Annotated in this window: 80 protein-coding genes (1 of these 80 cut by a window edge); 65 read left to right on the forward strand and 15 right to left on the reverse strand. The window is 51.5% G+C overall.

Going from position 1 to position 52770, the window contains the following annotated elements:
* Nucleotides 1–19 precede the first annotated feature (19 nt).
* Genes DWZ47_RS15340 through DWZ47_RS15350 form a run of 3 tightly spaced genes read left to right on the forward strand, consistent with a single transcriptional unit; the run spans nucleotide 20 to nucleotide 2534 of the window.
* Entirely contained in the window at nucleotides 20–997 is a 978-nt protein-coding gene (locus tag DWZ47_RS15340) for a hypothetical protein (RefSeq protein WP_004303975.1), read from the forward strand.
* Nucleotides 991–1773 (forward strand): hypothetical protein, encoded by a 783-nt coding sequence (locus DWZ47_RS15345; protein ID WP_117513717.1) that lies wholly within the window; start codon nucleotides 991–993, stop codon nucleotides 1771–1773. Before DWZ47_RS15340 ends, DWZ47_RS15345 begins: the two co-directional genes overlap by 7 nt.
* On the forward strand, nucleotides 1770–2534 hold the full coding sequence (locus tag DWZ47_RS15350) for a metallophosphoesterase (RefSeq protein WP_004293601.1): 765 nt from the start codon (nucleotides 1770–1772) through the stop codon (nucleotides 2532–2534). The genes DWZ47_RS15345 and DWZ47_RS15350 overlap by 4 nt, the downstream gene beginning before the upstream one ends.
* 84 nt (nucleotides 2535–2618) lie before the next feature.
* Here the strand turns inward: DWZ47_RS15350 and DWZ47_RS15355 are convergent, their stop codons facing one another.
* The 10 genes from DWZ47_RS15355 to DWZ47_RS15400 form a co-directional block, all read right to left on the reverse strand.
* The gene (locus DWZ47_RS15355; RefSeq protein WP_004293602.1) at nucleotides 2619–3110 is read right to left on the reverse strand and encodes a DNA N-6-adenine-methyltransferase; all 492 of its coding nucleotides are present in this window, start codon (nucleotides 3108–3110) and stop codon (nucleotides 2619–2621) included.
* Nucleotides 3111–3116: 6 nt separating this feature from the next.
* Nucleotides 3117–3572 carry a hypothetical protein gene (locus DWZ47_RS15360; RefSeq protein WP_004293603.1) on the reverse strand — a complete coding sequence of 152 codons (456 nt, stop codon included), beginning with the start codon at nucleotides 3570–3572 and terminating at the stop codon, nucleotides 3117–3119.
* A gap of 3 nt (nucleotides 3573–3575) precedes the next feature.
* Nucleotides 3576–4928 carry a DUF2586 family protein gene (locus DWZ47_RS15365; protein WP_117513718.1) on the reverse strand — a complete coding sequence of 451 codons (1353 nt, stop codon included), beginning with the start codon at nucleotides 4926–4928 and terminating at the stop codon, nucleotides 3576–3578.
* The gene (locus DWZ47_RS15370) at nucleotides 4928–5275 is read right to left on the reverse strand and encodes a hypothetical protein (RefSeq protein ID WP_004293605.1); all 348 of its coding nucleotides are present in this window, start codon (nucleotides 5273–5275) and stop codon (nucleotides 4928–4930) included. Before DWZ47_RS15370 ends, DWZ47_RS15365 begins: the two co-directional genes overlap by 1 nt.
* A 75-nt stretch (nucleotides 5276–5350) precedes the next feature.
* Entirely contained in the window at nucleotides 5351–6400 is a 1050-nt protein-coding gene (locus DWZ47_RS15375; RefSeq protein WP_004293606.1) for a hypothetical protein, read from the reverse strand.
* 126 nt (nucleotides 6401–6526) lie between these two features.
* Complete coding sequence (locus DWZ47_RS15380; protein WP_004293607.1) at nucleotides 6527–7765, reverse strand: Clp protease ClpP; 1239 nt, start codon at nucleotides 7763–7765, stop codon at nucleotides 6527–6529.
* A gap of 283 nt (nucleotides 7766–8048) precedes the next feature.
* A complete protein-coding gene (locus DWZ47_RS15385) occupies nucleotides 8049–8753 on the reverse strand; it encodes a hypothetical protein (RefSeq protein WP_004293608.1) in 705 nt (234 codons plus the stop codon).
* A complete protein-coding gene (locus DWZ47_RS15390) occupies nucleotides 8750–9328 on the reverse strand; it encodes a hypothetical protein (RefSeq protein ID WP_008860784.1) in 579 nt (192 codons plus the stop codon). The genes DWZ47_RS15385 and DWZ47_RS15390 overlap by 4 nt, the downstream gene beginning before the upstream one ends.
* Nucleotides 9309–9944, reverse strand: coding sequence for a phage minor head protein (locus DWZ47_RS15395; protein ID WP_008142943.1), 636 nt, complete (start codon nucleotides 9942–9944; stop codon nucleotides 9309–9311). The genes DWZ47_RS15390 and DWZ47_RS15395 overlap by 20 nt, the downstream gene beginning before the upstream one ends.
* Nucleotides 9945–10168: 224 nt before the next feature.
* Entirely contained in the window at nucleotides 10169–11491 is a 1323-nt protein-coding gene (locus DWZ47_RS15400; protein WP_117513720.1) for a DUF935 family protein, read from the reverse strand.
* 243 nt (nucleotides 11492–11734) lie between these two features.
* Here DWZ47_RS15400 and DWZ47_RS15405 point away from each other — a divergent pair, with 243 nt between their 5' ends.
* The 6 genes from DWZ47_RS15405 to DWZ47_RS15430 all read left to right on the forward strand — a co-directional run bounded on the left by DWZ47_RS15405 (nucleotide 11735) and on the right by DWZ47_RS15430 (nucleotide 14967).
* Nucleotides 11735–12232: a hypothetical protein gene (locus DWZ47_RS15405; protein ID WP_004303968.1), complete on the forward strand. Its 498-nt coding sequence runs from the start codon at nucleotides 11735–11737 to the stop codon at nucleotides 12230–12232.
* A 10-nt stretch (nucleotides 12233–12242) separates the two neighbouring features.
* Nucleotides 12243–12581 (forward strand): hypothetical protein, encoded by a 339-nt coding sequence (locus DWZ47_RS15410; protein ID WP_117513722.1) that lies wholly within the window; start codon nucleotides 12243–12245, stop codon nucleotides 12579–12581.
* Nucleotides 12568–13701 carry a phage antirepressor KilAC domain-containing protein gene (locus DWZ47_RS15415; protein WP_004303966.1) on the forward strand — a complete coding sequence of 378 codons (1134 nt, stop codon included), beginning with the start codon at nucleotides 12568–12570 and terminating at the stop codon, nucleotides 13699–13701. Before DWZ47_RS15410 ends, DWZ47_RS15415 begins: the two co-directional genes overlap by 14 nt.
* 2 nt (nucleotides 13702–13703) lie before the next feature.
* Nucleotides 13704–14141: a hypothetical protein gene (locus DWZ47_RS31390; RefSeq protein ID WP_004293615.1), complete on the forward strand. Its 438-nt coding sequence runs from the start codon at nucleotides 13704–13706 to the stop codon at nucleotides 14139–14141.
* Between the two features lie 156 nt (nucleotides 14142–14297).
* The gene (locus DWZ47_RS15425; RefSeq protein WP_004293616.1) at nucleotides 14298–14537 is read left to right on the forward strand and encodes a hypothetical protein; all 240 of its coding nucleotides are present in this window, start codon (nucleotides 14298–14300) and stop codon (nucleotides 14535–14537) included.
* Nucleotides 14524–14967, forward strand: coding sequence for a hypothetical protein (locus DWZ47_RS15430; protein ID WP_004293617.1), 444 nt, complete (start codon nucleotides 14524–14526; stop codon nucleotides 14965–14967). Before DWZ47_RS15425 ends, DWZ47_RS15430 begins: the two co-directional genes overlap by 14 nt.
* Before the next feature lie 151 nt (nucleotides 14968–15118).
* Here the strand turns inward: DWZ47_RS15430 and DWZ47_RS15435 are convergent, their stop codons facing one another.
* The 3 genes from DWZ47_RS15435 to DWZ47_RS15445 form a co-directional block, all read right to left on the reverse strand.
* Nucleotides 15119–15751: an RloB family protein gene (locus DWZ47_RS15435; protein WP_004293618.1), complete on the reverse strand. Its 633-nt coding sequence runs from the start codon at nucleotides 15749–15751 to the stop codon at nucleotides 15119–15121.
* The gene (locus DWZ47_RS15440; protein ID WP_004293619.1) at nucleotides 15726–16973 is read right to left on the reverse strand and encodes an AAA family ATPase; all 1248 of its coding nucleotides are present in this window, start codon (nucleotides 16971–16973) and stop codon (nucleotides 15726–15728) included. The genes DWZ47_RS15435 and DWZ47_RS15440 overlap by 26 nt, the downstream gene beginning before the upstream one ends.
* Nucleotides 16974–17499: 526 nt before the next feature.
* Nucleotides 17500–18291, reverse strand: coding sequence for a hypothetical protein (locus DWZ47_RS15445; protein ID WP_117513723.1), 792 nt, complete (start codon nucleotides 18289–18291; stop codon nucleotides 17500–17502).
* A 1479-nt stretch (nucleotides 18292–19770) separates the two neighbouring features.
* Here DWZ47_RS15445 and DWZ47_RS30345 point away from each other — a divergent pair.
* From DWZ47_RS30345 to DWZ47_RS15545, 19 genes are all read left to right on the forward strand, one after another.
* Nucleotides 19771–19971 (forward strand): hypothetical protein, encoded by a 201-nt coding sequence (locus DWZ47_RS30345; RefSeq protein WP_127075377.1) that lies wholly within the window; start codon nucleotides 19771–19773, stop codon nucleotides 19969–19971.
* Nucleotides 19972–20214: 243 nt separating this feature from the next.
* Nucleotides 20215–20787 carry a hypothetical protein gene (locus DWZ47_RS15460; protein ID WP_004293623.1) on the forward strand — a complete coding sequence of 191 codons (573 nt, stop codon included), beginning with the start codon at nucleotides 20215–20217 and terminating at the stop codon, nucleotides 20785–20787.
* A gap of 167 nt (nucleotides 20788–20954) precedes the next feature.
* On the forward strand, nucleotides 20955–21224 hold the full coding sequence (locus tag DWZ47_RS15465; protein WP_008143004.1) for a hypothetical protein: 270 nt from the start codon (nucleotides 20955–20957) through the stop codon (nucleotides 21222–21224).
* 270 nt (nucleotides 21225–21494) lie between these two features.
* On the forward strand, nucleotides 21495–21887 hold the full coding sequence (locus DWZ47_RS15470; RefSeq protein WP_004303960.1) for a hypothetical protein: 393 nt from the start codon (nucleotides 21495–21497) through the stop codon (nucleotides 21885–21887).
* 16 nt (nucleotides 21888–21903) lie between these two features.
* Nucleotides 21904–22161 (forward strand): hypothetical protein, encoded by a 258-nt coding sequence (locus DWZ47_RS15475; RefSeq protein ID WP_004303959.1) that lies wholly within the window; start codon nucleotides 21904–21906, stop codon nucleotides 22159–22161.
* Nucleotides 22162–22310: 149 nt separating this feature from the next.
* A complete protein-coding gene (locus tag DWZ47_RS15480) occupies nucleotides 22311–22523 on the forward strand; it encodes a hypothetical protein (RefSeq protein ID WP_004293628.1) in 213 nt (70 codons plus the stop codon).
* Nucleotides 22524–22527: 4 nt separating this feature from the next.
* Nucleotides 22528–22767, forward strand: a complete 240-nt coding sequence (locus tag DWZ47_RS15485; RefSeq protein ID WP_004293629.1) for a hypothetical protein — start codon at nucleotides 22528–22530, stop codon at nucleotides 22765–22767.
* 5 nt (nucleotides 22768–22772) lie between these two features.
* Nucleotides 22773–23300, forward strand: a complete 528-nt coding sequence (locus DWZ47_RS15490) for a hypothetical protein (protein WP_004293630.1) — start codon at nucleotides 22773–22775, stop codon at nucleotides 23298–23300.
* 40 nt (nucleotides 23301–23340) lie between these two features.
* Nucleotides 23341–24438: a hypothetical protein gene (locus DWZ47_RS15495; protein WP_004293631.1), complete on the forward strand. Its 1098-nt coding sequence runs from the start codon at nucleotides 23341–23343 to the stop codon at nucleotides 24436–24438.
* Between the two features lie 10 nt (nucleotides 24439–24448).
* On the forward strand, nucleotides 24449–25339 hold the full coding sequence (locus DWZ47_RS15500) for a hypothetical protein (protein ID WP_008860787.1): 891 nt from the start codon (nucleotides 24449–24451) through the stop codon (nucleotides 25337–25339).
* Nucleotides 25336–25794: a hypothetical protein gene (locus DWZ47_RS15505; RefSeq protein ID WP_008143016.1), complete on the forward strand. Its 459-nt coding sequence runs from the start codon at nucleotides 25336–25338 to the stop codon at nucleotides 25792–25794. The genes DWZ47_RS15500 and DWZ47_RS15505 overlap by 4 nt, the downstream gene beginning before the upstream one ends.
* A 15-nt stretch (nucleotides 25795–25809) precedes the next feature.
* A complete protein-coding gene (locus DWZ47_RS15510) occupies nucleotides 25810–26085 on the forward strand; it encodes a DUF3846 domain-containing protein (RefSeq protein WP_008143017.1) in 276 nt (91 codons plus the stop codon).
* 4 nt (nucleotides 26086–26089) lie between these two features.
* The gene (locus tag DWZ47_RS15515; protein WP_004293635.1) at nucleotides 26090–26569 is read left to right on the forward strand and encodes a hypothetical protein; all 480 of its coding nucleotides are present in this window, start codon (nucleotides 26090–26092) and stop codon (nucleotides 26567–26569) included.
* Nucleotides 26570–26574: 5 nt separating this feature from the next.
* Nucleotides 26575–26895, forward strand: coding sequence for a hypothetical protein (locus DWZ47_RS15520; RefSeq protein ID WP_004303957.1), 321 nt, complete (start codon nucleotides 26575–26577; stop codon nucleotides 26893–26895).
* A gap of 10 nt (nucleotides 26896–26905) precedes the next feature.
* Nucleotides 26906–27085 carry a hypothetical protein gene (locus DWZ47_RS15525; RefSeq protein ID WP_008143020.1) on the forward strand — a complete coding sequence of 60 codons (180 nt, stop codon included), beginning with the start codon at nucleotides 26906–26908 and terminating at the stop codon, nucleotides 27083–27085.
* A gap of 12 nt (nucleotides 27086–27097) precedes the next feature.
* Complete coding sequence (locus DWZ47_RS15530; RefSeq protein WP_117513725.1) at nucleotides 27098–27343, forward strand: hypothetical protein; 246 nt, start codon at nucleotides 27098–27100, stop codon at nucleotides 27341–27343.
* A 28-nt stretch (nucleotides 27344–27371) separates the two neighbouring features.
* A complete protein-coding gene (locus tag DWZ47_RS15535; protein ID WP_004293639.1) occupies nucleotides 27372–28019 on the forward strand; it encodes a hypothetical protein in 648 nt (215 codons plus the stop codon).
* 43 nt (nucleotides 28020–28062) lie between these two features.
* Nucleotides 28063–28701: a hypothetical protein gene (locus DWZ47_RS15540; protein WP_009316558.1), complete on the forward strand. Its 639-nt coding sequence runs from the start codon at nucleotides 28063–28065 to the stop codon at nucleotides 28699–28701.
* On the forward strand, nucleotides 28694–29956 hold the full coding sequence (locus DWZ47_RS15545) for an RNA-directed DNA polymerase (protein ID WP_008143026.1): 1263 nt from the start codon (nucleotides 28694–28696) through the stop codon (nucleotides 29954–29956). Before DWZ47_RS15540 ends, DWZ47_RS15545 begins: the two co-directional genes overlap by 8 nt.
* Before the next feature lie 345 nt (nucleotides 29957–30301).
* Here DWZ47_RS15545 and DWZ47_RS30670 read toward each other — a convergent pair whose 3' ends face one another.
* Nucleotides 30302–30580 carry a hypothetical protein gene (locus DWZ47_RS30670; RefSeq protein WP_171059016.1) on the reverse strand — a complete coding sequence of 93 codons (279 nt, stop codon included), beginning with the start codon at nucleotides 30578–30580 and terminating at the stop codon, nucleotides 30302–30304.
* Nucleotides 30581–30825: 245 nt separating this feature from the next.
* Between DWZ47_RS30670 and DWZ47_RS15555 the strand changes: the two genes are divergently transcribed.
* From DWZ47_RS15555 to DWZ47_RS15665, 23 genes are all read left to right on the forward strand, one after another.
* Nucleotides 30826–31305, forward strand: coding sequence for a hypothetical protein (locus DWZ47_RS15555; RefSeq protein ID WP_004293642.1), 480 nt, complete (start codon nucleotides 30826–30828; stop codon nucleotides 31303–31305).
* Nucleotides 31302–32390, forward strand: a complete 1089-nt coding sequence (locus tag DWZ47_RS15560) for a hypothetical protein (protein ID WP_008143029.1) — start codon at nucleotides 31302–31304, stop codon at nucleotides 32388–32390. The genes DWZ47_RS15555 and DWZ47_RS15560 overlap by 4 nt, the downstream gene beginning before the upstream one ends.
* Before the next feature lie 362 nt (nucleotides 32391–32752).
* Nucleotides 32753–32932 (forward strand): hypothetical protein, encoded by a 180-nt coding sequence (locus DWZ47_RS15570; RefSeq protein ID WP_004322731.1) that lies wholly within the window; start codon nucleotides 32753–32755, stop codon nucleotides 32930–32932.
* Between the two features lie 12 nt (nucleotides 32933–32944).
* Nucleotides 32945–33232: a hypothetical protein gene (locus tag DWZ47_RS15575; protein WP_004322729.1), complete on the forward strand. Its 288-nt coding sequence runs from the start codon at nucleotides 32945–32947 to the stop codon at nucleotides 33230–33232.
* Between the two features lie 41 nt (nucleotides 33233–33273).
* The gene (locus tag DWZ47_RS31010; RefSeq protein WP_224241439.1) at nucleotides 33274–33504 is read left to right on the forward strand and encodes a hypothetical protein; all 231 of its coding nucleotides are present in this window, start codon (nucleotides 33274–33276) and stop codon (nucleotides 33502–33504) included.
* A gap of 41 nt (nucleotides 33505–33545) precedes the next feature.
* Complete coding sequence (locus tag DWZ47_RS31015) at nucleotides 33546–33971, forward strand: hypothetical protein (protein WP_224241441.1); 426 nt, start codon at nucleotides 33546–33548, stop codon at nucleotides 33969–33971.
* An 11-nt stretch (nucleotides 33972–33982) separates the two neighbouring features.
* Nucleotides 33983–34567 carry a hypothetical protein gene (locus DWZ47_RS15585; protein ID WP_008143037.1) on the forward strand — a complete coding sequence of 195 codons (585 nt, stop codon included), beginning with the start codon at nucleotides 33983–33985 and terminating at the stop codon, nucleotides 34565–34567.
* A gap of 33 nt (nucleotides 34568–34600) precedes the next feature.
* Nucleotides 34601–34837 carry a hypothetical protein gene (locus DWZ47_RS15590; RefSeq protein WP_004322721.1) on the forward strand — a complete coding sequence of 79 codons (237 nt, stop codon included), beginning with the start codon at nucleotides 34601–34603 and terminating at the stop codon, nucleotides 34835–34837.
* Nucleotides 34818–35750 (forward strand): hypothetical protein, encoded by a 933-nt coding sequence (locus DWZ47_RS15595; RefSeq protein WP_008143040.1) that lies wholly within the window; start codon nucleotides 34818–34820, stop codon nucleotides 35748–35750. The genes DWZ47_RS15590 and DWZ47_RS15595 overlap by 20 nt, the downstream gene beginning before the upstream one ends.
* Nucleotides 35750–36097, forward strand: coding sequence for a hypothetical protein (locus tag DWZ47_RS15600; RefSeq protein WP_008143041.1), 348 nt, complete (start codon nucleotides 35750–35752; stop codon nucleotides 36095–36097). Before DWZ47_RS15595 ends, DWZ47_RS15600 begins: the two co-directional genes overlap by 1 nt.
* 51 nt (nucleotides 36098–36148) lie before the next feature.
* Complete coding sequence (locus tag DWZ47_RS15605; protein WP_004293651.1) at nucleotides 36149–36367, forward strand: hypothetical protein; 219 nt, start codon at nucleotides 36149–36151, stop codon at nucleotides 36365–36367.
* A gap of 1 nt (nucleotide 36368) precedes the next feature.
* Nucleotides 36369–36578: a hypothetical protein gene (locus tag DWZ47_RS15610; protein ID WP_004293652.1), complete on the forward strand. Its 210-nt coding sequence runs from the start codon at nucleotides 36369–36371 to the stop codon at nucleotides 36576–36578.
* Nucleotides 36579–36637: 59 nt separating this feature from the next.
* Nucleotides 36638–37660 (forward strand): hypothetical protein, encoded by a 1023-nt coding sequence (locus tag DWZ47_RS15615; RefSeq protein WP_117513727.1) that lies wholly within the window; start codon nucleotides 36638–36640, stop codon nucleotides 37658–37660.
* A 2-nt stretch (nucleotides 37661–37662) separates the two neighbouring features.
* Nucleotides 37663–38199, forward strand: a complete 537-nt coding sequence (locus DWZ47_RS15620; protein ID WP_004293654.1) for a hypothetical protein — start codon at nucleotides 37663–37665, stop codon at nucleotides 38197–38199.
* A gap of 15 nt (nucleotides 38200–38214) precedes the next feature.
* Nucleotides 38215–38430 (forward strand): hypothetical protein, encoded by a 216-nt coding sequence (locus DWZ47_RS15625; protein WP_004303944.1) that lies wholly within the window; start codon nucleotides 38215–38217, stop codon nucleotides 38428–38430.
* 21 nt (nucleotides 38431–38451) lie between these two features.
* Nucleotides 38452–39264 (forward strand): hypothetical protein, encoded by an 813-nt coding sequence (locus tag DWZ47_RS15630; protein ID WP_008860793.1) that lies wholly within the window; start codon nucleotides 38452–38454, stop codon nucleotides 39262–39264.
* Nucleotides 39243–40028 carry a hypothetical protein gene (locus DWZ47_RS15635; RefSeq protein WP_004293657.1) on the forward strand — a complete coding sequence of 262 codons (786 nt, stop codon included), beginning with the start codon at nucleotides 39243–39245 and terminating at the stop codon, nucleotides 40026–40028. Before DWZ47_RS15630 ends, DWZ47_RS15635 begins: the two co-directional genes overlap by 22 nt.
* 69 nt (nucleotides 40029–40097) lie before the next feature.
* On the forward strand, nucleotides 40098–40997 hold the full coding sequence (locus tag DWZ47_RS15640; protein ID WP_004293658.1) for a DUF932 domain-containing protein: 900 nt from the start codon (nucleotides 40098–40100) through the stop codon (nucleotides 40995–40997).
* Between the two features lie 11 nt (nucleotides 40998–41008).
* The gene (locus DWZ47_RS15645) at nucleotides 41009–41599 is read left to right on the forward strand and encodes a tyrosine-type recombinase/integrase (RefSeq protein ID WP_004293659.1); all 591 of its coding nucleotides are present in this window, start codon (nucleotides 41009–41011) and stop codon (nucleotides 41597–41599) included.
* An 81-nt stretch (nucleotides 41600–41680) separates the two neighbouring features.
* Entirely contained in the window at nucleotides 41681–42349 is a 669-nt protein-coding gene (locus DWZ47_RS15650; protein WP_004293660.1) for a hypothetical protein, read from the forward strand.
* Nucleotides 42350–42479: 130 nt separating this feature from the next.
* Nucleotides 42480–43070, forward strand: a complete 591-nt coding sequence (locus tag DWZ47_RS15655; RefSeq protein ID WP_004293661.1) for a hypothetical protein — start codon at nucleotides 42480–42482, stop codon at nucleotides 43068–43070.
* Entirely contained in the window at nucleotides 43057–44961 is a 1905-nt protein-coding gene (locus DWZ47_RS15660; RefSeq protein ID WP_008143046.1) for a hypothetical protein, read from the forward strand. Before DWZ47_RS15655 ends, DWZ47_RS15660 begins: the two co-directional genes overlap by 14 nt.
* A complete protein-coding gene (locus DWZ47_RS15665) occupies nucleotides 44958–45830 on the forward strand; it encodes a DpnD/PcfM family protein (protein ID WP_004293663.1) in 873 nt (290 codons plus the stop codon). Before DWZ47_RS15660 ends, DWZ47_RS15665 begins: the two co-directional genes overlap by 4 nt.
* A gap of 101 nt (nucleotides 45831–45931) precedes the next feature.
* On the opposite strand, the gene DWZ47_RS31020 is transcribed toward DWZ47_RS15665, so the two are convergent.
* The gene (locus DWZ47_RS31020) at nucleotides 45932–46252 is read right to left on the reverse strand and encodes a hypothetical protein (RefSeq protein ID WP_233525061.1); all 321 of its coding nucleotides are present in this window, start codon (nucleotides 46250–46252) and stop codon (nucleotides 45932–45934) included.
* Nucleotides 46253–46297: 45 nt separating this feature from the next.
* On the opposite strand from DWZ47_RS31020, the gene DWZ47_RS31025 reads away from it, so the two are divergent.
* The 14 genes from DWZ47_RS31025 to DWZ47_RS15735 form a co-directional block, all read left to right on the forward strand.
* Nucleotides 46298–46642 (forward strand): hypothetical protein, encoded by a 345-nt coding sequence (locus DWZ47_RS31025; RefSeq protein WP_229092426.1) that lies wholly within the window; start codon nucleotides 46298–46300, stop codon nucleotides 46640–46642.
* Nucleotides 46639–46989: a hypothetical protein gene (locus tag DWZ47_RS15675; protein WP_004293665.1), complete on the forward strand. Its 351-nt coding sequence runs from the start codon at nucleotides 46639–46641 to the stop codon at nucleotides 46987–46989. The genes DWZ47_RS31025 and DWZ47_RS15675 overlap by 4 nt, the downstream gene beginning before the upstream one ends.
* Nucleotides 46990–47310: a hypothetical protein gene (locus tag DWZ47_RS15680; RefSeq protein ID WP_004293666.1), complete on the forward strand. Its 321-nt coding sequence runs from the start codon at nucleotides 46990–46992 to the stop codon at nucleotides 47308–47310.
* Between the two features lie 19 nt (nucleotides 47311–47329).
* Nucleotides 47330–47749, forward strand: a complete 420-nt coding sequence (locus tag DWZ47_RS15685) for a hypothetical protein (protein WP_229092735.1) — start codon at nucleotides 47330–47332, stop codon at nucleotides 47747–47749.
* 32 nt (nucleotides 47750–47781) lie between these two features.
* Nucleotides 47782–48300 carry a hypothetical protein gene (locus DWZ47_RS15690; RefSeq protein ID WP_117513734.1) on the forward strand — a complete coding sequence of 173 codons (519 nt, stop codon included), beginning with the start codon at nucleotides 47782–47784 and terminating at the stop codon, nucleotides 48298–48300.
* 34 nt (nucleotides 48301–48334) lie between these two features.
* On the forward strand, nucleotides 48335–48514 hold the full coding sequence (locus tag DWZ47_RS15695; RefSeq protein WP_004293669.1) for a hypothetical protein: 180 nt from the start codon (nucleotides 48335–48337) through the stop codon (nucleotides 48512–48514).
* Complete coding sequence (locus tag DWZ47_RS15700) at nucleotides 48495–48758, forward strand: hypothetical protein (RefSeq protein ID WP_004293670.1); 264 nt, start codon at nucleotides 48495–48497, stop codon at nucleotides 48756–48758. Before DWZ47_RS15695 ends, DWZ47_RS15700 begins: the two co-directional genes overlap by 20 nt.
* An 11-nt stretch (nucleotides 48759–48769) precedes the next feature.
* On the forward strand, nucleotides 48770–49273 hold the full coding sequence (locus tag DWZ47_RS15705; protein WP_117513736.1) for a hypothetical protein: 504 nt from the start codon (nucleotides 48770–48772) through the stop codon (nucleotides 49271–49273).
* 17 nt (nucleotides 49274–49290) lie between these two features.
* Nucleotides 49291–49995, forward strand: a complete 705-nt coding sequence (locus DWZ47_RS15710) for a radical SAM protein (RefSeq protein WP_008672671.1) — start codon at nucleotides 49291–49293, stop codon at nucleotides 49993–49995.
* 20 nt (nucleotides 49996–50015) lie between these two features.
* Nucleotides 50016–50918, forward strand: a complete 903-nt coding sequence (locus DWZ47_RS15715) for a hypothetical protein (RefSeq protein ID WP_022048016.1) — start codon at nucleotides 50016–50018, stop codon at nucleotides 50916–50918.
* A gap of 101 nt (nucleotides 50919–51019) precedes the next feature.
* Nucleotides 51020–51496: a hypothetical protein gene (locus tag DWZ47_RS15720; protein ID WP_008143055.1), complete on the forward strand. Its 477-nt coding sequence runs from the start codon at nucleotides 51020–51022 to the stop codon at nucleotides 51494–51496.
* 38 nt (nucleotides 51497–51534) lie between these two features.
* Nucleotides 51535–51981, forward strand: coding sequence for a hypothetical protein (locus DWZ47_RS15725; protein WP_004293675.1), 447 nt, complete (start codon nucleotides 51535–51537; stop codon nucleotides 51979–51981).
* Nucleotides 51982–52105: 124 nt separating this feature from the next.
* Nucleotides 52106–52510 carry a hypothetical protein gene (locus tag DWZ47_RS15730; RefSeq protein WP_229120435.1) on the forward strand — a complete coding sequence of 135 codons (405 nt, stop codon included), beginning with the start codon at nucleotides 52106–52108 and terminating at the stop codon, nucleotides 52508–52510.
* A gap of 12 nt (nucleotides 52511–52522) precedes the next feature.
* Nucleotides 52523–52770, forward strand: partial view of a hypothetical protein gene (locus tag DWZ47_RS15735; protein ID WP_022048017.1) — the 5' end (the start) only. 346 nt of this gene lie beyond the right edge of the window; 248 of the gene's 594 nt are visible here — the first part of the coding sequence; it begins with the start codon at nucleotides 52523–52525; the stop codon falls past the right edge of the window.

The raw sequence follows: 52770 nt of genomic DNA on the forward strand, positions 1-52770 counted from the left end.
TTCTCAAACATAAATGATTATGTGCAAAATAGATGATTTTATAGATGTGACAAGCCGGTACATCGCTGAATTGCTTGATTTGAGGGCGGACATCAGGCCGGTCGAAAAGGATGTCTTGCATACATTCCCAGCCAATATTACTGCCGGTTATACATTTTGTACGGCTAACTTGTTGGGGCATGACGTAGTTCTTCTGTATAGTGCAGACAGTTCTGCATATACTCCGGGGCAGATGCGGAAACAAAAAGAACTGGTTGAGCGAAAAGCCCAATGCCCGGTAATATTTGTATTGCGTACAGTGGCGGCCTATAATGTACGGCGTCTTGTCAGACATCGTGTAAATTTCATCATACCGCAAAAGCAAATGTTCATACCGGATTTGTTGATAGATTTGAAACCGCATAAAAATAATATCGGGGGAGGTGAAGAAACGCAGATTCCTGCAATTGCCCAATGCATAATCCTTTATCATCTTGAAGTAAAGTCTCTCGAAGGGAAAGGAACTTATGATATTGCAGATCTTTTCAACGTGTCGTATGCCAATGTAAACCGGGCGGTCAGATGGCTGAAAGATAAAGAAGTTATCGCTTTATCCGGCGGCAAGACAAAGAGTATGATATTTCAGTTCAAAAAGCGTGAATTATGGGACAGGATGTTGCCGTTCCTGGCAAACCCCATCGAGCGGATTGTATATACCGATAGTCTGCCTGATGAAGTATTTTGTATTAGTGGAGTAAATGCCTTGTCGGAATATTCAATGCTGAACAAGGAAAAAAATGACACTTATGCCATTGCAAAAGAAGAAGCTCGACGGTTGCAAATCCGGACAGACAAGGAATATGGCGAGACCCGCATAGAGATATGGCGTTACAATCCATGTTTTTTCTCAAAAAACGGCATTGTAGACAAATTGTCTTTATTTCTGGCCATGAAGGATATGGATGATGAACGCATTCAAATAGAATTGGAAACTATGATAAATAATATGATATGGTAAGAGGAATTGATAAATTCAGGGAGTTTTTCACCGGATATGAAGGAAACTATGTCATCATAGGTGGTACTGCCTGTGAAATGTATGAAGAAATATATGCACAAACTCCAAGGGCGACCAAGGACATAGACATTATACTGATTGTGGAGGCGCTGTCTTCGGATTTTGCTGCAAAATTCTGGGAGTTTGTAAAAACCGCAGGGTACAGACAAAGGAATAAGGGAACCGGGAACGGGGAATGCAGGCATGAATATTACAGGTTCAAGGAACCGGGAAATCCGGATTTCCCGTATCAGATAGAACTCTTTTCACGAAATATCGGGGTTGTCAAATTCCCGGACGATGCCCACATTACCCCCATTCCGGTTGATGATGACCTGTCAAGTCTGTCAGCCATTTTGATGGATGATGACTATTATAATTATACCATTGAACACAGCACGTTGGAGGAGGGCGTACATATTGCGAACATTGAAAGTCTTATCTGTCTGAAATGCAGGGCCTATTTAGAAATGACCGAGCGGAAAAGCAATGGAGAACAAGTGGACAGCAAACATATCGTCAAGCACAAGAAAGATGTATTCCGGCTGGTTGCCATGCTTGCTCCTGCCGACACCTACGAAGTTCCTGATTCGCTTAAACAAGATGTTGACAGGTTTTGCCTGGCTGTCAAAGAAGAAGTGCCAAACTCTGATTTTTTCAAATCGGCAGGACTTAAAAGCATTTCCGGAGAACAGTTATTGGAACAACTTGAAGCCAATTTCATAACACAACAATGAGAATCCAATACGCATCCGACCTGCATCTCGAGTTTCGGGAGAACAGCAGTTTTTTGAAGCACAACCCGCTGGCTGTTGCCGGAGAAGTGCTTGTCCTTGCCGGAGATATAGGATATATCGGAGATGAGAACTACTCCAGACATCCGTTCTGGGACTGGGCTTCCGGAAATTACAGCCGGGTCATCGTGGTTCCCGGAAACCACGAGTTTTACAAGATGTTCGACATAGACAAGCTGTATAACGGCTGGTCGCTCAAAATCAGGGAAAACATCACCTGCCACTATAATGCCGTTATCCCATTGGGTAACGATATAGAATTGATCGCTACCACACTGTGGTCACATATCCTGTTGCAGGATGCCTATGAAACTGAGGCAGCCATCACAGATTTCCGCAGGATGCGTTACGGCAGCGAACCGCTGGACTGGACAAGGTTCAATGACGAACATTCGCGCTGTTTCCGTTTTCTGGAACAGAGCGTAAAACAAAGTACTGCCAGACATCTCATTGTCGCCACTCATCATGTACCGTCATTCGAACTGATGGCGCCGGAGTTCAAGGGCAGTCCGCTCAATGGGGCATTTACCGTGGAGCTTGGCGGTTTCATTGCAGACAGTCCGATTGAATACTGGATATATGGCCACTCGCACCGCAATATCAATAAGGTCATCGGAAACACCCGGTGCATATGCAACCAGTTGGGCTATGTGTTCAGTAACGAGCATACGTCATTCGATAAGGAAGCGCATATTTCGATTTAAGTCTGCCATACATAAATCCCGTCTGTCAGCCAAGGTCAATATCCGGCAAACAGACGGGTTATTATGTAACAAATTTATGGTTGACTATTGAAGTCGTGGCTTCACCAACTTCCCGTCGATACCGCATGTTTCCAGAACCGCGGTATTTTCTTTGTTGAAGGCGATCAGGCATGACGGCGCTCCGGCCGTACCACCCTGTTCCCCCGTAACATGGTAAAAACTGAGCCGTCCCTTGATAAAGAGTATTGAATCGGCGTTTGGGAATATCAGTTCGTGGAACAGGCGCGTGTCCGTGCGGGCAAAAGTGAGCGCGACGGCATTCCTGTGTTCGACACACCTGCGGATAAACCGGACAATCAGTGCAGTGTCATAGGGAGGATTGCAGAACACACGTCCGAACCAGGGTTGTTGCAGGCCGTCATCCTCAATGGTATAGTGATGTCGCGCCGTATCCCATGGGCGGTTTACGGGCGAACACGGATCCAAATCGAACGGCCCCAGCCTCCGAAGCAGGCAGGGAGGCGTGAGCCATTCGTTCTTTCCGGTAGAAGATTTCCCCTCGAAAGTTACATCCATGACAGCTTAGATTGTATCACCCGAGCCGATTTGGATATCGAACGGGTTGAGATCGAATTCATGGGTGATATTGGTATCATCCTGCTGTGACTCGAGACAATCCTCCGTGAAGATGCAACCTTTGAGCGTTACGGTCGTCGTTGTCCAGTCCTCGCCGGCCATCGGGTTGGCAAAGCTGATAATCAGGTCGAACTCGCCGATTTCGAGCAGCGAGCCGTACACCGAACGCAACAGCTGTTGCGTGGCATAGTCCATCGTGATGCTCGCCGTATAGGTAATGTTCCCGAACCCCCTCGACACCGGCCGTCCTCCCATGCCGTAGTTACTTTCGACCTTGCGCTTCTTCGACCATTTGATGGCCGACACGCCTTCAAGGGTCGTGGAACCTTCATCGATTCCCAGGGCGGTCGATGACAGGGTTATCATCGACCACGAGTATGCTACATTGTTGATTATTGCCATATGCTATGTCTTATTTGCGGTTAATGACAGTCCTTCCTCTACATAAATCTTCACGGCCACGCCCACCGGGACAAGGACATAGGAGATGCGCAGCGTGTCGTCCACCAACACGTTCTGGTTCGGGTCGATAGTGACGGCGTATCCTGAAATTTCCTGCGCCGCCTGCATCTTGGCCAGTATATCCCCGATGAGTGTCTTGAAAGCTGTAATCTTCGACGGGGCGAGGAACCCGGTTGAAGGATTGACCATCAGCGGTGAGTTCACATACGGCAGCAGGGCTGCACGCACGGCACGGCGGCTCTTGTTGATGGTGCGGTTCCGGGCAATGGTACGGAAATCCCCATGTGAGCATGTCTGGTCTTTCGAGATGTAGATCCCGTTCTCGCGGCCGGCATACTTGATGGGAAAAATATACCCCTTATCGTCGAGTTCGTCCAGCAGTGACGGGGAGAGTGACTCGTACCGGTTCAGGCTGAGGAAGTTCTCCTCTGCCTCGTCGAGGTTGATGTCCCCGAACCCCAACTCTATTTCCTGGAAATCGTCCGCGAAGAGATTGAACTGCTTGACCCATGCGATGGATTCGTGCACGTTGGCCTTTGCTATGGCTCCCATAACCGCTCCCAAAAATCCCACGGGCGTATGGTTCCTGTTGCACATCTGCATCGTGGAGATCTTTTCGTGATGCGCCTGGCCGAATATACAGCTGATACGGCTTGATTCACAGATGCATGAAGGTATTTTATTCAGGTCAATCTGACGCCCCTCAGTCGTATCCGCCCCCGTATTGGAAGGATTGGCGGAAAGGATGAGCGAGAGCGGCTGGTTCTGCTCCGCAAGCCCCACGGCCACGTCGTTGAGCCCCTTTACCAGATTGAGGTTGTATTGTTCCGATGCGCCGTTCGCTTTCCACAGCGGCTGTTCCGTCCATATGCCTATCTGGTTGATCATACCCCCGGCAGCACGCTGCATGATTTCCAGCGCATCCCAGTTCGCCGAACAGTCCGCGAGCATCACGTAGAGTTTTCCTGAACCGCCCGGATTGCCGGACATGCGGAAAAATTCACGGATATGGTATGCCGGGATGCCGTGCAGGAAATTGACATTCATCTCCTCCTCGTCGGTTGCCTCCACACGTTCGATGATACCGAAGTCGTTCACGGCGGACTTGAACGAGGTGATGTAGCAGACATCGCCAGGCTTGAGCCTGGTCTCATTGGTTTTACCATACCCCTCCGTGAAAAGCGTCGGCTGGAGGGACACGTCGAACAGCAGTCCCGTCACCTTCTCGCCCGACGAGCCGGTATCGTAAGGAATATTGCCGTCCACATCCTTGATAAATACATTACCGAGTGCCATTATGATTTCTTTTTAAGTTCGTTGTAGAAAGGATTCCTGTAGAGTACGGCCTTGCCCCTGATGGCGGCCGCCGTGTCCGGCGCATAGGTTCCTCCGTGCGTGTCGATGTACAGCGACGGATATGCCGGGAACTTTTTCAACAGGGACAGGATGTGAGGCTCTGTCGTCTCCTCCGACCCTGCATTCCCTTTCCCCGCGGTCTTGGCCGGCAGCCTGTCTTCAGTCTCGCCGCCTGTCCCGAGGTTTTCCGATGCCGTTTCCGGAACGGGCACCGCCTGAGCCTCCGGTGCAGGAATATTATTGTTGTCTGTCTGCGGAGTTTCCTCCGTGTTGATTTTCTTTGCCATAACAGTAGAATGAAAATGGGGAACGGGGCCTTGCCTCCGCTCCCCGGGTGGATATTGAGAATGAAGAAAGGTGTGTTATTCGCTCTTCTTGTAGGCGGTATGGACCACGATCTCCGCCGGGCGGACGATGTTCACGTCCATTTTCATGCGCATCTGGAAAAAGAACAGCTCGGAGTTGGCCTGCAGACGGTCGATTTTCAGGATGTCCGTGTCGTTCGCGTAATCCACCCCCATCCACAGGTTGGAGTCCATGCCGGTGGAGAACTCGCCGAGCACCATCGTGTGTTCGGGGATTCCCACGACCGGGACGATGCGCTTGCCCTTGAAGCGATAGCGGTTGACCTCGGTATTCTCGGAATACTTGACCTGCTTGTCCGAGATATATTGGTCATACGCGTCCCAGGCGTCCCATCCGACCACAAAGGTCAGAGATGTCTTCTTTCGGATCTGCTTCGGACATTTCCTCCACATCGCATAGAGCGCCGCCTCCACCGCGGCCCCGTCCGTCAGCTCGGTCGTTCCCGAAATGATGCACTGCCCTCCGGCAACCACCTCGGCATCGGAGGAGTTCACATTGTCGAGGATCCGTTTGATGACCCCGTCAAAATATTTCTCCTTGTTGGCTCCGATTTTCGTGCAGCCTTCCGGTGCGGTAATCTTGGCCACCGTCTCTCCTCCGCGGGCGGAAGTCCAGATGGCGTTTCCGATATACTCGTTTTTCTTGTCCATAAGGAGACGGAGCATCGTCGCCTGGATTTTCGGGTCGAGCTCGCGGAACACGAGATTGCCTTCCGGCTGCGCGAAACGCCAGTACTTCTCGTAGTCCCTCGGGTTAAACTCGAGATAGACCATAAAATCGGACGGCTCAAGATGGCGTTCGGTGAACTGGTACTCGTTCGTGCCGTCATCGCCCTTGGCTCCGTGGATGGGTTGTGGGGTCGGCACGTTGTCCTGGATAATGTTGCCCAGCTTGATGGCAGGAAGCGTATAGCGGTGCTGGATGCCCGTCTTGATATGAATCAGTCCCTCGCGGACTGTATCATTGCCCTGCACGGTATAGGTCAGCAAGTCCTCAAGTACTTCGCCGCTATACCCGTTTTGAAGAAAGTTTACTGTATCAGCCATTGTCGTTTTAAGTTTTCCGTTGAAGAATGAAACTCGGCCGACTGGCGGATACCTGCTGTTTCCGCGCGAGACACTGCGGTCTCCGGCATGTCAGTTAAAATCGGGCGGACGCCCGCGGATAGTCTGTCAGAGCTTTCGGAACTTGAAATCCGCACCGACCACTTCCGCCACCTTCTCGGCCATCAGCTGTTCGGCGGTCTTTGTCGCTTCCGCCGTGGCCTGGATGTTGGCAGGGTCATCGGCGATTTCCTTCGAGATTTTCTCCCGCGCGGGAATGGAAGCCAGCGTGCTTTCCGCCAACTCGAAGTTGGAACCGGCCATCTCCACCCACTGCGTTTTCGCCTCACGGTCAATCTTGCCTTCTGCAATGGCATTCTCCACCAATGTCTCGATACGGGAAGCCTGCTCGTCCTTCTCTTTCTGCTCGTAGGCGGAAAGGCGTGCCGTCGCTGCGGCCAGGTCTGTCTGCAAGTTCCGGATGGAGGCGTCTTTTCCGGCGATGACGGTCTGCGCGTCGCTCAGTGATTTCTGTATTTCTCTGTATTTGGGTTCCATCGCGGCCAGTTCAGAGATACGTGCCATCACGTCCTTGACCTCACCGTCCTTCATGCCCAGCGAGGCTGCAATCGCCCCGTACTCAAAGCCTTGTGTCTTGTTTTCGTTTGCCATATCGTTTTCCGTTTCTGTAAGAGTAGGTTCAATGCCTTTGAAAGGTTTATTTCCCGCGCTGACACGGCTCATCAGTTCCTGGATGGCGGCCGTATCGGTCAATCCTTCTATCTCGTCATGCACTTTACGGCAAAGCTGCTTCGAGGTATGGATGACATGCTCCGCAGGTATGATGCCGGCCTTGACGGCAGCCTGTGCGTCGAAATAGGTCCCGTCCTTTCCTGCCTGTCCGTCCATGATGGCCCGCACATGCTCCGCTTTCAGGCCGAACCGTTTCCGGTAAATCGTCTCGATCTGTTTGGTAAAAGCCGTTACCATGTCCGACGGTTCCCCTCCGTCATCGTCCGGCAACATCGGGTTATGAATCATCAGTATGGCATAATCACGCATGAGAGAACGCTTGCCCGCCGCCCAGATGATGGAGGCCATCGATGCCGCGACCCCTTCGATGATACATTCCGTATCCACCGTGGCATTGGCGATGGTGGAATAGGTGGACATGCCGTAAAGGACACTGCCGCCCTCCGAGTTGATCAACACGCGGATACAGGAGGGACGGATGATATTTTCCAAAAAGTCGAACTCGTCATTGAAACGTGAGGTCGTCTCTTCCGTCACGCGACCGAAGAAACGGATAACAGCCGGCTGGCCTGCCTTCGCCTCTCCGACGACATATTGAAGTGTGTTCATATCCATATGCAAGGGTTATTTGAACAAGAGTAGGCGGTGGAAAAAGAAAAGGTTTTGCACTGCTATTTATGGAAGTGGAAATATGAGAATCCATCCATTTATGGAAATGCGATTATCTTTACAGTATAATAGATTGTTCAAATTACAGACCGGTTGCAACTATTTGTATCAAGACCGGCATGCTGAACATTCTAAATTCAGCAAGTACAGAAAATGTATCATGAGTCTTGTATTATCTGCTGATTCATGTCTGTTTATACGCAGTGCGGATAAATCTCCTGCATGGATTTCAATTTTCCGATCCGGTATCCGAAAAACCAGATACTTCGTCATGTTCCGGACGCGGATGGAAGCCGTGTCCGCCGCTGTCATGTTGCGGCGCATCGCTGTGTTGGGTGAACGGGGGCATGACCACATACCTTTTTACCCAGTCCCTGTATTTCCACGCGGAAGATTCCCTGAACCATACCTCGTAGTCTATCCAGTACGCCTGCAACATATTGGTTGAAAGCGGCATGTCGAAATAGGTCAGGTTGCACCGCTCGCTCAGCGCCGGCTCATGGTTCTTGGCATCCTGTATGGCTACATTGAGCCGCTGGAAGACCAGAAACGCCTCGCATTCCTTGTCTTCGTCCGCATTGTTGAGCGTATTCAGGATAAACCGCACGCGCATGGTGGCGCGTCCCTCACCGATACGCTGTTGCTGTACCAGGTACCTCACGTTGATAAAGTGGATGAACACGGCAGGGAACACAGTCTCATACTCCGTGTTATCGTCACGGACAATGCGGGCGAACTGGCCGTTGTCGATAGCGACGGTTTTGAACAGGGGCGGCGACAACGGGTCGTCCGGATTCTCCCGCAGGGTCAGGACAGCCCGCTTAACGGCCCGGTATATCTCCACGAAAGGGTTCGCGGAAACTTCTTCAGGCAGGCTCTCCGCCGGTGCCGACGGTTGTGCGGGCTGTGGTGCTGGGTGTTTGTCTTTTATCATAACGGCTGGTGTGGAAATCCTTTAAAAATCATATCTATGAAATGGGCGGCGATATAGTCGTCCGTCTTCGGTGAGAATCCGATGAACTGCCGGTGTACGGGACGGCGCGTGGAATACTGGTTTACCGTGTACAGCCCGAACTTCGGATCGGTATTGTGTATGGCGGCATAATGCCCGTAACGCTCCTTGCTGCGTCCCCGCTTGCCCTTGACTGGAAAGCTCTTTTCCGTAGTCCACATGCAATACCTGGCGCCTTTCCGGAAGATGCGCGTACGGTCCGAACGCCGTCCCACTATGTCTGTCCGGCCGGCTTCCGACTGTATGCTCCGGGCCAGAGTCCCCGTATCGTTCATGAGAGGATGGGTGAACCTCTTTCCCCATTTGGAGGTACGAGGCGCCCATTTGCTACCGTTGAATCCCCCCGAAGCGAATGAGGACACGAACTGCTGCCTGGTATAGTCACCGGCAGCAGTTGCGAAGTCGAATACGTTGAACTCCAGCCGGCTGGCCATGACGCGCGTACTGGTCCTGCTTACCCAGTGGCTGCAAAACTCATCAAGCGTTATCTTGGGCATAGGCGAACTTTCCTTTAATGCGTTTCACAATATCATTCATGTAACCCGGAAGCGGGACGGAGAAATAGCGGTGCGCATCGGAAAAGATACGCCCGCCGGTTGCCAGGCTCTCCCGGAAGACCGGATCCACCTTTTCCAGATAGTCTCCCTTATCCGGCAAAGCCGCCCGGACAGCGGCGAACCCCTCCGCGACCAGAAAGCAGCGGCATCCCCATTCGATCGGCGGTATCAGCTCCGGAGGAAACTCGGATTTGCGGAAGGAAATCCCTTCCAATGAAAGATGCCAGGCACGTACCCGTTCATCGCCTTGTGTCATGTAGGTAAGCACGGTATCCATATCCACCGCCATCCACCATGCGGCCATCGAGGCCGCGAAGAATACCTGGTTGTTCTCTTCCTCCGCATGGACGAGGTTATACCTGCGGCATATCTTTTCGTATGCTTCCATGTCCTGTTCATCCGCTGTCTCGGGCAGTTCCCCGAGCATGGCATACTCCTCTGCCGCGGCAAAATCCACCAGGTTGTCTATAGCTGCAATCAGGATGTCACGCTGCTGCCGTTCCCTCTCTGTTGTAAAGGAGTTGTGATTTTTCAGTATCTCCAATGCCCGGTCCATATCGATTCGCAGACCTGTCAGCGCACGGTCTATGAGGAAAGAGGCACGCAGGGTGATGATGTCCTCTATAATGTCGAGACGTTCCGCGCTGTTCTCCCAATAGAGGATCAGCCTGCGGAATGCATCGAAAATGACACGATACTCCTTTTCCGTATCGGATTCCGTGGTTGCAGATGCCCTGACAGCCCTGAACGGAGCGTTGTCCGGGAGCGGAAGACGGGCTTCTATTCCGCTCCCCGCAGAAAATTTCCGACCTTCGCCCCCCGGGGGCGTCCGTAACGCCGGAAATACTCCTCGTCCGACATGATGCCCCGGTCGTTGTGGCTGAGACCGGATGAGCCGCCTTCGGCTCCGAAACCTAATCCCGGGATAACATTGAGCTGCCGGCCCACATTGATACCGAACTCTTTCTCGATCTCATCGGCCGCCACTTCATATTTGTCCGTGATCAGCGAATAGAGCTTGATGCGGTCCTCGTTGCTCATCTCTATCCGGTTCGAATACCGGAACTCCAATCCTCCGGGGATATACCCGATAGCCACCAGGCGGGGGATTATCTCCTCGTTCATGACGTTTTCGATATACCGACGGTAGACTTCGATACGGTCGCGGAAAATGTCCTGGTGTGCTTTCGTGGAACCCACGTACGACTGCATCCCTCCGGCCATCGACTCGGAGCCGAGCACGAGGTTGGCAACTTCCTTGTTCACAAACTCGATAAGCCCGGTATATATCTTTTCCGAGTTGGACATGGTGAATGTCTTGATATCGACCTCGTCCTCAATGCCGGTAACCACCACCTTGTTCTGTGCCGCGTTGGCTATCTCGTTAGCCAGCCTCTTGCGGTCGGCGTTGCTCTCGCTGACCGTCTTTCCGTGGATAATCGGCTGTCCGTAAGTATGGGAAAAGTTCACATAGTTGGCCACCGTGAATTTCTTGGCCAGTATCAAAGGGGTCGTGGCGGAAAAAAGTCCCAAGTCGCCGGAGTTTACCAGTACATAACAACGGTAATATGCCGGGTCATGTAAATCCCAATGCGGCTCCCACAGTCCCTGCCGCTTCAGTACCGTTTTCTGGTCCGGCAACACATTACGCCGTTCGATGATGTTGACTTCCGCCAGCTTGTCCGTTCTGGGGTCAGTATGCGGCATGATTTCAAGCAGGGTGTACCCGTAGAGCTTGGATTCCACTATGCCCTTGATTATCTTGTCGAACTGCGAACCCTGTATCTTCAGGGAGTTCGCCACGTCCTTGATGTATTTTCCCTTTTCGTTTACACGGGCAAGCATATAGCGGTCGCCGAGAATCTGGCTTTCCAGTGTCTCGACAACGGAACGTATATGAGCGTCCTGTTGCAGGCAGGCTTCATACAGGTCAATGAGCCGGGCGCGGTCATCGAGAATATATCCCGAGCCGGTATCCTGACGGCATGAACGGTAGCGGTTGTTGCGCTCGATTTCGCGGACATACTCCTGAATTGTCTTTTTGGAGGTCTTAAAAATACTCTCCAAGAGTTCCCCGTTAAATGATTTGTCCGATGTAGCCATAATTTTTTTGTTTCTTGTTCAAAGAGTAGAGACAATCCTCAAGAGAGGTTTTTACGGCTAAAAGAATATATGGAGAACGGGACTCTTAATGCTTGATTTACAAACCGAAATATACAACTTAAATATATAGATATTTCGGTTTTATTTATGTTGTAAATATCTTATTATCAGTGATTAACAATTTATTAAAAGTGTAATTTATGTATATATTTATAGTGTATTTCATATTAAAAAGATATATCTTTGCACCACGTTAGATACAAATCCAAGAACAATGAAAAAGAGAACATGAAAGAAGAAAAGATTCCCTGCCGGATAATCCGGTACAGGGAGTTCCCCGATCTGCTTTTCGGAACGTTACGGGAAGACGGACCGGTCTATTTCGACGCGACACGCTTCATCCAGGCCAAAGGAGATGCACGCCGGCATAATGTCCGTGATTTCCGTGTCGCTTTCCATCACTGGGCAACGGCGTTGGCAGACGCCTACGGAATAGACAGGGAAAAGATGATCATCCGTGACGAGGCGTCGGGACACCTGTTAATTGATGAATGTCTGGCTCTATTATTTGTCGTTTACATCGATCCCGCGTTCGGTGTCTACCTTCTGGAGCGCGTGGACGAACTGCTGTCCGGTGGATTTACGGTTTCAGACACTTGGCTGGTACAGGCTGCCGGTCTTAGATTTACAAAGGAGGAATTAACGCAAATTTTAGAACAACATGAGACGCAGCACATTTAAACGACCCAAGATGGTGCTCATCTTCAACGGGGCACAGGTTCTTGTAGCGGTCACGCGCTCGCTGCACAGCGCGGCGGAATTGACAAAAGGCAACTTGCAGGCTATCTCATTCTGTTGCACGGGCAAGTATGTATGCAGCGGCGGATTCTATTTCAGGCATCTGCATCCGGATGTGGAAATCGAGCTGGCCGACCTCGGCACACTGATGCTGAAAGATTATGACGCCCTTTGCGGCGAGAAACGCACGTACTATCCGGTGCGCAAGATGGCACATAAGAGAGCCTTGCTTGAAAACAAACGTAAGTCTGATAACCAAAAGAAAGGAGGAAATACCTATGAGGGAAAATAGGAATGTTCCGTTCCGGGACTGGAACATAAGGGTTTCCCGGAACCATAACGGCCAGCTCCATATCTGCGCCGTGGATATATGCGATATACTCAAGCGGGACGAACTGCTTGAAAACGGCGCCATCGCCCGTGTTTGCCCGACGGCATTGAAAATCAGTTTCCGGAAAAACGGCAGGGAACAGTGGGGTTTCCGTCCCATCGATATGCGTCGGCTTTTACAACTGGTACGCAAGGAGACTATTATACCCCGTGACCTGCTTGATGAATTGGAAGTGTGGGGCAACAAGCTTCTGGAACTGGAAGCCGGGGAGCTGCACGCCGTCCCGCAGGACGACATCGTCATGCACTTCGAGGAAGGGTTCCCCGTCACGTTCCGGCGTGTCGGCGACAAGCTGATGGTCAACGCCACGCAGATCACGATGCACTTCGGGAAAATCCCGTCTGAATGGCTACGCATCGCTTCCACGGATATGCTCCGCAGGGAAATGGCCGGCAACGGACATACCGGGAAATACGAGTCGCAAGTCTTCACCACACGGGGGCGGGGGCACGGTGCGACCTGGTTGGAATCACCGCTTGTCATACCGTTGGCCAGATGGATCGCCCCTGACCTGTCTTTGGCGGAATGGTTGGGCGAGGCTATCGGCAAACTCTCCGTGAAACGAGGGAAGACAATCGTACGCGAACGCCCCAGGGTGGCGGCACCCGGTCTGCCCTGTATGGATTGTCCCATGCCGCAGGATATGGAATCGGCGACGAGACTGATTCTGGAACTGCGGAAGGTGGTGAGTGAATCCCTGCCGAAAATCGTATTCTACGAGGAGTTTATCGAGAACAGGGACTGGTTCAAGAGCACGCGCATCGCTGACGAACTCGGCATATCGCCGCGACAGTTGCACCAGTTCCTTGCCGAAGAGGGCATCTGCAAGTACGAGAAGCGGCAATGGGTGGTCTTTCCTTCCTGCCGGGCCTGGCAATGCGATGTGCCTTACACGTGGGAGAACAGCCGGGGCAAGGTATATACTTTCGGATCCACCAAACGATGGACACAGGCCGGACGGGAGTGTATCATAGAACTGTGGCGCAAGAGGAACCCTGAATACTGCCCACCGGGTGCATAGCGATGGAAACGGCATTACAGCGGATCATCCGCAAGACAGGAAGACGGCCGGTAGAGTGCCGTTGCCGTCTGTGCAGGCAGCAATGCCGGATACCGTGCCTCGGTACGCCGGAAGACATCCTCCGGTTGCTGAAAGCCGGATACAGGGAGCGTCTTGCACCCACTCGGTGGGCGGTAGGCCTGCTGTTAGGAAAAATCCCGTATATCGTGCCGATGGTACAGGCGAAACAGGAAGCAGGCGGGTGCACATTCTTTCAGGACGGACTGTGTGAACTGCATGCGGCAGGGCTCAAGCCCACTGAAGGCAGGTTGTCGCACCATACCATCACCATGGAGAACCTGAAGTTCGGAATGTCGCTCTCGTGGAACGTGGCCAAAGAATGGCTGGACGAGCGGAACTTCGACACGATACGGGAGATTGTCCGGATAATGGGAAAATAGATGAGGGACGGTTTCATGAATGAAGTATCAGTATAACCGGTTGATTCCTCCTTTGCCGATTTCATGGAACCGCCTCTTATTAATTCATACCATTTGCAAACAGTTCGTATTAGTCGCGGCTATCCTTTATCAGGAAAACATTTAAACGCGAATGATATGAAACTGAAAAGCAGAATGACCGTCGGGGAGATGTCGGAACACCTGACGGAACATACCGGCAAGTTCGCCAACCGCGTATCCGTGGGGCGTTACGCCAAAAAACTGGGATACGCCGTGTATAAACCGATGATAAACGGCAGGATATGCCAGTTCTATGTCAATCCGTCGATTAAGGATGACGGGGAAGCGGAAACATTACGGACGAACGAACGCGAAAACGGACATGAAAGGGAATGACGACAAAAGGCAACACGTGATACCGTTTATGAAATGCTTCACCGGGCTGGTCGGCGCGTTCACCCCGGAAGAGGTCATCTTCATGCTGTACATGGCAGACCGTACACGCCTGCGTGAAAAAGGTTACGACACCTTGCGCAGCAAGCGGTACTACATGGAGAACATGGAGATGGGTTCGCGGATTTTCGACAAGTGCGTGGAAAAGACAACGCGTATGGGATTGCTTGAACGGGTGCCGGTCAGCGGGATGTACGATTACCTGTGGCACATGGATTCCTACAACCGGCTTGTAGGGATATTGGCGGAACTTGGAAATCCTTTTTCTACCAGGGCATTCTGTCATCGGATGTTCGATGTGGAAAAAAGGACCGTGGCATCCGTCTCTGACGAAGAGGTCAGCCAATGGAAAGAGAGACACCGAAAAGTTTGAGCGTATCTGTCCACGGAACGTAAATGAATAAAAACAGACGGCATCGTTGTGATTTGCCGTCTGTTTTTGTGTTTTTGCGACATAAAATCCGATAAAACCGGAAGGAGGTGGTAGCCGGGTACAATATTATCCGGGCAAACGACAGAATATGCTAAATATACTTATTCAGTTCTTCCACAAGAAGATGCACCGTTGTCGAAGATTCCGCCTGTGCCGGCGGTATTCCCTCCATTCGGCGCAATACGGCTTTTGCGTTCGTGATGGCCTGAGCCTGTTTACCGCCCAGCTCCCTGAAAACACGACCGCCTGTACCGGCTTCCTTGTTGTAGGAGAAGCCCAACAAGCCGGATAGCTTTGTTTCATATTGATTTCTGTGCATCGGGCCTTGTACCAGGTTATAGTGCAGCAAGAACCAATACTCGAAAGCCTGGTTGCTGTATGCCACCCTCATGCCACCGGCTTCCGCCATACCGATAGCCCGGTTGAAATCCCGATCGGGAAAGTCATCCTTGTCAAATACCACCCAGCACTGGTCATACTCGCGTCCTTTCTTCCGCTCTTCTTCTTTCATCCGTAAAGCCTTTTGGACAAGACCTACCGTATTGAGTCCCTGGCCTACCGCTTTAATATTGGCGGAAGTCAGGCGAAATGCATTGAAATAATCCGGTTCCGTATTTACCCCCTCGCAGATGATCAGGAAGGATTGTTTGACCTCACGGACAAAACTGATACGCCTGAGTGTCCGTGCCGCGCGTGGATCACGCTTGTTCGTCCGTGCTGCCATATTCTTCCTCCCTCAGGTCAAATAACCGTTCAAACTGGCCGATGACAGGGATACCGCCATATTTCCCCATCAGGTACTCCTTTTCGAAAGGTGCACTGTTGCGAACCTTGTATTCCGCCAACGAATAGAGTTCCGAGGCTCCAAACGAATCTTTCTGTGTAAACCAGATCTGATCCCTGCGGAACAGGCTTGCATTAAGCAGGTTGGTGTCATGTGTCGTGAAAATCAACTGTGCATTCCTGGGATTTGTCACTCTGGAATTGAACAGCCCGATGATGCGACTTGTCAACAGAGGGTGCATTTTCGAGTCGAACTCGTCGACAACCAGCCTTTTGCCATGATCCAACGCGTCGATTATAGGATAAGCCAGCGAGAAGTATTTGATCGTACCCTCCGACTCGTTTACGCGGAACGGGAAAGTGACCGTCTTCGTGGCGTTGCCCTCCTCGTCATATTGCTGGTGTGAACTGATGACTGTATTGTCAACCTTGCGTATGTCGTCGATTCCGAAGTCTGCAAACCGGGCAAACTCCACAATACGCCTTTTCATGGACGGATCATCGATCTGGGCTATCGCCATTTCCCAAATCCGCTCGTCGCTGCTGCCAAGAACAATCGTGGTGTTGGCCAGCCATCCCATGATTTCCACCGAGACGCTTTCGTTGAACTGTGCTGCCACGGAAAGAAGCAGCGCATTGTCGCGCACCATTTTTTTGGCGACAACCTCTTTGCCGACCGAAAATTTGGGATGCAGTTCATACTCATCGCCGTCACGCAGGAACAGTTCCACCTCCTTTGCCTTGCGCTTGTTGCCCTTTTGATAAAGCCACTCCCGGTGTACACGTTTTTCATCGACTTCAAACCCATAGCGGTATTGGACCGTTTCGTCGGCAAAGACCGCCTCAAAATAACTGGGCTCCTGTTCCGTCCTCCGGTTGAGACGGAAACTTTCCACCCGTATGCTTTCGCCGGACTGCACGCCTTTGGAGGAATTGATGACAAACCATTTGAAGAAATCGAGCGCTTTGACTAGATTCGATTTCCCGCTGGCATTGGCCCCGTAGATGACCGCACTCTTCAGCAAAGAGAGGTTCGTACCTTCAAGCTCAAAAACAATCTCATCGGACCGGGTCTGTTTTTCTTTCAGCGCGGAAGCAGCCAAAGACAAGGTCGCCGGCTCCTTGAACGAAAGGAAATTTTCGACTGTGAACTGAATAATCATATTATATCGCAGTTATATGTAAATTTCATGCAAATATAGGGGATATTTTTTATATATAGATGTTTTATCGGATCTCTTTTTGCGGTTATTTTCCTGCACGTGAAAATCAGACCGTTTTCGTTCTTGCAATGCTGCCCTGCAAAAGGCGACTGCAATTTTCCGAAGCGGCAACATCGGCTTGCGATTCATGCTCCCGATAGTGGAATTTGGGTGGAAAGACGCGAAATTCGCCACATCTTTCCCCTCAATGTGGTACAAATGTACCGTGTATCTGACAGGAGGGGTGTTACAAATGTAGCAACAATACTATAAGTAGTATTATACAAGAAGAAAGAAGAAAGATGTACTTTTTTCTTTGACGCAAAGAAAAAAGATACCAAAAAAGAAACAAATCATGACAGACGGCACGCCGTCTGTTTTTTTGAATCGGAAAGTGTTGAAAACGGATAAGATGAGGATTAAAGGACCACTTCCTCCCCAGATACAAGAGAGAGAAACAGAACGAATACCTTATACCGTCACCCTCTTACCGTCTGGCATCCTTGTCGCGGTTCAGCCTTACGACAGAGCGCACGCAGTCACGTACCAGTTCGGCATCCCTCCACTCCATGAAATAGTTCCCGCATTCCAACCGTTTCCTGTCCGCCGGCCTGTTGTTGTCCCTGCATTCACGGATTTCCAGTATGTCATTCAGGTAATAGTACTTGTCACCGCGTCTGACACGTGTTGCCAGCCGTTCGAGTTCCTTCAGCCGTCCGTTCCATGCAAGCCCTTTCTGGCGTAGGGCATCGGAAAGCCTGCTACGGCCACTGGTTCCGATAGGCAGTATCTGGAGATTCACCGCGTACCCGACTGTTTCATGCAGGGAATAGCGCAGGCTCCCGTCTTCGTCCAGCAGGCAATACAGCACAACATGTCCTTTTGCGTCGATTTCCTTGAAAGCCCCCAGTATTACATGCTCATCCAAGATGCTGAGTTTTACCAACTGCCCGTCTTTGGGAGCATAGAGAGATTCCGAACATACACCCCGGCGCTTGTCCCATGCAAGATGGCCTTCGTTCAGCAGGCGTTGGAGGGCAATCTTTTGCTCTGCGCTCGCTTCCCGGCAATCATTCAGAAACATGACCGCGTCATCGGTAACGAGTTCTCTGCCCGCAGTCATCCTTACCGGAACCGACACGCAATTACCCGTGACATCTCCCACAAGTCCGGTTTCCGATGTCCCACCGTTGAAGACGACCATTCCCTTGCGAATGGACGACCCACCCGTGCTGTCTTTCGGAATACTCCCGATTTTCTTCTTATGATATGATTCCATTCTTTCGATTCTTTATCCAGATATTTCCTGTAACAGCAAAATGCCATACTTCATACATAAGTGGATACAATACGGCAAATATACGTATAATTCACCAAAAAGGCAGGTGACTGAACCCCATTTCTTCTGCATTTCCACGGTTTCCTGTATAAAGTCACAAAAACCGTACAAATAAGTCGGAATCCATGTGGATAGCTTCGTTCTGTATATTCTATATGATTAAGGAACAAAACATTACAAGATTGTCCGATTGTGAAAAGCATATCCGAACATACTGAATGACAGGAATACACATCCTCCTTTTCCGTCGTCCAATCCGGTTAAGAACAGTCAATATACCGACGTGTCTCTATATATTTTTTGATACGTTTTCAGCGTATCTAAAAAACAGCTTCAAGCCGGAACCCGGAAATCGTGCAGAAAGTCTGTACACCCGTGAAAATTGAAAGGACAGGCATCCACAAATGAGAATATTTCAAAAATATGGGACATGGTGAACACCAGCACCTTAAGCAACCATGATAAATACAAGTACTTTACTGTATATTTTTTGATACCTGCTTACAGTTTCAATCCGAAAGCCGCATTTTGAGCCGTTTTGGAAAACCGGACTTGAAAAAACGGCCCGAGGACAGAGACCGAATCCGCACCCGAGGGTACACCCTCCCCAATCTTTTTATTTTTATTACACCATTGAATATCAATAATTTATTAGGTTTACTTTTGTATAAAGTAAGCCTAAAAACGTCTTTTACATTATCTTTGCTTACAAATTGAAAGTAAAAAAATCTTTTCAGTCCTATTTTATCCATTTTAAGCAGCTAATAATCTGATAATCAATAGACAAAACTGATTTTGATTTTATACATACGTTGAAACGGGGCTTTTTTGATTTTTGCAAAGGAAAAATTTTTTTCAAAGAAAATCATTTTTTCTATTTTATTGATATTCAACTATTTACAAATTCACTTCGCGCGCGTGCGTTCCATATTCGCAAAAAGGCTGTTTTTGGAACGTTCCAAATTTTTTTTCTCAAAAAGTTTTGCAGTTCTGAAAAACGGTTTTATAATAGTCATGTACTCGAAAGCCAAACAAACGGCAAACAAGTACGGAGAAAAACGAATAAAAAAATAGATAGTAAAAAACAGAATTAAAAAACAGAAAAGCAAAGACCGCCGAGAGCGAGAAACAAAAACGGCGTTTACACGAAAGTGAGTTGTTGAGCCGTCAAAGGGTAACACCCGAAACAACACCGTGTGCGTTTAGGTACGCTTAAAGAGTGCGTTAAATAACCACGCTTCGCACGGGGCAATAATACCAGTATTGCCAACCTACGAAAGTAGGGAAATTTATGGAACGGGATAAATCGTATTTATTCCGAGTGCCGGAAATACGTCAAGACTTTTGCAAGTCGCTGGGAGTATTGAGAATACCGCCACTGAAAAGGACGTGCAAGAATAATGCCATAATTGCGCCCTTGTGCGCACGGAGATAAAATGCACGGTAGCGGAAAAACAGTCCGCACGGAGCTTGAGAAAAGAGCATTGCCAATGTTATGCCCATAATCACCAGCCGCCCACCGCCTTACTGTTAGCTGCCGGATTGGAAAAGATCCGGAACGTGCCAGAGAAGCGTCTTGCCGAAATTGGAGTAAAGCAGCGCAGAGCCACGACACGATGAGTAGAACTCGTGCAAAGATACGATATGCCGAAAATGCGCTCATTTGGATAGCTCTGCTATGGGGTACGTTTTAAGTGCGACAAAGTTACGAAAAATTTTGCCGTGCAGGGTGAAATGCACGGCAAATTTTTGGGCGCGTGGCAGGAAATGCCACACTTTGCGCTATGGTGCAAAGTTCGGGGTTCGACTCCCCGAGTGCCCGCAATGCGTGATTTTGCGCAGTGTTTCTAAAATTTTATCATTATGGCAACTTCTAAATTGAACAAGGAACAGTATGCAAACATCGGTTCGTTTGCAGGTATCATGTTGGTTTACAACTCTACCAACAAGGACGGTGAACTCGTGCAGACGGCACAGCACTTTTTCGGTGCGGACTTTGAGCCTGCCGACAAGTCGGACAACGAGATTTTCCGTGTGATTAAAAACATGGTCGCAACTATGTGGCACACCATTGCGGAGGAAAAGAAACTGCGTGCCGATGCCGACGGCATACGCTCGAAATTCCGTGCCACAACCCCTGCGGAAATCATCATCTGCGAGAAGTCGGGAAATCGTATCAAGAAGTACGACCTTACCGACAGCGTTTGGGCGCGTATCGGTCTTGTGCCGACCAAAGTAGACCTCGAGAAGTCAAACCGTGATTTCCAAAAGACAATCCATGCCGCTGCAAAGGCTATCCGCAACGCCATGGATTTCGCCCCGAACCTCGCCAGCCTCGAAAAGCCAACCGAGAAAACGACCAAGACCGGCAAGGCTGAAAAGGTGGCGGAACAGCCTGCCGGAACGGTTGCCGACGAAAGCAAAAAGGCGGCATAAGGGCAACGGAGTAACTGAAACCTGCCCGAAAAAGGCAAAAGGACGGCAGGCAGCCCGCTGAACGTGTGGGACTGCCTGCCCTTTTCGTATCTGCCGTCGTAAGCGCGTGTTCTTGTGACGTATGCCACGGATACGCGCTTTTCATTTCGGGCGAAAGCAACTGTAACGTGATAGGCGAAAAGAATTTCCCGGCAAAAAACGGTGCTGGGACTGTACCTCCGCCGCAGGACGGGGAGTACACCGTGGACGACCTGAAGACCGCTCTGGAAGAGTCCGAGCGGTCGCTGCATGATGCCGTCTTCATAGCCCGCCAAGTGTGGGAGAAGGACTGCGATGCCGTGAAGTTCGACATCGACGACCTTGTGCAGATAGAATCGGCATTGCAGGAGATATGCAACATCACCGCAGGAATTGACAGCGGGGACGATGGCGAGTGACATGACGCGCACACGTGCTGCGGAAACTGCGGGGCGTGCGCGCTTTTTCGGGCATTGATATACACTGTGTCAGGATTGCACCCTGAAATGCCCGCACTTTTCTAAAATTCCCTCCGATATGACTTCCTTGCGCCGTGAGGCGTTGTGCCTACCTTGTATATAACACGGTTAAGCACGGTCTGGCGTTCTGCGGAACCGCCTGCCGTGCTTCCGCTGTTATCCTGTGCGGGGAAGCGGAGAACGGATGTGCCAATAATAAAACGAATAAATATGATAGAAGTGTTTGACGCAAAGCGCACCCGCAGTTACGGGTGCTTTGCCAGTTTCAAGGCTGCCACCGATACGCTTGACAGCCTTGCCGCGACGGGACAGCTCGGAAGTGTGCCCGCTGTCAGCGTGGCGGCGTATTGCAGCGGCGTGTTACAACGGGAATATGAAGCGGTGTTTGTCGGTGGGAAATGGCGTGTGCCGAAATCTCCGAAAAGGCGGATGCCGGAAACGAGACCTGCCCGTGGGAGACGTCGGCGGAAATGGTGCAAGGAGTACGCTACGGCGGAGCTGATGTTCCGAGAAGGGTTTCCCGACCATTTGAACCGCAGTTATCCGCTCTCGGCGGACAGCCTGAGACGGTGCAACCGGAAATGCAGAATTTATATGCAATAATAAAAACGCAATGAGTATGAAAACATTAGCAGACGTGAAACGGAAAATGACGCTTGGCTCGAAGTGGCGGTGTGTCCGGCTGTTCGAGGGCGGAAAAGACCTCGGCGTGCGTGAGGTCGGGAAAGTGCAGGGTAATGCCGTGGCATTCCTCAAACCCGACGGGAAACTCTCGTGGCTATGGTGGCCAAAGGCAAAGGACGTGCAGGTGGAAGAAAACGCCTTCACCGTGCTCCAGAACGGAGTGCCCAAGCTCAAGTACATCTATGCCGGATAGGTGTTCCGGAAAAAATCATGCAAAATAATATGAATTAATAACAACTATGGGGGCGGAATGCCCCTATGCTTTTATAAACGGATAAAGAAAATGACAGAAATAACGAGAAAGCAGATATCTGGTCTGCGGGTAAAGATGTATTAACGGCTATGGGAGAGGAACATAGAATCAACGAGATAAAAGGTGTCATCATCAGCCGTGCCCTGCTCAAGGAATACGGGTATGATGGCGATATGCCCACCGACAAACAGATGCAGGTCATCGGCAACGGGTTACTTGAATACTGGGGCGTAAGCGACGGTTTCAAGGAAGCCCTCGCCAGTACAATGGAGAACATGTTCGGTGTAAAAGCAAAAGATTAGGTCTATGGAAACGAAAGAACTTACTACCCACCAGCGTGGTGTTATTCTACGCGGCATCTGCGGCGGGGCTGCATTGAAAGACAAGTCGCCGCAAATATCTGAAAACAATACCGTCATAACCTGCGCCGGAGGGTTGGAGATTTGGGACATCTGCTGCATCAGCAGTGATGCCGAAGCCTTCGGCCTGAAACCGTCCTTCGGTTATGACGGGCACACGAGAATCACTTTCACCCCCAAAGAATAAGCGGAATGAAATCATATTACTACTTGGACTACCTGCACCGTGAAATCTTCCTTGAAGAGGAGGATATTCAGACCGTTCCGGAATCAGGCAGGGCGGACGATGCCTGTTCCGCCATTGCCGAAAAGCCGTATGTCGTGGAGCAGTTCATGGCGGACTCTTTCCGGACACTCAAAGATGTGGCCAGCCGCCTGTGCGATTCCCCTGATATTAAAAGCCGCCACGATGCGCTGATGTATATCGTGTGGAGGGTGGCACTGGACATCAAGGAGTGGCGGACTCTGAGCCATAGCGAAGCCGCCGTCAAGGTAACCCGTGAGGACGGTTTCGTGTGGCTGCTTGTATCGGCGGAAAATGCCCGGAAGCTATGGGAGGCAGACGTATTCTCCCTGTACAGGCTTTATGCCGATGATTCGGAATCCCTGATCGAAAGCGAGGCGGAGCTGGAATCGACTATCAAGGGCGGATACCAGATAGGTATCGAGGTGGGGTTCGCCTCTGTAATGGACCATGCCGCCCGGATGAAGCAACAATAAAAATCGGAAACAATCAAATAACGAAATCAAGAAGAAAGGTATGGAAACAACATTATTGACAAAGGAAAATGCCCATCGTGTGACCATGGTGCGGCGTGTGGATGCCCCGGAAAGCGAACCGGTAGCGTTTCTTTTCAGGGGAAAGAGACACGGGTATTGCAGCTATTCCCATCTTGTAGGGAATCCGGGCAAGGAAGAAATCCTCGCCCCGGCGGACTTCAAGGACTGGGAAGTTGTGGAAGTGGCGCACCCGGGCTATCTGGAAGAATATTTCAAGCAGGCGTGCAGCTCCTACAACCTCACCTCCTTCTCACCCGACGAGCGGGGTGAGTCAGACATCGCCTCGCACGAAAAGGAACTGCACGAGGATTTGCAGTCGATGCCCGAGCAGCAGCGGGAACGTTACATGGAAAACTACAAACGCTATTTCTCTGCCATGATCGCCGCCAACAGCCGTTGTGCCAGCGCGATGATTACGGGACCTGCACGCTTCAACACGGGCCGCAACGAAAAGGCCTGCAACAGCCACGCCAAGAGCGTCACGGCGTTCCGGGAATGGCGAGAACGTGCACTCGAAGCGATTCGCAAGGCTACCGAAGCGGCCAAGCCCGAAGAACAGCGTCTCGAGGAGGAGTGGCAGAAGGTCAAAGCCTTTATCGACGATGCCGCCTCGACCATTCACGGTATCGATACGGGTACGGCACGAGGCTACAGCCGGGCTCTCTTCGTCAGCAACCTCGCCGGGCGACTCTCCACCTATGTCAACCATGGCAACGTGGAAATCATCGACCGTGCCGTCGCTCGTCTGCGAGAGTGGAACGACAAAGTCAAGAAACCTGTCGTCACGGCACGCCATTCAATCTTCAAGTATCCCGAACTCGTCCGCAAGGTGCGGGAAAAGCAGCAGGAACGGGCAAGCCGTGAAAATCGTGAGATTCCGTTCGATGGCGGCAAGGTGGTCTACAACTTCGAAGAAGACCGCCTGCAAATCCTCTTCGACAAAATACCCGATACCGATATGCGTACAACCTTGAAGCGTAACGCTTTCAAGTGGGCGCCACGCAACCAGGCATGGCAGCGCCAGCTCACCCGCAATGCCGAATATGCCGCCGGTCAGGTGTTGAAAATAACCATTTAATCCAGTGCCCATGAGATACATCATCGATTCACGTTATTTCGACGGGACATGCCTCACGTCGATGTCGGATGACATGCACAGCGACTACGGCGGCGAGACGCTGGAAGCACTGCGCGAAAGGGAGAAGAACCCGTACCTGGTCGCTGTATCACCGGTACGCATGACACTGCTTGTGAAGCGTTATACCCGGGCACTTTGCAAGCCCTTCCATGAAATTACGGAGGAACGTTATTACGAACTGCTGGAATGCCTGCCTCCGGCCCGCATGCAGAGCGACTGGTTCTTTGTCGGGGAACCGTATTACCGAAACCTGTACGCGCTCTGTTTCGAGTCGGACGGCAGGTATTTCCGGGCGGAACGTCCCATACGTCTTTCCAATGCGGAAATCTACCGCCAGATTCGGGAACACATGGAGAAAGTAAACCTGCATCCCGCCATCGTCAAGAAGGCTTCCTTTGTCAAATATGTCAATTGGTACAAAAAGACGGTCACCTACATACCGTACTATTTCGAGTATGGAGGTAAAATATATTTCCTGAAGAACCTCGCCACTCGGACGGGATCCGAATTTGGCGACCGCCGGGAACGGAACGAGATGGCGGCATTGCTGAGGAACCTGCGCGGAAACCGCTACGAATACTGCACTTTCTACTCCCAAAAGAAGGACATCTTCGAGTTTTTTGACTGGCTACGGAAGAACAAATACACGCTGGAAATCCAGGGCGACTTGTTCGACTTTGCGGATGACCGCTCCCACGTGGACTTTCACGGCAATGTATGCGAGTATTCGGCTGTGTTCCATTACCGCATCTATTCACGCGAGCTTTTTGGCCATATCATTAACCAGCTACGCACCGTGAAACGGTATCACGCGTGGCATAAAAGGAGGGAAATACGATGAAAATCTCAAATGAACCTACCCCATACCTCCTGCTCAAGGCAGGAACTGACAGTGCATGGGATTGCTGCGACTTTGCAATCGTGTACCTGTCAAAAGAGTGGAGACAGACACAGTCCGGCAGGCTGGAAGCCGTCAAGCCATTCAAGGATGACATCAGTTTCCAGTCTTTGAACTTTTATGACATATCGGTTGGTTTTTACCAGCCGGACGAGGACGGGATACTGGGCAGCGAGGACTTGCCGGAAGACAATAACTGGTGCTTCGTGGAACTGACCGAAACGGAACTGGAAAGGTTGGTTCCGCCGGACAATGTGCTGGTCAGCCATATCTTGGCGGTATTTGCAAACGGGGAAGCCAGATACCGGGCGTACGGCAAACATACCGACGAGCGATTCTATACTGAAAAATTCCCTTTGCAACAGATTTTGGATATACTGGCGAGTCATGAATCTTAAAATTTCAAAGCAACTATGACAGAAATCATCAAAACGGACGGAACACGCCAACCCGTGCAGCCAGCCAATGGCTCAGACTTCACGCTGGAGGAGATGCAGGCGATTGTCGGCGGCTACATCGAACTGGTGGAACTGGACGGGAGCACGACAATGGTCGTCAACGAGGAAGGCAAACTTATCCCTCTGTCCCTCAATCTTGAAGCGAGCAGGATATTCCGTGCTCATCACCCGGCGTCGAAAGACTTCATCGTTGGGGACGTACTTGTGTGCAATAACAATCAAATCAGATAAAATTATGGATAAAGAGAAAGCAAAAGCGCTCAGCAAGACCCTCGCATGCTACAAAGAATTACAAGAGAATAACAGTGTAAACCTGATCGAGTTCCATACCGCTGACGGGCAGAAACACGGTATCGGCAACCCGGAAGCCATCAAGCTGTTGCTTTCGGTGGCCGTCATCGAACTGGAACGCCAGCTCCGGACCGCACAGTTCGGTGATATTCCGGAAAGCCTGGAGAACAGCCGCGAGTACAAGGCGGCCAAACAGCTGGAATACGCCATGAACGATTTGGGATTCAAGTCCGAACGTTTCGCCCAGGCTCTTCCTTATTTCCACAAGACACTGGAACAGACATTCTTCAGAACGGTAAAGGCTTCCATTACCGCTATGGCAGGGCGTGATTCACGCTGCATTGACGACCGCAACCGTGCTTCATACGAGATGTGTCAAATGCTGGCCTCCATGCTGGAAGATACCCGTCTGCCCTTTATCTAAATGCCATGTTCATAGACGAGAGGACACAAAACCGCCTCCATGCCGTGCCGGGAGAGAGTATCTCCCACGGCACGATGCGCACGCAGGACCTGATTCCGGCGTTCTTGGACGTTATCCGTGACACACCGGAGTACGTGCAGGTGATGAATGCCATCCCCGCCCATGCCATGGAGGACAAAGAAGCAGACTGGTGGAACAGCGATGACGCGGCGGGATTGCTGGAATCGCTGTTCGACACGCTCGATAGTTACTCACCGGAGGGGTACTATTTCGGTGCTCATCTCGGTGACGGGTCCGATTACGGATTTTGGAAAATGGACAAGTGAATGTCGGAACATGGTACGGATTACAAAAGACAAGCGGCATGACATTCTCAAAGACGGGATTTGTATCGGGCAAATCTATCTTGCCCGTGCCGAAAGCAGGAAATTAAGATACTGGGCAATCTCTTGCATGAGTGGAATCGGCTTCAACACTTTCAATGAAGCCCGCAGTTATGCCAAGGATTTCCTTTAATAAAAGAATCGCATGAAAAATTGGATACAACAGATACTTTTGTGGCGTAAAAAGACGGACAAGGGCAGAATGACACTCGGAAAGGTGCAGAAAGAGTATCGCGAGAATGACGTATGCATGGGAGAACTCCTTGATGCCCTTCCCGCCGACGGCCTTTCCATAGAGGAAGCTTTCGAGCTGGCTATCACCGCCAAGAAGTGGGCGGACGGAGACCGTTTCTACCGGAGTATCAACGTTGGAGAACCGGAAGAATTGTAAGGTAAATAACAATAAACAATAATGACAAATGAGCAGATATGATTTTATAAGATTCGGCGGCTTTGTCAACTGGGCGGACGAGGACACGGACACGTTCCGGAAAATGAAAGTCTGCCTGCCGGTAAAGGAGCCTGTCGAAGATGACACGAAAATAGGACTGATTTCCACGGACGAGGACAATCCGGAAGAAATCGCGGTTTCCTATTCCGTCAGGGCAGCCGAACTCATCCCTTGGACGGACTCATTCCAGGAAGGATACTGGAAAGCCCTGATAGTGGCAGAGGCAAACGGAGCAGGCACGGACGTATTGCTGCCCATGCTCAAAGATGCCGGACTATGCCTGATGGAATGTGTCTTCCTGATGCTCCGGAGCGATGCCTGCAAACTGTTTCCGGTCCTGTGCCGGCTGTTCCCGGAAGTGGAGGAAATGTTTGAGATTATCACATGGAATGACAGGGAATATTTTGTCAGGGAACTGACGCTGTTCCGTGGAACGGGCGGGGAATACAAAACCCTAGTCTCTGTAACGGGTCTGCAAGACGTGCTGGTCGGCAAAGACGGCGCACCCATATCGGACGAGGCGGAGGCCGTGGACCGGAAAATCTGCTATTACTTCACGGACGAGGAGTTCCTGCTGCCGGAAGAGCGGCTTGTGGCCCTTGCGGAGGATGCGTGAGAAATCATAATGTATGTACAAAGACCAGAAAATGAATAAAAGAATGAACAAACAGCAAACCACTCCCGTTACCGACACTTTTAAGGGGATGCTACTTATGTCAATGGGTGTCCCTGTAGGAAACATCCGTCCCTACCGTTTGAAGTCGGCACCTTCCTGCCTCGGCGGTTTCGAGCGCATGAGCGTAGCGGCAGCACGAGCCTCGGGAATGGATATCCCGGAGACGGAGAAAGAGAACGATGAAGTTTACATATGCCGCTTGGGACCCGCCGTCTTCCATAAATGGATGCCTGTCTGGATGTTCGAAACCGCTTTCGAACCGGTTCCCGAGCAGAGACGCGGTGACCGCATCCGAACACTTACGGAAGAGATGAACAACCATCACGTGGCGGAGAAAGCCCTGAATGAAAAATGTTACGCCCTGTCCGTGGAGCTGCTTTCCGAGTGTGGCGGCAGCCTTGATGACAACGGTGAACAATCCTCGACCTATCTCCATGTTGTGGACCGTGACCCCGTGGAACTGGTCATCACGAACGCGTCGCTCCGGAAAGACGGGAAAATCTTCATCATGGGTTACAGTTACTACACGGGCGAGGAGTACGAGCAGGAATGTGACGTAGAATCCGGCATGGACATACTGAATTTTATCCTTTCCCAAAAAAGTTTTGAGTGCTATGAATGAAGACAAGATATTGCAAATGTTCTTCGACATAGGCCAGTGGACGAAGGCCATTGAGAAAGGCGTGCTGAAAGACATTAGGAAAGACCAACTTATTCGGCTGACCGACGAGCATACCCGTATGGCGATGGCCTATGCCATGCGCCGGGGAAAGTACGAGATTTCCCCTCCCCACACGGCGCAGATACCCAAGGACAACGGTGAGTTCCGCACAGTGTACGTAAACGAGCCGATGGACCGCGTAGTACTGGGTATCGCCAACGACCTGCTCTTCGAGTTGATGCCGGAGATGCTGCACTCTTCGTGCAAGTCCTACCAGACCGGTATAGGGTGCGGCAAGGTAGTTACGGAAGTCAGCCACCGGATGACAGAAACCGGCAATAGCGGCTGTCTGGGCTGGAAGTCCGACCTTTCCAAATACTTCGACAGTGTTCCGATACGGTTCATCGACGAGGCGTTCGACAAGGTGGAGGCCAAACACGGCCAGTCTGCCCTGATAGACGTACTTAGGAAATATTACCACTCGGACCTCTATTTCGATGAAGATAACCGGTTGCAAAGCAAGTATCAATCCTTGAAACAGGGTTGTGCTGTGGCTAGCTGGCTGGCGGATGTACTGCTCTACGACCTAGACAGGGAACTGTCACAAATGAACGGCTACTACGTCCGGTATTCCGACGATATGCTTTTTATCGGCAAGGATTATGAAAAAGCGATGGACACACTCCAAAAACGCCTGGAAGATAAATCCATGAAGCTAAATCCCAAGAAAGTGGAATACCTGGCAGCCGATGTCTGGTTCAAGTTCTTAGGATTCAGTATCAAGGGCGGCATGGTCTCGCTCTCGTCATCACGCATCAAGACCTTCCAGCACGAGATCGAGCGGCGGACAATCCGCTGCCGGGACACGACACTGGCAAAAGCCGTGGACGCCGTGAACCGTTACCTGTACAAGGGCGAGTTCAGCTGGGCGATACAGGTATTGCCGGTCTGTAATGTGAAGAGTGACCTCAACGAGCTGAACAAGTTCGTGATGGACTGCTTTAGAGCCATTCAGACGGGCAGGTGCAAGATCGGCGGTCTGGGATATGTCCGAACCAAACCGGATGGCTGCATCGTCCGGGGACGGGGACGCAACGTGAAGGCCAACCGCGATAAAACAGACCGGGACATACCGGGTTACCTGACTGTCGGCTGCATGCGTAACGCCCTTCTGACCAGCCGGGCGGTGTACAACACGCTGGTGGCATCGCTATAAGTTACGCCGGGCACACGGCAGAACGGGTGGACGGGCAGGCTATTCAACGTTACAGGCTTATAACCAGAATCCATATCGAGATTAACCGGTCTAACACCCGGTTAATCCCATCTCGATTCTGGCTGCGCCTGTAATGTATCGGGAAATTAAAATCATGTGCCGTCTGTCCCGCACCCGTTACCGGAGCACACCGGGAAAGTTCAAGGAATAGGTTTGGGCATCCCGCGTACCAACGTCTTCTTTCCGAGTCTGAAGGCGGCTGACCGTCGCCTTCGGACTCCGCAGAAGACCCATACGCGGGATACATCGGAAGCATAAAGCCATGTGCCGGTATTATGAGAACTTTCAGTCTTTTCCAGCACGGGAACGTGCGGTTCGGGGGAATGGATTCAGCCTGCTGTCCCCGATAAGCCCGTCTCGCGCCGTCGTATCCCTAACGTTATACGACGGCGCCATTCCGGCTTCCGCCACAGCAGACATCGGACCTGTAAAGGAACGTGCCGGCATTCCGGGAACCGCAAAAAGAACAGCACAGGGCAAAGGGGGCAAGGCCGGGATTTCAACAGAGCCGCAATTCACACGGCTGGAGCCTGTGTCATCTCCTGCTAACACGACAGATGACACAGGTTCCAGCTGTACTCGCGGCCCGTATCAGGTTTTTAAAGGGATGTGCCGTCCGGATGAGTCCCCTGAACAGAAGGTAGCGCGACCGCATATGCACGAGGGACCCAAATTCAAGATACAGTATTCAAGCTTGGTCCTGAGCCAGGCAACTACCTGGTTCAGGACCGAAGTCCTACTGTATTTATCAGGACTATAAAGATACGCGCTAGGGGTTTGAGTGCCATTAATTGTAAACAGGTGAGAAAATGGAAGATATTTACCGAGAAACCGTCACCGCCATAGAGAACGGCGCAAATTTCCGGATTGATTTCCAGTCCAGAAGTTTAAAAGTAAACGGGAGACACATGATACGGAACGGCAGGTATGATGGCGCTCCGTGGTTGCCGGAGTACGGCTGCGGGGATTTTTTCACGGATGTGGAGGAGCTGTACCGCCGCTATAAACATTCGATACCATCGGAGCGCAGCCAGAGCAAGTCCCGCCGGTATTTCATGGCATTGCCCGAAAGTGACCTCGAGGACGGGGACATGCTGTACGGGCAACACCGGGATACCGCGCAATTCGAGCTGGAATTCTATATCCTCTGCCGGATTATAGGCGGGTTCACATGGAATCCCGAAACGATGGGCAAATGGTTCTGGCAAAGCGAAAAAGACAAGGACCTGGTGATACTCAGAAAATGGGTGGAACCCGGAAGTAATCAACTATTAACAAATTCACAATGAGCAGAAAGAAACAAGAAACAAAAGTCCTGTGCCCCGGATGCGGCACGGAATTCGCCATCGCGGACAAGGAATTTGCCGCCACGGGCACCGTTATCGGCAAGAATTCGGATTTGGGCACCGTCTATCCGGTGGTGGCCGGCCATAATTCTCCCGCCGGACTTCCCAAAGGGGCGCGGGAGCGTATCGAGGCACTCCGCGGTGCCGGTGTGGACGTGAGCTGCCTGTTCGCCATGCAGGGAGCCGAGGGCGGCGAGTATATCGCCTCCAACAAAGACGGGAAACTTACCATCCTGGATGACAACGACCCGATATTCGGCAGCATCATGGCACAGGGTACCGTTCCCAACAACCGACTCTTCCGCCGGTGGGTCATGGCACAAATGTTCCATATGATGTCATACACGCATTACCGTGAAAAAGAGCCGGCAGGGGTGACCGAGATGATTCACCGGAAAGGCTATGATTACCAGTGGAAAATGCTCTTGAACGAGCTGCACGCCCAGATGAAGATGGAACACAAGGACATCACGGGTTTTGCCGAGAGAAACCGCTGGTTCAACCGTGATGTGGTTTTGGCCATCGCGAGCGACTATGTCAACGCGCTGAAAAAACACGTGGGCAACCTGGAAACAAGAAAATGCAAGGGAGTTCCCTACAAGCGTATACACGGCCGTAATATTTTCGTGGAGGACCTGCAATCCAAACTGTACTACCCGCTTTCCATCGCGATAACCCACATCAGGCACGCGTTGGACGCCACACAGCTTTACAACGCGGTCAGACAGTTCAATGACCGTCGTATCCGGCTGCCATGGGGCACTCCTCAAAGCAAGGCATGGATGGATGCCTATAAGGGAGCCGGGGCGTTCTTTACCATGCAGAACCTGATTCGTTTCCACGGTTGCACAGCTGTCAATGACCGGGGTCGGCGTCTGGACAAGTACCAGTCACTGGCGTTCCTGTCAGCCAAGGCGGAAGAGTATAAAAACGGAGAAGGCTGGCGGTTGCTGGCAGTCCTGAAAAAAATGCTGGCGGACAACAATATCAACATCAAAAAGAAGATGGCGGCATGGCGTAAGAAATAGGCCGTCATCTCCATCCGCCCGGTAGGCGGCACGGTGTGGCGGGTCAGAATAAATTAGTACTCCCTCCATTGAAATGATGCTCATCCCTGTTAACACAAGATGAGCATCTTTCAATGGAGGCATTACATCGAAAACGTAAAGAGATGCCCCTGTTTGACGACCACACCGCTATTCTAATCAAAACGACATAATCCTTTATACGATGAGCAAGAAACAACTACGACGCAGGGCCTACCTGCTGTACCGGTTACGAAAACAGGGTATCCGATGCCTGACACGTTGCCGGACCATCTTCTACCCTTACGGGGAGGATCCTAAATCAGTACCGCAGATCTGCAGCCTGATAAGCGAATTCCATTTCCATGTCCAGTTTGAAATACCCGCCTGACATGAAACCGGGAGACATTGCAACGCTGAAAGTGCCCTACAAGGGCTATCGCCGTATAGAGCTGTTGGAACGGCTCCAATACACCTGGCTGGTACGCATCTGCGAGAGCGGGAAGGAGATCGAGGTCTATGAAGACGAGTTCGAAACGGATTAAAGGCACGGAACAATGAAAGGAGAACAACAGGAAGAACGCATACCGAACTTTATCGGCAATGCCGTCATTATCCTCACAGCCGCCCATCTGGGCTGCGAGGTGGAGATGCTCGCCACCGCACAGGAGGTGTGGCGGACGAAACGCCTGCCCGAGGCGGTACTGCTGGGCATGTACGAAAAGGCCGCATGCGATGCCGTGTCGGCTGTCCGGAAGAGAGGTCTGGCGGAACAGGCTGACCGTCTCGGAGAGATATTTTACAGGACGGGGGAATTTCCCCCGCCGGAAGAAGACAATACATAAAAAGGAGTAACAAATGAAAACAAGGACTTTTCAGGAAATATATGATTTCTGCCGTACGGACGATACCTACCGGAGCTATTTCGAGGCATCGGACGAGTCCCGCATTACCGGAGCAAGGGCAAGAAAGTACTATTACGGCGACATCCGCCGAGGCCAGTGCCGCGTGGGGACATTCATCTACTGCCAGTCGATGCGGCAGCTTGAAAGGTTCCTCGAGGGCGCAAGGCAGGACCACTACATCCATGTTGACCCGCCGGCCTGCCGGGAAGTGAGCCTCAAGGACGATATGTTCCCCGGCCAGACCGCCTATATCGTGGTACATGTCAGGAGGCAGGGTGTGCAGATTGAAATCGAACACCCGTTGCATGGTGGATGGGTGCATTTCACGGCACGCTCCCACCGTCCCTTCACCAGGGAGGGAATCATAGCCGAGGCGAAGTCCTACATTGACAGCCACATCCTGCTGGCACCGGGAAGATACCGGGACTTGCAGCTGGAACATATGGTTTCCAAGGAACAGTTCCCCGCATGGTACAGGCAGTATAAAATGAGGCTGCACGACCGGGCGGAAGCCGAACATCGGGATATGGTGGACAGATACAGGCACAGGAACGACCTTACCTACGGAGAAGCCCGTGACATGCTCGCGGCTTCGGGTATATTCTTCGACCTGAACTGCGACGAGTTCGAGCGGGACGAGATTACGGAACAATTTGTAAGACTTTGTAACAAAACATAATACCCAGGCAAATGAATCTATATAATCAAATCAAATATAACGGGTATCGCATCAACATCTATTATGATGATGACGCCCGAAGCCCGCGTGAAGCGTATGACAATCTCGGTACGCTTTATACGGCACATCGTCGCTACCGCCCGGAGAAGGAGTTTGATGACCACTTCGATATCGACAAGGTTTTTGAAGGGCATATCGGAAATTTCCGGGAATCGTTCCTGAAGGAATATATCGCCCTGCCGGTCTACCTCTACGACCATGGCGGCATTACAATATCCACCTCGCCGTTCAGCTGCCCGTGGGATTCCGGATTTTTCGGAATCATCGCGGTACCGTTGGACAAGGTGCGCCGGGAATACGGGTGGAAGAACATCACCGCGAAACGCAGGAAGCGGATCGAGGGATACCTGCAAGACGAAATCAGTACCCTTGACAACTACTATACCGGGGAAGTTTTCGGGTATCGCATCATGCCGGAAAGTGACGATGACAATGAACTGGACAGTTGTTGGGGATTCTATGGTACGGAATGTATGAAAGAACTGGAAGCCGAATGCAGGCATATTATCGACGGGCAGAACAAAGCGGCAGCATAAAATAGAAAAATACGCATAATAACTGGAAATACAATGAAGACATCATACGGACTTGAATTTGACACGGTAACAGAAATCAATCCTGAATGGAGCGACTATGACAAGACGATAGCAGGATGTCACCTGGCCAATGCCAGGGTGGTCATCGTGGATACGGAATACGGGCAACCGATAGACAATGAGCATGACCTTGAAGAAATCTACCGGATTCTCGAAAAGAAAAAGACAGGCCATACTAAAAATGAACGACATGGAAGAAAAACGAGATAACAAGGAAATCAGGGTACGCCTGCACCATATCGACCGTGGAAACTGCACGGAAGTATGGGAGGTGCAGACAGAGAAGGGGAAGCCCAGACGCTATCTGGGACGTGACGACGGTTATGGACCGAAGGAGTGGTACACGCTCTGCGATGCTCCCTACGGCTATTGCGAACGCGACTGCCATGTGAGGGAGGACCTCACCCTCATTGTCTGCGACAAAGATTGGAACGAGGTGTTGCGAGACGGAACGGACAGGGAACGCTTTCCTGAAAGTTTCCCTTCACTGGATGAAGCCTGCAACGAGGCATGGAGCAAGGTCGTGAAAGTGCTTCCGCATGTCACGCACAAAGGTTTCGGGCAGTGGATCACCAAACAGTCATTCCTCCCGCTCAGCCAGACCGAAGAATTGAATTGGCGGGATAGCTACTATGAGGAAGAAGCGAGTGAGATACTCTCACGTTTTACATGGATCGGTGAAGAGTATGCCATATTCAAGGTTACCCAGAGGCACACCAAGTGCGACGCCCAATGGTACGAGTATTACGCGGGGAAGACAAACCGGCAGGAACACGAGTGGTATACCCGTTTCTTCGGTTACGAGTACCATGACCGGCATATCAGCGACGTACTCCGGACACTCGGAAGGCGGTGCGACGACATCATCCGTACTGCGGTGGAAACCCGCACGGACCACTATTACGGGCGTACGGTTTCCTGTTTCATGGACGAGTTCATCGGTTACGACCTGTCCCATGAACAGGTCCGTGACGCCAAGGAATGCAGATTGCGCAAGGCACGGGAAGACTACGACGAAGCGAACGCCTACTATTACAAACTGAAAGAGAATGAGGAAAGCATCCGTGGTATCGAATTGATGCTGCACTGCATAAGACAACAAATCCGAAAAATGAAAAGATAATGGCCAGAAAACTACATGTAGCCAGAGTTTGGCAAATCGAATACAAATATCCGGGTATGTATGGCGGGGACGGTCAGGATATCTTTTATGATATCCTGACAATGTTCGAAGTTGATAACTCCGCAGAAGACGCCTATACCGATGACTTCGAAATAGCCCGTTCGGGTCTGCAGCAGCTAAGAAAACATATCTCAGAACAGGATGAAACCTTCCGGCAGAATGCCGAAGAATTTTATTCCTGCCTGGCAAAGGTCGGGATGGACCGGGAAAAGTTTATCGAAGTACTCGATTGTCTAATCAACGGCAGTGACCAAAGCGATGCCTATGTGCATGTCTCATGGTTTTAATGATATGCCATGAAGGCGTTTCGAGCAAACCTGCCGTAACATCAAACCTGTATGAAACCTAAAGATAACGGGCTGGCCAACCTTCATGACCGGAAACGTGAGGAACGCGGTTTCTGCTGCATGCAACTGATCATATTCCTTACAGACAATGGAGTGAAGAGCTGGGATGAATGGCACCGGGCGCATACCGACGCGGCCCGGGGCGAATGCAGATACCGCAAGCGGTGCCCGGTTTATGGACGTAGCAAACATTTAATGAACAATAAATAATATGGTACTTAATATTGTAAAAAACGACCTGCCTGCCTCATGCATTGCAGAATATGTAAGATGCGTATTTGACAATGCCAAAGTAAACATCAAAGATGAAAATGCAGTATCCGTCGACATCGAAGTGACCGGAAAGAACGAGCTGCACTCTTTGGAAGGATTAAAAGAGTTGGAATACTATTTTAAAGATTATGACATAAGAATATGGTGACCGCCATGCAACGGGCGGCAAACCGGAAATTGTTCAACTACAGATAAAAAACAAGCAACATGGAACAGGAAAAACCTACAAAGCCGGAAACAGACAGAACCTTTCCGGAAGACGATGACACACTTTACCGTGAAATGACAGTGCACATGCCCCGCTGCTATTTTCCGACTTCGCTAGGCGAGAACAGTATCCTCAAATTTGCCGGAGAGGAATTCCGCCGCGTCAAGAATATTGTCTGCCGGCGCTACAACTTTAACGAGGACAAATATATCCGGGAGAACGCCGACGTATCCCCTTTCGACTCTGTTCGAGGCAACTTCGAGCAGGAAGTGTACAGACGTCTCCGTAAGGATTATGCGCACCTCAGTATCATCTCCATCAGAAGATCACTTATGGAGAAAATCCGCGACGCCGTGAAGAAGGAGAACAACATCATCGGCACGTTCTACCGCAACTGCGGCGTACATTACCGGGAGGCGGAATCAGCGGAGTATGAAACCTCCCCGATAGTGGTGGTCCACAATTCCGCTTTTTACGGATACGGCGGTTATGAAAGTGCGACCGTTTATGAACTTTTCATCGACGGGAACGGCAAACTGCTCTGCACGCTCAACGGCGAAGCCGGCGAGGATTTCGATGAGCCCATCGGACAGGTACAGACCGAGGGATTGCTTGAGATTGCCCACTGGCTGGAAGAACACGGGTTCATCTCCGCTGATGTCAATGACGACGAGATTGTCGTATGCGAGGGGTGCGGTTCAGACAATATACAGACCCAGGCATGGGTGGATCCGAATGCCCGTACATTCATCGGTACCACGGGTATAGACCGCTATGATAACTGGTGCGACGAATGCGAGGACCATCAGCCATTCTGTACTTTAAAAGAGTTCAAAGAACGCATGGAGGAATGGTGGAACTCGTTGGACGCAAATCAAATGGAACAGATCACGGGTTGCCGTCAGGACAAGTGTCCGGCCGGAGACAACCATCAGGGGTTTGCCGAAACCTGCAATGAATGGTGGGAAAACAAGGGCTATGACGAGAAACGTAAAATCTGGAAAGAACATAATGACTGCTGATTATGATTTACAATCTTCTTAAACGCATACAGAACCTGTTGGCTTCCAAGCCGTCCGGGACAAAGGAGGAACAGGAAATCCTGAGTCTGGTCAGCCAGGCGCTTCCTGCAATGCTCAATGGGCATGATACGGAAACACTTGCCGCCAATGAGCTGCTGGTACGGATATGCCCCGACACCAAACGGCCGGTCCTCGTATGCCATAACGGCAACGGGCAGTGCCTGTGCCTGCACAATGGGACGACGGAAGAGGATGCCGTCGACGTGGACTTATGGCTGCGTTCCAACGGTAGAGAGTGTAACGGCTACAACAAGTTGCAGGAGGCTGTCGTGGACCTTGCCTACAATGCCGGGGCGGACAACCTGTGGGAGGACAGGGACTCCCGTGCCGTCAATGCCGAGATCGTCCAGTGGGCGGAAGAATTCGAGACTGAGCATGCGGGCACTGATTGGGATGCGGAGGACTACTTCCTTGCCATCGACAGGTTTTACAAGGAAAAGACAAAACAAATGAATCCGGTTACAATACCGGCGAACTGAAAAAATGGCAACCGAATGGACAAGGAAATTGCAGAAGAAATCATCCGGGAAAACCGTTATCCGTCCGGATATGACATACAAGACTATCTGTTTGACAATGAGGATACTGTGCTTTCTCTGGAGGACGGAACGGAGCTGCTTGATGACTTCGACCTCTGGAAAGAACGTTCCGACCTCGAACTTGAAAAAATCATGGACCGGAACTACTGGTCCTCGACTGGTGGATATTAGATTAAAAACAGGAATATAATTATGGTAAGAGAACTTTATCAACGGCTCAGGGAATATTTCAACAACTTACCCGAACCGACAGAAGAGGAAAGACAATTTATCCGGGAGCTGAACGCCGGGTATTTCCCTATCACGTCCGTCCACCGCGATGACCTGGAAGGACAAGGTTTCGATGTGGAAAAGATCAGCGATGACGACATGCAGAATCTGGCGGAAAAGATGGCCGACGATTACTGCGAACAGTTGTTCTGGCCCAGCATGGAAATCATTGCCGGAGAAATCCTGAGTTTCCCGAAAGTAAAAACAAAAGACATTATCTGTCCGAAATGCAATTCGGAAAATATCCGTTATGATATTCACGAAAGTCGGTTCCACTGCGGCGAGTGTTCCCTGGCATGGGATGACAAGTTATATGCACTCGTGGAATTTCCCGAGGAAAGTGCTCCTTTCGAGGAAGAAGGAACCGGTTATCCGGCATGGGGAAGCGGGGACAACGGGGCGCTTTACGTGCCCGAGGAAGACTATATACGCCATACCGGCAAATCTCCCGAACGGGACAAGTGTTACCGTGCCGTGTGTTGGCCGGACTCCCAGAAATACATGGGAACGAAAGGTTGTGAACCCATACAGGATGAAAACGGGATACGGGATTTTGGCACATCGGCATACTGGGTGCCGCTGCTTCTGACGGAAGAAGCGGCAGAGCGACGAATGGACAAGAAAAAGGCACCGGTATGCCCCGAATGTGGGGGCACAGATATTGACATTCTGAGTGACGAGGGCGTGGCCGTATGCAATGACTGCTGCCTTGAATGGCCTTACGCGGAGGATTGAGAATGGAAACGGTAGATGTTTATACGGAACGAGGCGACCTGGTCACCTGTTCCGATTGCGGCAAGGTGATGCTCCTGCCGTATGGAGCGGATAAATGTCCCGCCTGCAAGAAAGAAGGTTGCCTGGTATGGACGGACGAAAGCTTGCGGGAAGCCGACATCGACTCCCTGCTCGAGAGGCACTGTAACCTGCACCAGAAGAGCGAACTGCAACCGGAGGAGTATCTTTCACTTTCCATACTGGTGACCGAGTATATTCCGTATCTGGCCGATAAACCGCAGACAGCGCGTGAAACCCTGTTCCTACTCCTTGAAACCGGCTCTCTTTTCGAGAAATACTGGCGGGATACAAGATGCTTCCAATCCGAAAATATCTACACGCCCGCCATCAAGACACTGCTTGACAAACTGGACGTGAAACTGCGAGAGGGCGACACGATTCCGGTAGAATACCAGGATTGCCGCTCCCTGGAGGACTTCTTCAGGGTCGTTGCCGGCGAGCGTCCGGCAAAGGAAGAGGTATCGTTTTCTTCAGATAAGGAGGGAAACTATTATTTCAACGGACGCAAGGTCAAGGTGGAAAATTCTGACGAGTACGCCTACCGCCTGCTGAAAACCAAAATACAGACGAGCTACCGGCGTCCGGTAGATTTTTACTTCCGCTTCCTTGCCCGTTTCGGACCATACGGAACTTATGGCAACGTGTATTACCCGAGTATCACGGACCTGATATGCAGGCGTTACCTGCCTGAAACCGCAAAATGAATTCCGGAAAGGCGATGGACAACGGTTCACCGCCTTTCTTATTGTATAACTTTTTTAATATCAATCATTATGGCAACAGCATTAGCAACAACGGCCGCCCCCGTGCAGTTCGATTTCCAGAACAACAACGTCGAGGTGATGACGCTCGACACGCTCCGGCGCACACACAAGGAAAATGACATCTATGGCAACCCGCTCAAGGGAATCTACCATTACGAGGTGATAGAGCGCATGGCGGACATCTGCCAGAAACACAACCTGAATTACGAGGTGGAGGAAATCTTCGCCGCCCAGAACAAGAACAAGGCACAGCCCGGCGTGGTCGTCCTGCCCCAGGTGGAACAAAAGTACGGGGCGATGGCCGTCGAGGCGCATATCCTGCGCCGCGTTTATACGACCATCCGCATTAAGGAATGGGAAACGGACGAGCTGACCACGACGCTTGTCATCGCCTTCCATCAGGACGGCATCCAGGCGGCCATCGGCCCGTGCGTCAGGGTGTGCCACAACCAGTGCATCCTCTCCCCCGAACGCAGTGTGTCGAACTACGGGAAAGACAAAGTCACCACCGAAGAGCTTTTCGGTCGTGTAGACGAGTGGCTCTCGAACTTCGAGGTACAGATGAACGAGGACAGGGAACGCATCCGCCGCCTGAAAGCGAAAGTAATTACCCCGGTGGAGATGTACGCCTACATCGGATTGCTGACAGCATTGCGCGTATCGCATGACAGTTCCGACAAGCGTCTTTCGTCCAAGGTGGAGACCTATCCCCTGAACCAGTCCCAGATTTCCATCTTCACCGAGGACCTGCTCAAACTCACCGAAGAGAAGAAGACGCTCACGGCGTGGGATATCTATAACGTGGCAACCGAAATCTACAAGCCCGGACGTACGGACATTCCGGCCATGATTCCCCAGAACGGGGCGCTGGCCGAGCTGATGCTCTCGGAAGGGTTGCCGGAATCTTAAAAGGCTGCCACGTGACAAGAATCAAGGGACAACTGACGACAGCCGACTACCTGCCCATAGCGGAATATAACAGGCTGGTCCGCGGGCTTGAGAAGGACGGCGAGTACCTGTGGGAGACCTACTGCTGGCTGTCGTTCTGCACGGCATGCAGGGCCTCCGACGTGAGGACCCTGCGCTGGAAAGACATCTTAGGAAAAAGCACCATGACCCGCATCGAGCAGAAAACAAAGAAAAACCGCCTGATCAAGTTCAACAGGGACGTGCAGGAGAAGAACCGTTTCCTGTACGAGATGCTCGGACAACCCGCCCCCGAACAGTACATCTTTCTCAGCCCGCGTACCGGGAAACCTTACTCGCTGGAATACATCAACAGGCTGCTCAAGGTATTCAAGGTAAGGTACAGGCTGCCGATCAGGGCATTCTCCACACATACCTTCCGCAAGACTTTCGGGCGCTATGTCTACGAGCTGATGGGACGCTCGGCCGAGGGCCTGATCCTGCTCAACCAGATATTCCGCCATTCCAACCTGGAAACCACCCGGCGCTACATCGGGCTGGCGCAGGAGGACATCGACAAAGTGTTCGATTCCATACGTCTATGAGAATATTTTCAACGATGCCCGGAACCCGAGCGGGAGGTTCCGGGCTATGCTTTATATAACATATCAAAATCAGAACTGTAAATGGACACACCGATATATATCGACACATACTTCCGCGTCGAGTCCGGCTATGACGGCGGTCGCATGCCGGAAGAGAAAGCCGGACGCTTCTTCGACGAGGTAAAGCGCCTTTTCACGGAAACAGGGTTCAGCATCAAGGAAAACAAATACAAAGACGGTTGTCCCGAGGTGTATCTCGGAAAGACATGCCTGTACTGTCATCCCCAATCGTTATCGGGCCCTGTTCTTAAAGAGCACATGGAGCTTATCGAGAAGATTCTGGCACAAGGAACGACCTTCCGGTACCTACGTACTGACACTTACGGCGAGATTCTCGACCTGACGGAGGAGGAAGAACTCGCGTATTACCACAAGACTCATGACATGACTATCGGGGGTGTCTTTCTCGACGCCTTCCGCACCAAGCGCCGGAACCTGTACAAGAGCCGGGAGCAGGTGCTGGAAATACTCGTCGAAAAGCTGCGTGTCAAGACACTCCGTGGGAAGTCCGTTTATTCGAACACCTCCCCGGCATACCGTTATATCAGGGAAATGTACGGGAAAATGGTGTCTGAAGGACGGCTCGTCGAGGGATGCAAGCAAACCGCTTCCGGGAAACTGCCGCTCTGCCGCACGGCAACCGGCAGGGAACTGAAAATGAAAAGACGGGAAGACGACAGGACGGAATGACACGCGGTTCCGTACCGGACATGGCCGGATACCAGTCCGAAGACTTCTGTAAATCATAAATTTCAAGCCGGACTGTCAATCGAAAGAAGGACGACCCGGCTATACTTCAACAACAAGAGATAGCACTATTATGAGCATACAAATCGGAAAACTGTTGCCGGACGGCAGTGTCCGGCACATCAAGGCGCTCCATGAGACGCTTTCAAAAGACCTTGTGAGGAAACTCCGGGTGTTCTATCCCAATGACAGACGGGTAGATGCCCTGCTGTCGCTGGGCGACATACAAAAACTGGGACCGTCACCCTATGGAAAATGGACAGGAACCGGCGATACCGTCCACTGTTTTTCAAAGATCCGTGACGGACGGGAAACACCGCGGCAATCCGCATCACGCATCGCGGACAACGCAGACATTTTCGGCCGCATGGAGGACACGTGCCTCCTGTTCGATAACGGCAGATGGCATGTCATGGACAAGGGAGAATACTGTGAACAGCCGCTCTTCGTCGAAGATACGCCCTCCCATGACAGCATGAAACCGATCACGGTATATGTGAACAACCATGTCCGACTCGAAAAGATAAATACACCGCAGCACTGGCAGGGACTTGAGGAACTCGCCGAACGGGAATCCAGGATACTCTATGTCTACCGGGGGTGCCGCCTTGTGAGAATCGTCCGTTCGTCCAACCTTAAAAAGAAACTGTATGCGGCACAATAACATCGTATCGGCCATAGAATGGCTGCCGGAACACCTGTTCACGGAAGAGATCGTGGAAGCAGCCGTCGAAAGCAAGGAAATAGAGGTGCTGAGCCATATTCCGGGACGTTTCCTCACACCCGGACGTATAGAACGAATCATCGCGGGCAGCACGGAGAGCTGGCACAGCTTCGAGCTGCGCAATATTCCGGAGGCGTACCGTTCGGGAGCAGTCTGTGACTACGCCATGCGCAAAAAACCGAAGAATATCACGGCCGTTCCCGAAGCAATGGTTACCCGAGAAATGGCAGAAGCGGTCATCCGAAACGGACGCGGGGATTTCGACATTCTCGCCTTCATACCTGAACGCCTTTGGGATGCGCAACTGGCATACCTGGCCTTGCGCAGCTATATTTACGACCCGTATTACACGGACAGCAGGACAGACGCCGTCATGAAAACGGGGCTTATCCTCGGATATGTCCCCGTTGAGGTAAAGACTCAAGAGTTCTATTACGGGATGCTCGACGGGATGAAAATATTGAGCACGGTTACCGATGCCGTCGTGCCGTCCCGTTTCAAGACTGCGGCATACTACCGCAAGATGGCGGAACATGACCTCTCGCTTGTTCCCGCCCGGTTCTATTCCTATGAGATTCTCCATGCGGCTGTCTGTTCGACCGAAGGAAAAAACTTCATCACAGACCCCCAGTTTTTCAAGCCGTTGTCGGTATATCTGGACGACATGCTGGCGGACCGGCTGATGGAGAAACACCCTTACATGTTCGGGGAGTTGCCGAAGCGGTTCAAGACACCGGAAAGACTGGTCATTGCCATCGATAACAGCAAACGGGAGACGAACTGCTATATCGACGAGGAAACTGAACAATCCCTGCTCTCGGTGGAAGTGTGCAAGGCATTCATCCGAAGAAACGGCAACTGTCCCGAATTTCCTGAAAATGTATGGACGCGGGAATTTGTCGACTACTGCATGGAGCACGGGACGAGTTTCCGCTGGTTCCGCCAGATGCCCAAAAAGTTCCAGAGCTCCGCGAACACGCAGGCGGCGTATGATTACGGTCATTACCATATCTGTGACTTTGCCAAACGGTTCATCACTCCGCAAATGGCGAAGGAGTGCTACCAGGAGCGCAGTTATGCACATGCCATCCCCGGACATTTCCTCACGGAGTTCTGCCGACAGACCGGACTGCCCGAGAAGTTCTACGGCGGGGAAACCACGATGCTGTCGCTGAAAAACAGCCGTGACGACTATACTTACTGCAAAGTCGGCAATACCTGTCTGGCCTTTTACCTGAAAGAACAATACGAGCCGTCCTCGGCACATCTGATGATGACGCGGTCGGATTCAAAATACTGCACGCCGGAGAAGGTGTTCGACGTGCCTGTCGGAACCTTCCACCGCACGTGGCTGGAAAAGATCGTGGCGGAAAACGACCCCCGCTTTGTCAAACCCCGTGTGGACAAAGCGTTGAAAGCCGTACAGGCGGTCTGCTATTACGGTGTCGAGAAGTTGAAGGACCTGAACCGTACGGAAATCTTCCGCAACACCTTCATGGGTGAGACCATCGGTTACTGCGCCCGCCGCAGGGACCTGACCTACCACAGCGACAACTGCGGGACCCTTATCGAGGGCTTGAAGTTCAAGATCCGGGGAATGGCTGTCCCCGTAACCTTGGCGGAAGACATGACTCCTTATACGGCCGACATGCTGCACCGGAAGTTCGGCTTCTGCTATATCGGAATGACGGCATTCGCCACGGACTACGGCCTGGACATGGAGAAGGCATACACCTTTGCACAGATGCGCCAGATCGTAAGGGAGAAAGGGCACAAGCCGTCATTGAGAAACTACAAACGTGAACTGAAACAAATAAACATCATACAATGAAAAAATACCGGATAGCTATCGAAGAGACGCTCCGTAAGGTCGTGGAGATCGAGGCAGAAACGCCCGGTCTGGCCGTCTGCAGGGCGGAAGACGAATACAATGAAGAGAAACACGTGCTGTCAGCCGACAATTTCGCAGGAGCTGACATCGCGCTCTCGACTGATGACAGCACGGTCATGGAGACTCTGGAAGACGTGGATTTCATCGGATACGTGCAACGCCGTTTCGAGGAATGCCGGGAGTCCATATCCGTCGAAGACAAAGTCCGGCTGGCATTCGGAAGTTTCGACAACGCCCTGTATGAGTTCGGCGAATACCGTAAGGAGGCGGCCCGGAACCGCCCGCAGGTCTACCTGCTGTACCGGAGCGATGCCTGGCACAACCGTTCTTCCATGGAGCTCATAGCCCCGTTCTCCTCCCTCGAAAACATGATGGAGTACCTGCGGCGTAAGAAGAAGGAATTCCGCCTGACGGAAAGTGATCTGGAAGAGTTCAAGAACAACCGGCAGACGAAGGGGCGCGACGAAAACTACCTGTACGAGTCGGATTATTTGGATGTGCTGCCGGAACAGGAACCCGAACTGCCGCCGAAAGATGACGCTTTCTATGACAAGGTTTTCACCTGCGGGCAATCCGAGCTGTCACGCAGGGAGTTGGAATCTCTGCCGGAGCCGTTCGATACCTACCATGTTACGGACGAAGAAATGGAACAGATTGTGTACGAAACGGAAATGGAGACACGGGACCGGCTGCGGCTCGGTAAAAGAAAGCCCATAGATTTTGACAATGACCGCCATAGTGAAATCTGGTGGGAAGAAATGGAAAAAGCAGTGGTAAGGCACGGCGTACCGTACTACGAGGCCGAATAACGAAAATAGAACCTGTTCATCACATGCCATAATGATGACGGGCCGTCGCGGCTACGGCTGCGGCGGTCTTTTTTTTCAAAACGAGGTGAGTATTCCACCCCTTATACAAAACGATTACCTACTCTTAAAAAAACGGATTTATGAAACAGACAAGACAGGATTTCTTCACGGCGAACGGGGAAGGAATCAAAATCATGACATTTACGGAGTTCGCCCGGCATATCCTGCGTATGGAATGCGGGGAAAGTCTGGAACTGTATGCCGTTGTGAACCGGCAGCCACGGGAATGCTCCCGGCCGCTCTCTGTCAGAAAGGAACAATGGAACGGTACGCCCTTTTACCTGCTCGGCGGGCACGGGCAGGAAGTCCGTACCATCAATTTTGCGGGTCGTCCGAAAGAGGAGTTTGAAACGACCTGCCATGATGTCTTGGACAGCTACGATGCCGTGGAAAGTATCGGGGCGGTCGTGTCAAGACTGCGTGAATTATCTCCTGAAGAACTGCATAAGCGGATTGCGGAAGAGATGAAGACCGGCTGTAAATACCTGTTGGTCTACCGCAGCGAGGAGGAGATGACGGCCGCACTCGACGGCAAGATATACGCCATCAGCGATACGGACGGCAAATTCCTTTGCGACCTGTATCAGCCGGATTATCTCCATCTGGAAAACGGGGGCGATATTGTGGACACCGCATCCATTCCGGACATGCATTTCCATTCCGATTGGGCAATCGCCAACCCCACGGTACGCGACAAGGTGCTCTCCTCCCGGATGGTGATTATATATACCCACGAAACGGTAACGCTATGATAGAGATTGGCAACAGGATAGAAACGCCGGAAGGTGTGTTCTATGAACTGGAATACGGAGGGGAAGGAAACATCTACAAGAACGAGGATGCCTTTCTCAACCGCCCCGATGAAGTGTGCTATGTACCTGAATACGCGGCAGAAGACCGTGAGGACTGGCGTGTGTCGGAGAGCAGTGACGGCTGTTTCACGCATAACTCACTGCTCGCCCTGTGCAAGGGTAATGAAGAGGTGTGCCAGGATCTGTTTTACAGCCTTGAATGGACGTACCCGACCACCTTGCTGGAAGAATGGGACTCGAACGGCTATTTCGATGAGATCGAGGGCTGGTATGACAGTAACGATTAAATGGAACGGCATATCATGGACAGGAAATACAAAATCACATACTCGGGAAAAATCACGGGCAAGACCCCGAACTACATATTGAGCCTGCGGGCGCATCTGAAAGGCATCTTCCCTGAAATGGAACGGTATGGTAAGGAAGAATTCGACCACGTACTTCATTGCATCAGCTCGTTCATTGATGATTTTACCTTCAAGGTACGCAATTCCCGATACCGGGGAGACATCCTGAAAAGGACTATCAGTAACGACTGCCTGAAAGTGTTCAACCTGGGTGACGAGAAAGTGATACTGACCGTCTCCTTCACCCCGCTGGAAACATGAAACCAACAATATGACAGATATGGATAAAATACAGAAAGACAATGCGGAGCCGGGCAAAGCCCCGGACAAAATGAGCGCCGACAAGCTGCATCTGTTCGCCACCCAGTACGCCTTTATCGACGGACGGCTGCACGAGGCCGAGCAAGCCATGCTGAAATTCATGCTGGAGTTCCTGGCACAATATGGCCGCGTATCACTCGGCCTTACAGAAGAGGAGGAACTCGATGACAACAACTTCCCCGTCACGACAACCCTGTACGGGAAGCACGACACGTCCCGTATCAAGCTTACCGATGTCTACCTGACGGATGACGGGGAATATCTCCTTGCTGACGGAATAGATGCGGAGACCGGGGAAAAACGGGACGGATTCTATATCTACAGCGAACAATACGCCGATATCTTCCAGTTCGTCGGCCACGCTTCGGAGATGAACTGACGAATGAGGAACAACCATAAAACGAAATATCAATGGACTGTATCAAAGATTTACAAGACGCCATCCGCAACATTCTCGTGAACAACGGCCTTACGGAACTCTGTCTGGGAGAGCCTGACGAACTGGACGATCCCACCTATATCATCTGGTATGACAGGCACTGTGAGCCTCACGAAGACCCGGTATTGAAGGTTTACCTTGAAGATGAGGGCATTGCCGTTGAGGTCGAAGCCCGCAGTTTCGGGAACACGATAACCGTCTACGATTATGACATAGACCGTATTGAATGGTGGAAAGGCATTCATGCCAATATTCTGGAAGTGCTGGAGCGTGACGGCAAGCGCCGGTGTCCGGCCTGTGGCAGGACGGTCAAGGGGAAGCAGCGGTATTGCGGTGCCGGATGCCGTGATTTCATGACTCCCGGACCGACAGTGGAGCAGGTCGCGGAAAAAGCCAACCGGAATATCCGCAAACTGGCAAGCCTTGCCGCCGGAAAAGACAAGGCGTACCGGAAGCGGCTGATAGAGAAATATACCGTCGGTCCGTCATAAGCCGGCTTTGTTACACTAAAAAATGTATGATATTATGGCAACAAGAACCATTTACCTGACCGTACGGCTCGATATCGACAACCCGAAGGCTGATGAAATAACGGACGAAGAGGTTGACGAAATTATCAGCGAAGTGGACTATGAATTCAAAAATTACGGGGACTATGAAATCGACACGGAAATCTGCGGGAAAAATGACGAAGGTGGTCTTTAGACGCTATCCCGACGGACAGGTCATCGCCCTGTTCCCGGACATACCGTGGAGCGGACGGCGGGGTGAAATAACCTCCTACATGCATGTCGGCCAGCATGGTGCAGCCGACTATGCGGGCGTGATCGCCATGACACGGCCAGCCCATGAAAAGGAGTACCGCAACCCGCTTTCCGAACTGAGAGCCATCGGTTACGATGACCTACACATCATGCGGCGTGCAAGACCGAAATTCATAAACAGCTAAAAACAAATCTTATGTCTCATAAACCGAATGCCGTTCCTGTCTTGCAGGAGGGAACGACCTATACAATTATACTTGACAACGGACGAAAGGTCCACGACGTAATCTATCATGCCTGTGTCGCCTCCGGCAAGTCGTATTTCGCCAAAGGCGATAAGACCTATCCCGCCGAAAAGGTGCGGAACCATTCAATCACCGGACATGCCGCATCGGACGGCTCTAGAAGGAACGGCACACCCAATCCCGACCGCTTCGCCATCACGGATGAAGTGTGCGAGGTCGTTGATGTAGTTACCACGCCGGAAACCAATCCGGAAATGTTCCGGTGTCGTGTCAAATGCCTGATGTATTCAGGCCTGTCACAAGCCGAGGCTGAGAAAGTCATCGCTTCAACGCCACTAAAGCTGGAACTCTTCTACGACGTAGGCCGTGGCAGTTTCGCTATTGACGCCGAGGCAGTTGGCAACACACCGCTGTATAATCCTTACACGGGAAAGGAAATCCCGGATGAAACTTAAGCCGAACTACATCGAATATGAGAGAACTATATATCAAGAATCTCTGCATCGAGATTACCCGACGTTGCAACATGCGCTGTACCCATTGCATGCGGGGAGATGCCGAATCCGTGGATATCCCTTTGAAACATATAAGCAACCTGCTGCGGCATGTCAGGCATATTCACCATTTCAACATCACGGGCGGCGAGCCGTCGCTTAACGTCCGGGCCATCCGCCATATCCTCGAACGGGTACGCGCCTACGGTATTACTGTCAATGACTTTTATATCGTAACCAACGGCTCTGCCACATCCCGTTCGGAGGAATTCATAGAAGCCTGCGCCGCACTGTACGAGTACCAGGAGGAAAAGGAACAGGACTCCGGCCACATGCTCGAAATGAGCGACGACCGCTTCCATGATCCGGCAGAGCATGCCGCCACGCTCGCGGCACTTTCCCCGTATCCCTTTTTCGGAGTCCGGGGACAGGCCGAGCGTATCTTCCTTTTCCGGGAAGGCCGCAGCACGGAGGGGTTTCCGAACCCTGTTCATGGGATTTATCTTACGGAGGAGAACTACGTTTACGGCGACCTCTGTCTCAATGCTGAAGGCATGGTTCTCTCCAACGGGGACCTGAGTTATGCCCGCCAACGGGAACATGCCCTGTGTCCCTGCGGGAAACTGATGCAATATCTCCGGATGACCTTGAAAAAGCGTCAAAAAGAAAGATTGTACGAATAAATACACAAATCAAAAAACTTATGTCAATCGTATGCAGTATCTGCGGCGGCACTGGAGTGAAATGTACCGCCGTCATCGACCCGAACACCAGACAGTTCCTCGAATTTACCCGCAACGCCTTGTCGGACGGCCGGTGCAGCCAGTGCGGCAACGTTGCCCTGACCGACCCTGACGAAGTAAAAGCCGGGCTGGACAAGCTTTGGACGGAATATACGGCGCGGCATCGTGCCGCCCCCAACTACACCTGCTGCGACATTGTCCGGCATGGTGATTACGACGGGTGTGAAAAGGCGTATATCCGCATCGGAGGCCCGTCAGACGTGGTCGAGAAGTATCCGGTCGTGGCCGTGTGCCGCGACCTCGAAGAGCTCAAATCACTTGCGCTCCCTGACCCGACGCGAGAATTTACCCTCATGGGAATTCAAGGGTTCGAGTTCCACGACGTGTTGGAAAACAAGACCTACGAGATCGGGGTGGACGACCTGAAAATTCCCGTCACGACGAAAGAGGTGCTGGACTTTTACCCGGCGGAACATCGGCTGAAAGAAACGGACATCGAACAATATGCCGCGGCTTACACGGCCCGTATCAAGGCGTACAGGGAGTATACCCGTCAGCTCGACGCCACACTCGTGCGGCGGCTTCTCGACGAAGAGCGGCTGATGAAAGTCGGCGAGAGCGACGGTTTCCGCTTGAAACTCCATTTCGACTGGTTTGTCATTTTAAAGCGGGAGAACGAAAGGATGTACGCGCCTTTCAAATACGCTGTAAATGCTTATTGTCTGGATAATATCCAAACTTTCGACCGTCGTTATGTCACGCTCGAAGATGCCTTGCTCCACTGCCTGAACGGTTTCAACGAGAACGCGAACATTCCTAACCGTTACAAGTCCATCGGGCATTACCTGTCGGGGAAATCCTGACGACGGGCAGTGTATCGACGGGTTACCGGAGGCCACGGGTGCTTTCCCCTTGACCGGAATACCGTCGGAACAAGTAACAATGTAACCAAAGAATAAAAAATATGATGAATGATTATAAAATCAAGAACATTCTCGAATCCCTGAAAGAGGAGGTCGAGAACGGGAAGGTATCCCTGCGGGAAGCTGCTGTCGAACTTCATAAAGCCGGCTGGACGAATTTCATCGACATCGACGCCACGAGGAACCTACTGAAGACCCGGAATGTAACGGGGAACGGAAATGTCCCGGGAGTTTCCGACATGATGGGAAAATACCGCGAGATGAAAGCGGCGCACCCGGATGCCCTGTACATTTTCCGAAACGGGGAATCTTGTGAATTGTATGAGGATGATGCCATCGCCGCTTCCGGCATTTTGGGCATTGCCACCGCCGAACGCGTCGACGGGCAAGGGAAAGGCGTCAAGGAACTGCGGTTTTCTTTTCGTGACCTGGACGTGTATCTCCCCAAACTGATACGCGCCGGAAACCGGGTGGCTGTCTGCGAACCGAATCAAACCGGTTCGGGCAAACGAGTTTGATAACCATTAAATAACAAATATTCAAAACCCAAAGACACATGATAAAGATAACAACGATTTTCGGCGAGGACGCCGTACGGGAATATGAAGAGAACAATGAACTGCCTTCTGAAGAATGGCTGGCGGATAACGGGGGCGTCGTGGACGAGAAAGAGTTCGAGACTGAGGCGGAGTACAATGCCTACATCGCCGGGGTAAACGATGCCGACGGATGGAGTGATTATCATATCATACGCCACCGGTCGGAAGAGGCGGACACCTCGAGAGAGGAAAATCTCTGGCTACGTCTCGGAATTAGCGTCCGGGGCAGCCGGGAGGACATCGAAAGGATTCTAAACGGGGACACCGAAACCCTTCGGAAACTGCTCGATGCCGGACGTTATGGGATTGGCGGAGAGACCTATGTCCCTGGTTCGACCGTCGAGGGGTACAACGAGGACCATGACACGGAGTTCGAGGAGGAAGACGTGGAGTTCCATTTATAATAAAACCACACCATCTGCAATAATGATAACAGTAAAAGTTCTACTCGGTAAGGATACTGTAAGCATATACAGGAAAACCGGGGATATCTCGTCGGTGGAGAGCACGGCCGAATCCGGGGGATATGTGATAACCCGACATTTCGAGACCGAAGCTGAATACAAAGCCTACGCAATGGCTGTGGAAGACCTGGACGGACATGAAGACTGGCAGATGCTGGCTCCTGCCGTTACGCCGGAAGCTCCGTTCCGCAAAGGGGAATTTGTCCGGCTGACAGACGATGCAATTAAGCGGATACGTGAAAGTTTCGGGGACGGACCGGCTGACTACAGAAAGGAAATGATTTTGGAGGTGATTGCCTGGTGCCGCTATGAAGGCACATGGATCATTGAAGTCCGAGATATCCGTGAAGACGATACTCAGGAGTTCGATGCCGTTTTTCTGCGCCCCTTGACGGCACGGGATCTCGTGGCTATTTCCGCACCCCGACACCCGCTATCCACTGCGATATATCCTATTCACATCCGATAACTTAAATGATGCATGATGGAAAATATATTCATACTGCCCGGAAACGAACAGGAACTGTTTAACCGGTATTTAGATAACAACGAATACGGCCCTCTGAAAGAACGGCTGGAACTGGTCAGGAAAGCCTTGAGCAACAAGCTTTCCCCGGATGAACGCAATAAGCACGGGCTGAACGTGGGTGTGCATGAACTGTCCATGGAACGTAAGGAACTGGAAAGAAAGATATTCCAAATGGCACTCAAATCCTTTGCAGAACGGGT

Source organism: Bacteroides sp. AF32-8BH, from assembly GCF_003435205.1.
In the GTDB taxonomy this organism is placed as follows: Bacteria; Bacteroidota; Bacteroidia; order Bacteroidales; family Bacteroidaceae; genus Bacteroides; species Bacteroides ovatus.

Bases quoted from the DNA above. Each gene is read 5' to 3' on its own strand.
- DWZ47_RS15495 (WP_004293631.1), top strand. From the start codon at position 23,341: ATGGAAACAACATTATTGACAAAGGAAAATGCCCATCGTGTGACCATG.
- DWZ47_RS15475 (WP_004303959.1), top strand. From the start codon at position 21,904: ATGAAAACATTAGCAGACGTGAAACGGAAAATGACGCTTGGCTCGAAG.
- DWZ47_RS15355 (WP_004293602.1), bottom strand. From the start codon at position 3,110: ATGGATGTAACTTTCGAGGGGAAATCTTCTACCGGAAAGAACGAATGG.
- DWZ47_RS15345 (WP_117513717.1), top strand. From the start codon at position 991: ATGGTAAGAGGAATTGATAAATTCAGGGAGTTTTTCACCGGATATGAA.
- DWZ47_RS15460 (WP_004293623.1), top strand. From the start codon at position 20,215: ATGGCAACTTCTAAATTGAACAAGGAACAGTATGCAAACATCGGTTCG.
- DWZ47_RS15440 (WP_004293619.1), bottom strand. From the start codon at position 16,973: ATGATTATTCAGTTCACAGTCGAAAATTTCCTTTCGTTCAAGGAGCCG.
- DWZ47_RS15470 (WP_004303960.1), top strand. From the start codon at position 21,495: ATGATAGAAGTGTTTGACGCAAAGCGCACCCGCAGTTACGGGTGCTTT.
- DWZ47_RS15380 (WP_004293607.1), bottom strand. From the start codon at position 7,765: ATGGATATGAACACACTTCAATATGTCGTCGGAGAGGCGAAGGCAGGC.
- DWZ47_RS15545 (WP_008143026.1), top strand. From the start codon at position 28,694: ATGAATGAAGACAAGATATTGCAAATGTTCTTCGACATAGGCCAGTGG.
- DWZ47_RS15595 (WP_008143040.1), top strand. From the start codon at position 34,818: ATGGAAGAAAAACGAGATAACAAGGAAATCAGGGTACGCCTGCACCAT.
- DWZ47_RS15605 (WP_004293651.1), top strand. From the start codon at position 36,149: ATGAAACCTAAAGATAACGGGCTGGCCAACCTTCATGACCGGAAACGT.
- DWZ47_RS15610 (WP_004293652.1), top strand. From the start codon at position 36,369: ATGGTACTTAATATTGTAAAAAACGACCTGCCTGCCTCATGCATTGCA.
- DWZ47_RS31010 (WP_224241439.1), top strand. From the start codon at position 33,274: ATGATTTCTGCCGTACGGACGATACCTACCGGAGCTATTTCGAGGCAT.
- DWZ47_RS15535 (WP_004293639.1), top strand. From the start codon at position 27,372: ATGAGCAGATATGATTTTATAAGATTCGGCGGCTTTGTCAACTGGGCG.
- DWZ47_RS15705 (WP_117513736.1), top strand. From the start codon at position 48,770: ATGTCTCATAAACCGAATGCCGTTCCTGTCTTGCAGGAGGGAACGACC.
- DWZ47_RS15620 (WP_004293654.1), top strand. From the start codon at position 37,663: ATGATTTACAATCTTCTTAAACGCATACAGAACCTGTTGGCTTCCAAG.
- DWZ47_RS15570 (WP_004322731.1), top strand. From the start codon at position 32,753: ATGTCCAGTTTGAAATACCCGCCTGACATGAAACCGGGAGACATTGCA.
- DWZ47_RS15640 (WP_004293658.1), top strand. From the start codon at position 40,098: ATGGCAACAGCATTAGCAACAACGGCCGCCCCCGTGCAGTTCGATTTC.
- DWZ47_RS15585 (WP_008143037.1), top strand. From the start codon at position 33,983: ATGAATCTATATAATCAAATCAAATATAACGGGTATCGCATCAACATC.
- DWZ47_RS15500 (WP_008860787.1), top strand. From the start codon at position 24,449: ATGAGATACATCATCGATTCACGTTATTTCGACGGGACATGCCTCACG.
- DWZ47_RS15505 (WP_008143016.1), top strand. From the start codon at position 25,336: ATGAAAATCTCAAATGAACCTACCCCATACCTCCTGCTCAAGGCAGGA.
- DWZ47_RS15520 (WP_004303957.1), top strand. From the start codon at position 26,575: ATGTTCATAGACGAGAGGACACAAAACCGCCTCCATGCCGTGCCGGGA.
- DWZ47_RS15375 (WP_004293606.1), bottom strand. From the start codon at position 6,400: ATGGCTGATACAGTAAACTTTCTTCAAAACGGGTATAGCGGCGAAGTA.
- DWZ47_RS15445 (WP_117513723.1), bottom strand. From the start codon at position 18,291: ATGGAATCATATCATAAGAAGAAAATCGGGAGTATTCCGAAAGACAGC.
- DWZ47_RS15690 (WP_117513734.1), top strand. From the start codon at position 47,782: ATGGACTGTATCAAAGATTTACAAGACGCCATCCGCAACATTCTCGTG.
- DWZ47_RS15370 (WP_004293605.1), bottom strand. From the start codon at position 5,275: ATGGCAAAGAAAATCAACACGGAGGAAACTCCGCAGACAGACAACAAT.
- DWZ47_RS15675 (WP_004293665.1), top strand. From the start codon at position 46,639: ATGATAGAGATTGGCAACAGGATAGAAACGCCGGAAGGTGTGTTCTAT.
- DWZ47_RS15385 (WP_004293608.1), bottom strand. From the start codon at position 8,753: ATGATAAAAGACAAACACCCAGCACCACAGCCCGCACAACCGTCGGCA.
- DWZ47_RS15510 (WP_008143017.1), top strand. From the start codon at position 25,810: ATGACAGAAATCATCAAAACGGACGGAACACGCCAACCCGTGCAGCCA.
- DWZ47_RS15340 (WP_004303975.1), top strand. From the start codon at position 20: ATGTGCAAAATAGATGATTTTATAGATGTGACAAGCCGGTACATCGCT.
- DWZ47_RS15680 (WP_004293666.1), top strand. From the start codon at position 46,990: ATGGAACGGCATATCATGGACAGGAAATACAAAATCACATACTCGGGA.
- DWZ47_RS15650 (WP_004293660.1), top strand. From the start codon at position 41,681: ATGGACACACCGATATATATCGACACATACTTCCGCGTCGAGTCCGGC.
- DWZ47_RS15630 (WP_008860793.1), top strand. From the start codon at position 38,452: ATGGTAAGAGAACTTTATCAACGGCTCAGGGAATATTTCAACAACTTA.
- DWZ47_RS15360 (WP_004293603.1), bottom strand. From the start codon at position 3,572: ATGGCAATAATCAACAATGTAGCATACTCGTGGTCGATGATAACCCTG.
- DWZ47_RS15655 (WP_004293661.1), top strand. From the start codon at position 42,480: ATGAGCATACAAATCGGAAAACTGTTGCCGGACGGCAGTGTCCGGCAC.
- DWZ47_RS15485 (WP_004293629.1), top strand. From the start codon at position 22,528: ATGGAAACGAAAGAACTTACTACCCACCAGCGTGGTGTTATTCTACGC.
- DWZ47_RS15560 (WP_008143029.1), top strand. From the start codon at position 31,302: ATGAGCAGAAAGAAACAAGAAACAAAAGTCCTGTGCCCCGGATGCGGC.
- DWZ47_RS15720 (WP_008143055.1), top strand. From the start codon at position 51,020: ATGATGAATGATTATAAAATCAAGAACATTCTCGAATCCCTGAAAGAG.
- DWZ47_RS15660 (WP_008143046.1), top strand. From the start codon at position 43,057: ATGCGGCACAATAACATCGTATCGGCCATAGAATGGCTGCCGGAACAC.
- DWZ47_RS15635 (WP_004293657.1), top strand. From the start codon at position 39,243: ATGGCCTTACGCGGAGGATTGAGAATGGAAACGGTAGATGTTTATACG.
- DWZ47_RS15710 (WP_008672671.1), top strand. From the start codon at position 49,291: ATGAGAGAACTATATATCAAGAATCTCTGCATCGAGATTACCCGACGT.
- DWZ47_RS15555 (WP_004293642.1), top strand. From the start codon at position 30,826: ATGGAAGATATTTACCGAGAAACCGTCACCGCCATAGAGAACGGCGCA.
- DWZ47_RS15415 (WP_004303966.1), top strand. From the start codon at position 12,568: ATGAGGGAAAATAGGAATGTTCCGTTCCGGGACTGGAACATAAGGGTT.
- DWZ47_RS15490 (WP_004293630.1), top strand. From the start codon at position 22,773: ATGAAATCATATTACTACTTGGACTACCTGCACCGTGAAATCTTCCTT.
- DWZ47_RS15625 (WP_004303944.1), top strand. From the start codon at position 38,215: ATGGACAAGGAAATTGCAGAAGAAATCATCCGGGAAAACCGTTATCCG.
- DWZ47_RS15715 (WP_022048016.1), top strand. From the start codon at position 50,016: ATGTCAATCGTATGCAGTATCTGCGGCGGCACTGGAGTGAAATGTACC.
- DWZ47_RS15525 (WP_008143020.1), top strand. From the start codon at position 26,906: ATGGTACGGATTACAAAAGACAAGCGGCATGACATTCTCAAAGACGGG.
- DWZ47_RS15480 (WP_004293628.1), top strand. From the start codon at position 22,311: ATGGGAGAGGAACATAGAATCAACGAGATAAAAGGTGTCATCATCAGC.
- DWZ47_RS31020 (WP_233525061.1), bottom strand. From the start codon at position 46,252: ATGGCAGGTCGTTTCAAACTCCTCTTTCGGACGACCCGCAAAATTGAT.
- DWZ47_RS15575 (WP_004322729.1), top strand. From the start codon at position 32,945: ATGAAAGGAGAACAACAGGAAGAACGCATACCGAACTTTATCGGCAAT.
- DWZ47_RS15725 (WP_004293675.1), top strand. From the start codon at position 51,535: ATGATAAAGATAACAACGATTTTCGGCGAGGACGCCGTACGGGAATAT.
- DWZ47_RS15590 (WP_004322721.1), top strand. From the start codon at position 34,601: ATGAAGACATCATACGGACTTGAATTTGACACGGTAACAGAAATCAAT.
- DWZ47_RS31390 (WP_004293615.1), top strand. From the start codon at position 13,704: ATGGAAACGGCATTACAGCGGATCATCCGCAAGACAGGAAGACGGCCG.
- DWZ47_RS15365 (WP_117513718.1), bottom strand. From the start codon at position 4,928: ATGGCACTCGGTAATGTATTTATCAAGGATGTGGACGGCAATATTCCT.
- DWZ47_RS15515 (WP_004293635.1), top strand. From the start codon at position 26,090: ATGGATAAAGAGAAAGCAAAAGCGCTCAGCAAGACCCTCGCATGCTAC.
- DWZ47_RS15695 (WP_004293669.1), top strand. From the start codon at position 48,335: ATGGCAACAAGAACCATTTACCTGACCGTACGGCTCGATATCGACAAC.
- DWZ47_RS15665 (WP_004293663.1), top strand. From the start codon at position 44,958: ATGAAAAAATACCGGATAGCTATCGAAGAGACGCTCCGTAAGGTCGTG.
- DWZ47_RS15600 (WP_008143041.1), top strand. From the start codon at position 35,750: ATGGCCAGAAAACTACATGTAGCCAGAGTTTGGCAAATCGAATACAAA.
- DWZ47_RS15395 (WP_008142943.1), bottom strand. From the start codon at position 9,944: ATGGACCGGGCATTGGAGATACTGAAAAATCACAACTCCTTTACAACA.
- DWZ47_RS15400 (WP_117513720.1), bottom strand. From the start codon at position 11,491: ATGGCTACATCGGACAAATCATTTAACGGGGAACTCTTGGAGAGTATT.
- DWZ47_RS15685 (WP_229092735.1), top strand. From the start codon at position 47,330: ATGGATAAAATACAGAAAGACAATGCGGAGCCGGGCAAAGCCCCGGAC.
- DWZ47_RS15390 (WP_008860784.1), bottom strand. From the start codon at position 9,328: ATGCCCAAGATAACGCTTGATGAGTTTTGCAGCCACTGGGTAAGCAGG.
- DWZ47_RS15425 (WP_004293616.1), top strand. From the start codon at position 14,298: ATGAAACTGAAAAGCAGAATGACCGTCGGGGAGATGTCGGAACACCTG.
- DWZ47_RS15430 (WP_004293617.1), top strand. From the start codon at position 14,524: ATGAAAGGGAATGACGACAAAAGGCAACACGTGATACCGTTTATGAAA.
- DWZ47_RS15700 (WP_004293670.1), top strand. From the start codon at position 48,495: ATGACGAAGGTGGTCTTTAGACGCTATCCCGACGGACAGGTCATCGCC.
- DWZ47_RS15615 (WP_117513727.1), top strand. From the start codon at position 36,638: ATGGAACAGGAAAAACCTACAAAGCCGGAAACAGACAGAACCTTTCCG.
- DWZ47_RS15350 (WP_004293601.1), top strand. From the start codon at position 1,770: ATGAGAATCCAATACGCATCCGACCTGCATCTCGAGTTTCGGGAGAAC.
- DWZ47_RS15540 (WP_009316558.1), top strand. From the start codon at position 28,063: ATGAACAAACAGCAAACCACTCCCGTTACCGACACTTTTAAGGGGATG.
- DWZ47_RS15530 (WP_117513725.1), top strand. From the start codon at position 27,098: ATGAAAAATTGGATACAACAGATACTTTTGTGGCGTAAAAAGACGGAC.
- DWZ47_RS15410 (WP_117513722.1), top strand. From the start codon at position 12,243: ATGGTGCTCATCTTCAACGGGGCACAGGTTCTTGTAGCGGTCACGCGC.
- DWZ47_RS15435 (WP_004293618.1), bottom strand. From the start codon at position 15,751: ATGGCAGCACGGACGAACAAGCGTGATCCACGCGCGGCACGGACACTC.